Consider the following 52,049-nt stretch of genomic DNA (forward strand, 5'->3'; position numbering starts at 1 on the left):
CTTATTCACTCTCTGCAATTATCTCCCCTTCGTATGATACAAGATATGCAACAACCGGGATGCCTGCGGCAATATCTTCGGCATATTCCTTTGCCTTAATGCATACCATTGATAAGAGTTCTGTGCTCCGCGTTCCCAGTTTTGAGCTGATTTCATCATACATCTGACGCGCGGTGTTGAAATCGCAGGTCGTATCCAAAAGTCCGGGGATCAAATTATTCAAAAAAAGAGCTGCCTGATGCAGGTCAATAGCACCATGCCTCACATGTGTATGCGGAATACGCATAGCGATCTTCAGCATCTTCGCCCAATGAGCGCTTAGATGGATCCCTTTAAAATCATGTTTTTTTGCGTCGTTGAGAGAGAACTCGACGTAATCTCCCATCATCACATAGGCCTCTACCGGCAGGTTGCAGCGTTTCATATGAGCCTTCTCGGATACTCTCCCGGTAGACAGAACTATCACCTTGCGCCCGGTTGCCCTTGCCACATCCATTGACGCAGTAATACTTGCTGTCCAGGCCTCTGCCGAAAGAGGTCTCACAATGCCTGAGGTGCCGAGGATCGATATGCCGCCGATAATGCCGAGCCTCGCATTGAGCGTCTTCGTTGCCAGATCCTCCCCATTTGGCACTGTAATCGTGATCTCGATGTTTCTGCTGTCCGGCACTTCGTATGCCTTGACAGCTTCTGCCACTGCCGCCCTGATCATCTTCCTCGGCACCGGATTAATGGCAGGTTCTCCGACAGGAACCGAAAGACCGGGTTTGGTGACTACGCCTACGCCATTGCCGCCTTTGATCACTACTCCGCCATTATCGTTTTCCATTACATCGACGGTCTTTGCATATGCAACAATTTCAGCATTGTTCGTCACGTCAGGATCGTCACCTGCATCCTTGATTACCGATGCTTCAGCAATCGTGTTCCCATCCTGAATTCTAAGCCCGGAATTCTGAATTTTGAACGCATGCCTGGTTCCATCAGGAAACGGGATTTCAACATCCGCAACCCCTGCCACCTGCCCCTGTAACAATATTGTCGCAGCCGCCTTTGCCGCAGCAGCAGCGCATGCACCGGTTGTGTATCCTGACCTCAAAGTACTATTTTTCGATTCCAATTCGTGCCTTTATGCCTTTCTTTGCATAGTGCTTCACATCCTTCATTTCGGTCACAAGGTCCGCCTTTTCAATAATCCTCTCGTCCGCATACCTTCCGGTTATAACCAGTTCGACAGTAGCAGGCTTCATCTCCATAACTTCTATAAGCTCCTCAGTGCTGATAAGGTCACGGTTGACCGCAACATTTGCTTCATCAAGGATGATCAGATCATAATCACACGACTGCATGATCATCTTCGCCTCCTCAAGCCCCAGCCTGGCTGCTTCCCTGTCAGATGCATTTGCCTTCTTTTTCAGGATAAAGCCTTTGCCTGACTGCTTAATGGTTATCAGGTCATCAAAACGCTCGAGCGCCTTATGTTCACTGCACCTGCGTTTTTTTATGAACTGCATGATATATACCCTCAGTCCTGCTCCGGCAGCCCTCAGAGCAAGACCCAATGCCGCAGTTGTCTTGCCTTTGCCGTTTCCTGTATATACCTGAACATACCCTTTACGCATAATTCAGTCTTCCTTTGTATCTTCCATTATTTTTAATATTTCTCTTCTCGCCTCGCCAACCGTAAGAGGCAGCTTTCCAAAGGCGATCTTGTCTTCATGCTTCAGCCTATAGATCATCTCAGCAATATGCGGCAGCCTCAGTTTCACATGCTCCATGTCGTGAGGCGCGGTAAAGACATCTTCAGGCGTTCCGCCCCTCATGATCCGGCCTTTGCTCAGGATATAAAGCCTGTCAAGAAACAGGGGGACAAGATCCACGCTATGCGTTGCCATCACAATGGTCACACCATTTTTCTGATTCAGACTCTTCAGCAGATTCATCATTTTATACTCACCCATAGGGTCAAGACCTGCAGTCGGTTCGTCAAGGAGGAGTATCTCATGTCCCATCGCAAGCAGTCCGGCAATGCATACTCTTTTTTTCTGTCCAAAGCTGAGGTTATGGATAGCCTTGTTGCCATACTCCTGCATTTCGACATCCCTCAGGGCCTTCTTGATCATCTCATGGGTTTCAAGCCGGCTGAACCCCATATTAAGCGGTCCGAAGGAAACATCTTCAGCCACGGTCGCTGCAAAAAGCTGCTCATCCGGGTTTTGAAAAACAAGACCCACCTTCCGGTAGATTTCCCTCGGCGCGAGTTTTCTTATGTCTATGCCATCGAGATGCACGCTGCCTGCAATATCCTGGATCAGTCCGTCCATGATCTTGAGGAGCGTGGTCTTGCCGGAACCATTCGACCCGAGGATACCTGCAAACTCACCCTTGCGGATATCAAGATCTACTGCCGACATCGCCTTTGTCCCGTCAGGATACTTAAATGCCTCTAAACGTACTGCCAGCCTGACTACATCTTCCATAGTAATCCCATCACAACCACGAGGGCAACCGATACGGCGATCTCCGAAGGCTTAAAGGGCTTATGCTGCAGCGAAGGCATGGTGCCGTCATATCCTCTCTGGACCATGGCGACTGTTGCCTTCTGGCTATGCTCAAAGGCCTTGAGTATCAGGGACCCGGCCAGCACACCGAAGGAGTTCATTCCGCGCCTGACACTCGAATATCCGAGCCTGTTCTTCTGGGCATTATAGATGACCAATGCGTCTTCGAGGAGCATAAAGATATATCGATAGGCAAACAGCAATATCTCGATCAGCGTTTTCGGAAATCTGAACCAGGCGAGGCCGGTTATCAGGTCTGTAAATGAGGTGGCAAAGCCGAGCACTGCAATAACCGAGACTGCTCCGACTATCCGTGCAGCAACCAGCAGTCCGGCTATCAGTCCGTCCCGATAACCTGTTATCTCAAGACCGAATACCGAAAACGTGAAAAAAACGTCCCTGCCGGAGAAGAAGAATTTTATCAGGACCAGCACACAGGCAATAAAGACAGGCTCCGAAAATCTCAGCATAAAGACCTTCAGGGATACCCTCATCATTATGCAGAGCAGCAGGCTCATGGCCAGGACAACAAGGGGAAATCCGAATCCCTTGTGGCTCAAAACGAGGAGAAGAAGAGCAACGGAAACAAGAAGCTTCAGCCTCGCATCGATCTCCGAAAAGATATGCCCTTGCCTCATATGTTCAGATAACAGATGCATGGTCATTCTCCGTCCCTGTTTTTCCTTTCTACCAGGACTCTCCAGTAATATCCTGCCATAAATCCGCCAATAGTTCCCGCAAGCAGAAATACAAAAAGCAGGAGATCGCCCTGATCTGTGTTGATAAGGGGTTCCCTGGCTTCCCTGCCGTGCTCTTTGGCAAATTTATTGACAACCGACTCATCAACCCCGGACCATTTCTCAGTGGCCGTAACAAGTGATGAGTAAAGAGTGACGAGCAGGAGAACTCCTATGAAGCATAGAACTTTGAACTTTGAACCTTGAACTCTCATCCTGTTACCTCTTCAGGCTTCAATACTCTCATTTTCACCAGCAGATCAGGCCTCTTCTTATAAAGCAGCATGACCATCCCTGCGGTCATCGCGCCTTCAAGAAGCCCAAGAGGAAGCTGTGTAGGGATAAAGGCGATAACTATCTTCCAGAATAGAGGGGCAAACGGCGAGTCTCCTTTGATCCCGGATGCAAGCTCGACAGCGGTCATGAAATAGGTTGCCCAATCGGCAATAAGGCCGGCCAGAAAGGCGGCGATTGCCATATTCACTTTTATCAGCCGGAAAGCCCTGAAGACAAGAAATCCGGCAACAGACCCCATCACACCCATTGAGACAATATCTGCGCCCCAGGTACTGAGTCCTCCGTGAGCAAGAAAAAGTGCCTGAATAAGGAGGGCGACAGTGGCTATGATAATGCTTATTGCCGGACCTAACAGAATCGCTGATATGCCGGTCCCGCACGGATGCGAGCACGTCCCTGCCGTGGGGACAGGGATAGGCATACAGGAGATGATAAAGACAACCGCTGCCATCAGTCCGACAAGGGGTTTAAATGACAGGTCAAGGACTGAGCGTTTCTTGAGCCGGTAGATGCCAAAGGCGACAAAAGGGGCTGCGACCAGATACCATAGCGCTGCCCAGTTGAATGGAAGAATCCCTTCTGAAATATGCATTGCGTACACATTGGGAGTAAAAAGCAGAGAGTAGAGAACAACGGATAACGCGATGAGCGTTTTATTGCACCTCTGACCCTTGACCCTTGACCCTTGACCCTTCATTTATCTTCCTCTGCTGCCATCTTCAAAATTGCATTAACAATAGCCACGGCCACCGGTGTGCCGCCTTTTCTGGCCAAGTTCGTTATGAACGGAAATGGCTGCGTGGCAAGAAGTGCCTTTGATTCAAGCGCCTTTACGAAGCCGACGGGGACTCCGACCACAAGGGGCAAGGAGCGCGGGGCAAGAGGTGAATTAAACAGCTCGATAATTTTCAATAACGCAGTCGGGGCATTTCCGATAGCGATAATGCCGATATTTTCATCAAGTCCCTTTTCCATCGCAATTTCCGAGCGGGTCCTTCCGGTCTCTTCAGATATTCTGACAACCTCGTCATCTGTAATATTGCAGATAACCCTCCCTCCCCACTTGCCCAGGAGCTTCTTGTTGATTCCGGCTCTCACCATCTCTATATCAGTCAGGATATTCCGGCCTGCCCTGATAGCATCCAGACCGGCCTTCACTGCGCCAGGATGAAAGACCAGGGTTTTTTTGAACTCAAAATCGGCGGTTGAATGTATTACCCTTTTTACGATCGGCACCTGTTCAGCGGGAAAATCGCTGAGGTCAGTCTCCTCAGATATTATCTCGAAACTCCTCTTCTCGATATCAAGAGGAACTGCAAATTTTACATTTTGTATGCGCTCTATCACGATTTCTACCAGCTTATCGTGAATGCCGAGCGGCTCTGTATAGACCAGTTCAACAGCAGGAAATCTCTCCCGAGCCCTGCTGATTATTTCAGGAATATCCTTTGTAACATGCATACCCGAGCTGAGAAAATAGGGATGGACAACAATCTTTGTTGCCCCGTCTTCAACGCTCTGCCTGATTGCAGTCATAATGTCTGGCTTACCGAATTCAAGGTAAGCCGATCTTACGCATGCAGATGAACAGTCCCGGTGAATGGCGTTATGCAGCAGCGTGCCGACAATATCAATATTGTTTGCCTCTTTTTTTGGGCTTCCGTGTCCGATGAGTATGATATGTTCCATCTTTTTTATTACCTTTTATCCTTGCAGGAATTGATAAACGCCTTTGGTATAGTCGGATTGCTTCCGAAGTGGAGATGAATATAACTGGCAAGGGTCTTTTTATAAGAATACCCTTCTGCCGGAAGTGTATCCCCCGAGCCGTTCTTCACGAAATAAGCCCGTGCCACACCCTGATCCTGACCTTCCATAATCTCAGAATAGTGGAATTCATGCCCCCTGGCAACAGTAGTGCTGCCCCCGAGGATGCATTCATTGATCAGGGCTGTCTCACGATATCCAAGACGCGACCTGCCTTTTTTCATTGCAGTCTCAAAGGGGAAAACTCCGGACATCTCATATCTGTCGGTTTCGGATTTCCAGATTCCTTTTGACAGATACATCAGTCCGCCGCATTCTGCATACATCGCGCCGTCTGATTCTGCAAAATCCCTGACTGACCCGAGCATGGATCTGTTTTGGGAAAGCTGCTCAGCATGGAGTTCAGGATACCCTCCGCCGATATAGATACCGCCAATATCAGCAGGCAACTGTGCGTCCTCCAGAGGGCTGAAAAAGATCAGCTCTGCACCCGCCTCTCTCAGAAGATCAAGATTGTCCTCGTAATAAAAGCAGAAGGCCCTGTCACGGGCAACTGCAATACGACACGTGGGGGGCACGTCGCATGGAGCAGAGAATTGATCCTTGCTATCCCTTATCCCTGATCCTTGATGCCTCATGCTCGATCCGCTCTTCATGATGCAATCGATATCAATGTGCTGAATAACCGTATCCGCAAGTCTTTCGAGATTTTCCCGAGCAATAGGTTCATCCTCCGCAGTTGTCAGCCCCAGATGCCTGTGCGGTATCTCAAAGTTCAGGTCTCTTGGCAGATAGCCCATCACCGGCATATCCGTAATACTTTCCTTAAGCCGCTTATAATGATTTTCCGATGCTACCCGGTTAAAGACGACACCGGCGAAATTAAGGGACAACTCCACCTTCCCCATCCCCTCTTTGCCAAGGAGGGGAGAGAGGGGAGGTCTAAAATCTCTTATACCTTTTACAATCGCTCCTGCAGTTTCTGCCATGCCATACGCATCAACAACGAGGACAACAGGAAGACCGAGGCAGCCGGCAAGCGCGGCAGTACTCAAGCTGCCGTCATACAGACCCATCACCCCTTCGACCACTGCAATATCTGAATCACGCAGATGTCTTCTGAAACAGTTCTGCACAAAGTCTTCTCCGCACATCCAGAGGTCGAGGTTTCTCGAACGCCTTCCGGTCACAAGCCCATGAAGACCGGTATCGATAAAGTCAGGCCCTGACTTGAACGGCTGGACGCGAAGTCCTTTCTTCCGAAACGCAGCCATAAGACCGAGCGTTATGGTTGTCTTGCCGCAACCGCTATGTGTACCTGCCACTACGATGCCTGACATAATTTTGACAACTCCTTCAGCAGGATTTTATTCTCTTTTCTTGAACGAACCGCAATTCTCATGTATGTTTCGGCGAGGCCATCGAAGTTGGAGCAGTCCCTCAAAAGAATACCTTTTTTTGAGAGATCACGAATAACCTTCTGCGCATATTTCATTTCGAGAAGATAATAGTTCGCAACCGAACGGATATGGTTAATGCCAAGTCTTTCGAGGCCCGCTTCGAGAAACTGTTTCTCACCATGCATCATTTCGAGCGATCTTGACCGATATCCGGTGTCATTGAGTACAGCCCTGCCGGCAGCATCAGCCAGACAATTTATTGTCCAGGGCTCTTTCTGTATTTTCATCCTCTGCGCAAAAGGCAGGGGAAAGACGCCAAATCCGATCCTGAGCCCGGCAAGCGCATAAAACTTGGTCAAGGACCTGAGCACAATAAGATACGGATTTCTGCTTACATACTTCATAACCGTCTCATCAGGACAGAAATCCATAAACGCCTCATCCACTGCAAGATAGCAGCCGAACTCTCTGGCCGCGTCTGCGATCTTTAGAACATCCTTTCTCTTTATAAGCCTGCCTGTTGGATTATTCGGATTGCAGAGAAATGCAAGATCGCAGCCATGCATCGATTTAATAAATGCTTCAGGGTTGATATCAAATCTGCTTTCGGGTCTCAGCTTCAGTTTTCTGACTTCCGACTTCTGAATGCTTTTGCATGCCCTTTCGTATTCAGAAAATGTAGGAGCAGCAACAAGTATCCTTTTTGGTTTCAGAACCCTCGGAATCAGATATATAAGTTCAGTACTGCCGTTGCCGCAGATCAGAGACTCGGGAGGAAGACTGTAGTGCAGCGCAATACGGGAGGCAAGCGAATCTGCAAAAGGCTCCGGATAGTGTGGCAGAAGACTTATAGCCTTTCTTATTGCAGCAATTGCAGTCTTCGGCAGCCCAAGAGGATTAATGGATGCACTGAAATCAAGAATCTGTTTCAGGGGCAGGCCTGATATCTGCGAAGCCTTATGGATGTTCCCGCCGTGTCCTGTCATAACATAGTCCTTAATCCGACAATAACCGCTGCGGCGGCAACAGACAGGACAGACGCCTGAAGGACAAGCAAAATGGCCTGACCGGATGCTGCACGGTAATCCCCGGCCACATCATCTCCGATATAGGGTTTATCTACAAGCAGACACCCATAGGTCGAAGGCCCTCCGAGCCTGACGCCAAGTGCCCCAGCCATGGCAGCTTCAGGAACTCCACTGTTCGGGCTTGTATGATTCCTGCCGTCCCGGAGCATGATATTCAATGATGCTCTGCTACAGGACAAAGAACAACCAAAGATAAGAGACGCGATGGCCATAAGCACACCAGTTATTCTTGCGGGAATATAATTTGCGACATCGTCGAGCCTTGCCGCAGCCCAGCCAAAACGGACATATCTTTCGTTCTTATAGCCGACCATGGAGTCTAATGTGTTGATCGCCTTGTATGCGATTGCAAGCGGCAGTCCGCCGATAGCGAGATAGAAAAGCGGTGCAATCACGCCGTCAGAGAGGTTTTCAGCAAGCGTCTCGATCGTTGCGCGCAGGATACCCTTTTCAGAAAGGTCTGCAGTATCCCGTCCGACGATCATGCTCAGATGCTGTCTGGCATCATCAAGCATGCCAGCCTTTACGGAGTCGATCACCTGTTTTGCTGAGGAGATAAGCTCCCGCAGGGCAATCGTCGTTCCGATAAGATATATCAGGAGCGCATTGCCGATGACAAAAAGCAATCCAGAGGCTGGCCGCCTCAGCAGCTCTGAAACAAAAAATGCGATCAGGGCCGACGGAACCACGATCAAAATCACAAGCATTATCCCCGCAGCCTTTTCCCCTCTTCCGTCAAATATAGCCCGCAATAACCTTTCCGTATGAGTTATTGCATTCCCGATCATCCTTACAGGATGGGGCAGCCATCGAGGGTCTCCTATCGCGAGGTCCAGAATAAATGCAAGAATAAGTTCAAGAGGTCCTATCACGGGTTCAGAACCCTCCTGACGAATTCCATGTCGATATTCTCTTTGACCATGGCGGCAAGGCTGTCAAGGGCCTTTTCCTTCATACCTGTATAGTCGACCGAAACCGGCAGGACAGGCAGGCCCTTCTTCTCCCTGATCCGGTTGATCAGATCACGCCTGAATTCATTGTTGTCGAAAATGCCGTGCAGATAGGTGCCCCAGCAGTTTTTATTGAGTGAGCCGTCAAAAAGAGGTGATGAGTTATGAGTGATGGGTGACGAGTCAGAGGACAATCTACTAATTCTGAACAGGCCGATATCGCCAGCACTCCTGCCCATATGTATTTCATAGCCTTTCAAAGGTTGATAGTTGATGGCTGATAGCTGATGGCTGGTATTTACCATCTGCATCTCTGCCTCCACCTGACAGGTGATCTTCTCTTTTTCAAAGACAGTTTCTATATTAAGGAGCCCGAGGCCTTCTACTTCTGCGTGTGTGCTTTCTGCGTGATATGGATCGAGGATCCTGTTGCCTAACATCTGATATCCTCCGCACATGCCCATAACATCAATACCCTTCGCAAATGCCCTGCTTATGCTCTGATCAAGGCCCTGGTTCCTCAGAAGCAGCAGATCCTTAACGGTATTTTTCGACCCGGGGACGATCACCATATCTGCGTTTTCGATCTCGACAGGATTAGTAGAGTATACGAGTTCCACATCCGGCTCCTGCGCAAGCGGATCAAAGTCTGTAAAGTTGGAGATATATTTCAGCCTGACTATGACTATTTTGATCTCCCTTGACCCCTGCCCCCTGACCCTTGGCCCTTGCGATAAAGCCATGCCGTCTTCTTCAGGCAGCCCCAGATCATGAACATAGGGAAGCACACCGATAACCGGTTTCCCTGTCCTGTCCTGAATCATCTGGAGTCCGGGTCGAAGAATCTCCATATCACCGCGGAACTTGTTGATAATAAATCCCTTGATATGCCTGCTGTCCCTGCCCAAAAGTTTAACGGTGCCATAAAGCGATGCAAATACACCGCCCTTATCGATATCGCCAACAAGAAACACATGCGCCTTTGCCATCTTTGCAGCAGACATGTTCACAATGTCCACATTCATAAGGTTTATCTCTGCAGGACTGCCGGCGCCTTCCATGATAATCAGGTCATAATCCCTTGCGAGTTTGTCATACGATGCGGTAACTGCCTTCCATGCCTCTTTTTTGAAGGTGTAGTATTCCTGTGCCTTCATATAGCGAAATGCCCTGCCATGGATGATCACCTGCGAGCCCATCTCTCCAGAGGCCTTCAGCAGTATAGGGTTCATATCAACGGTCGGCTCCACCCTTGATGCCTCAGCCTGCAGAGCCTGAGCCCTTCCGATCTCGCCGCCCTCCCGGGTAATAAATGAGTTCAACGCCATATTTTGGGCCTTGAATGGAGCGACTTTTATTCCTGCGTCAGAAAAGATCCTGCATAGCGCTGCTGCGATCAGGCTCTTGCCTGCGCCTGAACCCGTGCCCTGTATCATAAGAGCTTTAGCCATGGAGACAGCTATCAGTTATCAGTGAATAGTGATCAGAAAAGACAAACAGAGAAAAGTTCACCTAAACACGCCTCCATTCAGTAATTTAACAACAGGGTATTTATCCCAGAACTCGATAATATTCACAGCAGCATAATCCTGTTCTATTCTGAAGATGTTTTCGAAAGGTATACCAAGTATATGGCAGAGGATAATCCTGTTGACCCCGCCATGCGCAACAACAGCGATGCATCCTCCGGCATGGCCTGACAGTACGTTATTCAGAGCCTTTATCGTTCTTTCTTTCACCTCAAGTGTGCTCTCACCGTCTACCGGACTGTATTTCAGCGGGTTGCCAGCCCAGGCATTAAACTCCTCAGGATACTGCTCCCTGATCTCTGTAAAGCTCATGCCTTCCCAGATGCCGAAGTTCCGTTCCCTGAGTTCAGGGACCTCAATAGGAACAATGCCGTGAGGAGCAGCAACAATCTCTCCGCTTTTGACTGCCCTGCCCAGATCAGATGTATAGACAGCCTTCAGCCTGTCAGAAATCCCGGACAGGGTCGCCTGTGTGCCATGGATATCCTTGAGATAGCTCGCATGTTTTGAAGACGAGGCGCCTCTTACATGTGCGGCCACAAACGCAGCTGTCCTTTCTACCTGCCGTATGCCGTTTTCTGACAACGGCACATCCATGCTGCCCTTGTAGCGCTTTGTCTCGCTGCCTTCTGTTTCGCCGTGTCTTATGAGGTAGAGTGTCGTAACCATACGTATGTCACCATTAAAAAGATTATCTCTGAAGCCTCACTCAATGCGCCGAGCGTATCGCCGGTCATTCCGTTGAACCTCATTCTGAAGAACTGAATTGCTGAAAAAGAAAAAAGATATTGTGATACAGCGAGCAGAGCAAACAAAATCGCATAGTTTGCCTGGAATCTGCCCTGCAGAAGCGCAAAAAAAGAGACAGCAAAAAGCATGATCAGGACCAGCGTCGATCCCATCAGATGACCCGCCCTGACATTATCGATAAAGATCCTTCCGAGGCCGTCCTGTCGCGCAGAGTCCGCATGCAGCATTGCAGGGACTGTTACCCACTTGGAAAATACGGTCATCATAACTATGGCTGCAAGAAATACAGAAAAAGAAACCGCATGAAACAGACTGGTCAGAAGCAGAAATTTAAGCAGAAGCGACATCATGATTGCAGTGGCCCCTGAAGCGCCTATTGCGCTGTCTTTCATGACCAGCAGCCGTTTTTCGATATCTGCAGCAGCGTCACCCGAAGCTTTCACAAACAGGCCATCAGCCGTATCTGCGAGGCCGTCCAGGTCAAATCCTCCGTTGGACATGATATGCGCCAGAATAATAAAACCGCATACAACCTCTGCATCGAAAAGCCGAACCATTATTGCCGCTGTCAAGGCTATCATCAGCCCCTGACATGCTCCTGCTATCGGGAAAAAGACGGTCGAATCAACCATATCTTCTTCAGATACGCTGCCGTTCACCTTCACAGGAAAAACGGTCAGAAATTGTATTGCAAGCAGCACTTTTTTCATTAGTTGATTATCTCGTCCGACACGCCGGCTTCCTGAAAGGTAGCCATCTCTTTGTAGATCCTGAGACCCGCTTCCAGGAGGTACATGGCAAGTGCTGCACCAGTACCCTCTCCGAGCCGCATGTCCAGATCCAGAATCGGAGAGAGCCCCATGGCATCAAGCATCACGCGATGTCCTTTTTCAACAGAATTATGAGCAGCGAACATAAAGTCTCCGGATGACGGCTCAAGCGTATGCGCGATCAGCGCGCCTGCCGTGGATATAAAGCCGTCAATTACGACCGGTATCCTGTTTGAAGCAGCGCCGAGGATCAATCCGGCAATGCCCCCTATCTCAGCTCCGCCGACTTTCGCAAGTACGTCGATCGGGTCTTTGCCGTCCGGCGTGTTGAGCGTAAGGGCTTTTTCAATCACCGCTATTTTACGTATCAGTGCTTCGTCCGATATGCCGGTGCCTTTCCCCGTCACTTCTGAAACGGGTCTTCCGGTAAGTGCTGCGACAATTGCGCTTGAGGGAGTCGTATTGCCGATGCCCATGTCGCCGGTCCCGAACATGTTGTAGCCCTTCCCGGCATATTCGTTGGCAATTTCGATCCCGGTTTCAATGCAGGCTGTCGCTTCCTCTCTTGACATGGCAGGTCCTTTCGCAAAGTTCCTGGTGCCACTCAGCACTTTCCTGCTCATGAGCCCTTCTACTCCGCCAAAGTCATGATCGACACCGATATCTATCACGACCACCTCTGCCCCTGCATGTCTCGCCAGCACATTAATGCCGGCGCCACCCCTGAGGAAATTGAATACCATCTGGGTGGTGACTTCTTTGGGATATGCCGCAACACCCTCAGCAACTATACCGTGGTCTCCGGCAAAGGTGAACATCACCTTCCTGTCGATAACTGGATTATTATTCTCGGCGATTGCTACTATCCTCCGCGCAAATTCTTCAAGTCTTCCGAGGCTGCCAGGCGGCTTTGTAAGATTGTCGAGATGCTTCTGGGCAACAGCATACCACTTTTCATCAACCGGCCTGATAGACTTCAATGTGTCATGTAACAGATCCACGATTTCTCCTTTTGTTACGGCTTTATCCTAAACGGTATTCCTGCAGTCACGAGGTAGACCTCATCGGCAACAGCCGCCATCTTCTGGTTTAACTTTCCTGCCAGGTCCCTGAACCTCCGTGCAAGTTCGTTTTCCGGGACAATGCCCATGCCTACTTCGTTTGAGACAACAAAAATCCGTGATGCGTGATGAGTAATGAGTGATGCGATAAAAGACTGCATCTCTTTTTCCAGATCTTTATCAGCAAGCATGAGATTAGAAAGCCAGAGGGTGAGGCAGTCAACGAGAACAACATTATGGGCAGAGGAAGCAGTTCTTAATACCTCTGCCAAATTTACAGACTCTTCGATGGTATCCCAGTCGCTTCCGCGCTCCTCTTTGTGTTTCGCGATCCGCTCCTGCATCTCCGCATCAAATGCCTGGGCTGTGGCAATATATGCCTTTTGTCCTTCATATGCAGAAGCGCGGCTGAGCGCAAAGGAGCTTTTGCCGCTCCGCGCCCCGCCGAGCACAAAGATAATCCTGCCCTTACGTTCAGGCATTATTTTTTGTCCGAGCCTGCCATGTCAGCTTCGAACATGCCCCTGAGAATGTCATTAGCACAGAACTTTCCGCACATGGTGCAGGAATGCTCATCACCGTTGCCCCTCTTTGCCTTTATCTCGCGGGCCCGTTCGGGGTCTATCGCAAGGGAGAACTGCCTGTCCCACTGCATATTCCGCCTTGCCTTTGACATCTCTTTATCCTGATGCAGGTTCTTGTGCTTGATCATATCGCCGACATGGGCTGCAATCCTCGATGCAATAACGCCTTCCCTGACATCTTCAGGAAACGGCAGACCGAGGTGTTCAGACGGTGTTACATAACAGATGAAGTCAGCTCCGAACGAAGAAGAGAGCGCAGCGCCTATAGCGGCAGTGATATGATCATAGCCCGGCGCAATGTCGGTCGTGATCGGGCCTAACATATAAAATGGCGACTCGCCGCTCATCTTCTTTTCCATAATGATATTCGCTTCGATCTCGTTGATAGGAATATGCCCCGGACCCTCGACCATGGTCTGGCAGCCCTGCTCCCTGCCGAGTTCCGCAAGCTCGCAGTTGATAAGCATCTCCTGTATCTGAACACGGTCAGAGGCGTCATGGATAGCACCTGCTCGGAAGCCGTTTCCGAGGCTCAGTACTGCGTCATATTTCTTCATGATTGCTGCAACGCGGTCAAAGTGCTCGTACAGCGGATTTTCTTTGTTGTTGTGCTCCATCCAGGCAACCATGTATGAGCCGCCCTTTGAAACGAGCCCTCCATAGCGGTAATGCTGCTTCCTGAGCATTTCCACGGTCCTCTTGTTGATGCCGCAATGGATCGCCATGAACCCGACTCCTTCCTCGCACTGCTTTTCGATCATCTCAAAGAGCAGTTCTGCAGGCATATTTACGGCAGCGCCGTATTGTTCGATCGCAATGGCAAAGGCCTCGTACAGAGGGACGGTACCGACCGGAAGGCTGATCGCATCGAGGACCGATTTTCTGATCCTTTCAATGTCTCCCCCGACGCTCAGGTCCATCAGGGTATCGGCGCCATACTTTTCAGCGATCCTGGCCTTTTCGACCTCCATGGCAATGTCGGCGATCTCGGTGGACGAGCCGATCGAGGCATTCACCTTGGTGCGCAGTCCCTTGCCGATGCCAACGACCTTCTTTCTTCTGTTATTGTTTGATGGAATAACGATCTTTCCGCTGGCAACCCGCCTTCGAACAATTTCGATATCGAGTCCCTCACTTGCTGCAACTGTTTTGATCTCTTCCGTCACTTCACCCAGCGCTGCCCGTTCCAGTTGTGTCATCTTTCTTTCCTCCTTGTTGATTTCATTTCCATTGCCCGAGGAAAAAAAAATCCCCAAGGCATACCATCAGCCCTGAGGATTGCACCCTGTTTCACTTCATCCTCGCCTTCCATCCGCGGGAAGACTAAAAACAATCAGCGTCATAGATTTGTGCCAGCATTCCATCTGAACACGCCTCACTGATTACTGATACTGTCATGTCCAGGCAGGTCTTCTGACTTCCGGTTCATCCTACTTGCTGGCCTTCCCGGAGTTTCCTCCAGTGGCCCTATCAGCGTTCGTACCGGTTACAGCGGCGGGACCGTTCCCGAATTGAATCTCTTCTCACGGGATTCCCTATTATGCCTCGCGGCACCTGAATGACTATTCTTTTTTATACCGAATGCATACAAATATGCAAGCTCTATTTGTATTTATCAGTTTACATTGGAATTGGACATGCTTCTTTCTATCTCTGTATCAGCTTTCTGTACCTGACGTGCGATACGTTCCCTGCTGATCAATTCCCCTGCCTCAAGCGCAGACAGATTTTTCTCGAACAGGTCCACGAGGACCCGGTTAATTTCCGCATATCGTCTCTGCATGCCCGGCGGCTCGATAAGCGTACCGCTCCATATACCGTCCATGCGGCTGAAGAGGATATTGGTAACCTGCCGCATGAAATCTGCAAGTATGGCAGCCCCGGGATTTTTCAGTTGTGCACTGCCCTCATACGATGAACCTGCGGATTCAAGACGACCTTCCTGCTTCAATGCATGGAAGGCCTGCGTCCCTTCAAGAACAATCTGGTGGTGATACAGCACATTTGCCGTTACAGAAAGATTTTTCAGCAGGTCGTTCCTCTTCAGAAATTCAAAATTAGTGCGGATGTCCTCCAGAGACGAGTCAGGCTCGAACATGATGAAACCGACATTCGGTTCTATCCCGTGTTTTCTGAGGATGCGAAGGGCCTGTTCATTCTGGGCAACGGTCGTCATCTTGTTCATTCTCCTGAGCGACTCATCCCGTCCGCTCTCCAACCCGATCAGGATATGGCGAAGACCTGCGTCAACAAGGGCGGCTATTGTCTTATCGTGAATGTCATTGACCCTGCCTTCGATGCCAAAGGCAATATTCATGGGTTTCAGAAGCGCAGCGATCCGGAGGGCTCTTTCCTGCCCTGTCTGCCCCGGTCCGAAGAAGTTCGGATCAGTAAAATAGAACTCCTTCTTCCCCCGTTCTTGCATGATGACCGAAATCTCTGCTGCGATATTTTCCGGGCTGCGTCCGCGCCAGGGAACCCCCTGACCGTAATAGCCGTTGATATAGCAAAATGTACATCTGCCGTAACAACCGCGGCTGCCGAGGATATTTACCTCGGAAAGGCGATACAGGGCCTCTGTACGCATCGGAAAAGGAATGGAGTCAAGGTCAGTGATCGGTTGTTGTTTTCTGCTGCTGCTCTTGCATAAACCAGGTCTATCCACTATCCCGGGCAGTTCATAAACAGATCGACCTGCGGATACTGCTCCGGCAAGCGACACAAACGGCGCCTCAGCCTCTCCGATGATGACTGCGTCAACAGCCGCGCAATGTTTCATAATGTCGGCAGCAGATATGGTTGCATAAAAACCATATGCGGTAATTGTTAACGCAGGCATCTTCTGTTTGACACGGGCAAGAAAAGCGAACAGGGCGAGGTCCTGTTTCCAGTGGTAGACCATATGCACACCGAGGATATCCGGGGCAAACGAGGTGATCCTGGCTTCAATCTCCTCATACCCGAGTTTGTCCAGATACCCTTCGATTATCCTGACATCGTGGCCGCACTGTTCCAACATACCCGCAGCATAGCCGCTGATGAGACAGGATGAGAGAGGCGTATTGGCAATATCATTGCAGCGGTCCGGCGTGATGCTCCGGGGATGCTCCAGCAGGAGTACTTTCATCTATTTTCCCCCATGCCACATAAGGATGTTTCTGCGAAGATGCAGGGCCTCAAGACGGTATCTGAAAGAGTCGAACGGTTTGGGATTATGATAGGTCGGATAGAGGAGATCTGTCTCGGGCCCTATTACTCCGGTTTCCCGTGCCAGCCTCTCGATCGGCGTTCCCGGAAGAATGCGTATGTTATTAAGCACAATAGTACCGAGATTTCTTTTCCTGCCATGGATATCATAAAGCTTCTCGATTGTGTGCAGTCCTTTGTCGCAGGTTTTTTCTGTCTCTCCCGGCACATTGACCATAAAATGATATACGCTGATTATATCCGTCTCTGACGCTATTGCTGCGGCCTTCAGAATGTCCTGCTCGCTGAGCCTCTTGTCCAGAAGGTCAAGGGACTCCTGACAGAGGCCGTCAGGGGAGAAGGAAAAACACTCGCATCCGGCTCTTTCATAGAGGATCGCATTTTCGTGACTGAAATGATCCTCTCTCATGAATCCGTCCCACTTGATTCTGAGATGCCTTTTCAGGATCTCGTCGCAGATATCGTTAAGATGATTTTCAGGAAAGTTCACGATCGGATCGGTAAAATGGAATCGTTCTATCCCGTATTCCTTATGCAACTGCTCTATTTCGTCCACGACCGCACGGGGCGAGCGGCAGCGGATGTGGCTTCCCTGGAGCTTTGGATAGACGCAGTACGCACAGTGAAAGGGACATCCGCGCTTTGTCTCAATGCCGATGGCAGGCACATAGCTGTTTATCTCCGCATAGAGAGACGGATCGAGCAGCGCCCGGTCCGGCGGCAGATAACAGGCCATATCGAGTTTCTGCAACGGCGGCGTGAGCTGAATCCGGCCATTACTCCTGAGACAGAGACCCGGCAGAGAACGAGGTCTGTCCAGGGAGGAGATCAGAAGGGGTAATGTGTCCTCAGCCTCTCCCACGATACCATAATGAATTTCCGGTACCTCAGCCATAAGCCGTTCCGGGAAAAGCGAAAATCCCGTGCCGCCTGCAATGATCCTCGCCTCAGGCAAAAGAGAAGCGACCATCTTTGCCGTAACGAGAAAAGGAGGTATAAGGGAACTTGTTTTATTGCCGAGCGGATCAATGTTTCTCAATGACAGCCCTACGATGTCGGGTCTGAAATCCGTTAGCCTGGCCCTGACTGCGCCATAAGGGTCTGCCTCCATATTCATATCAAAGATGCTCACTTCATAGCCTGCCCGCTTAAGTCCTCCGGCAAGAGTCACGATGCCGATGGGATAAACTCTTTCCTGTGTTATCCCCTCGACAGAGAGCGTCTGAATTAAAAGTACGCGCATGATCATCAGTCCAGAAGAATGAGGCCAAAGTATTTTATGTAATCAGTCCTGCTCGTCAGCGTCCTCACCTTTGCCCCTGCACGCCTTGCGGTTTCAAATACATCTATCCCGGCCCCCTCCATTGATGGTCTTGCATGGTCAGTTTTCCTGCAGTTGCCGTCAGACGCGCATATAGCACAGAGGGAGCAGGGGCCGGCCCAAAAAGAGAATGCCTTGTGATATCCGCCTAAAAAAGCCTCGCGCTCAGCTTCCAGAACCCTCTTCTGGAAATCTCTTGCAGGCGGTTCACCTTCTACAAGGACTGCCGTGTGATAGCTCGTTATCATTGCGCCGGTCTTTTCAGGGGAGAGGCTGTTTGGCGGGCAGTTCGGACTGCCATAGCGCTTGCATCCGAATCTGCACTTTATGTCAGTCCAGTTGGTCATGCAGATGTCTTTTGCATTTATTCGGTACGCCTTTCTGAATCCAAGGGTCTGCATCTTTGCCATGAAGCGATCTATAGGGTCAATCTGCAATAGTCCAAGAGTTGTTTCGTTCCTCGATGCAATGATAAGGGCGGTATCAGTCTCCAACGGCAGAAGGGCTGTCTGCGCAAAACCGAGTCGCTGCAGTTCATCCTGAATCAGGCTGGAGGAAAAGACTCTGCCGTTAAAAGTATTGATCAGCATGTTCAGATCGGTAAGCGCTGCCTTCTCCGGATAATGCTCGGGGAAAAAATCATGGATCAGCAGGATGCCGTTTTTTTTGAGGGCATCCGCAGCTGTCGACAGAATATGCGGCAGTTCTTTTTCCGAATAGGCATGAAGGATATTCGACAGCACCACGAAATCGAACCCCTTTTTTCTTACCGGCCATATCTCCAGTATGTTCCCTGCGAGGTATCGGATCCTGCCGCCGTATTCTTTATCCTGTAATAGTTTCCTGGTATGGTTCAGAATCTCAGGCAGGTCAAGGAGCGTTGCCTTCAGTTCCGGATTCTGCCTGAGAAACGCTGCAGCAATTGCGCCTGAGCCTGCACCTACATCCAGGAGATTACCGGTCAGCGGCATGCCGCTGAAAAATCCGATGATCTGATGCGCCTTTGTCCTGGCAATGCAGTCCATGGCACGGACGTAGTTTTTTATGCGGTCAGACAGTTCAGACGAGTCATTCTGGTAATTGACCCTTCCGCCTGTTTTCAGACAGTCTCCCAGCCCCTTCCAGTATGTCTGGAGATATTTCCTCCAGAGGATTGAGTCGCCCTGATAATCCCTTACGCCACGCACCAGATAGTGCTGCGCAAGGCTGGTGTTGTAATAACGTCCCTTGTGGCTCGTGATCAGTTTCATGGCCAGGAGGGCATCGAGGAAGCGGCTTAGTGCAGCGGGAGAAGCACGCATCTCCTTTGCCAGATTCTTAAGTGTAGAGCCCTGCGGTTCGAGAAGCGAAAATATATCCATCTCGACTGCGGTGAACAAGATCTCCGAAAACCAGTACCCGGTGGCGAGATCTTCAAGATACTGTGAGCTTGAACTCTGGGCGTCGTGTTCAAGGTACGGCAGCGTCTTGACCTTGCCATTACCGATATATCCAGGACGAAATCCCGTGCGCATAACTCAGTCTCCTTTTACTTCTCGCCCCACCAACAATAACGCGGCAAGCCGAGAGCTTTATGAGAATATTCATTCAGTTTTTTGAATCAACTGGTAGGTAATGGGCACGGCAATGAGGCCATTCCTGTACGCAAACGGTGAAGCCTTTAATACGGTCTCCCGCGCAGCGCTGTCGAGTATCTGATAGCCTGATCCCTTTATGATCCTGATGTCCTTCGGTATGCCGGCAGTATTGATCAGAAATTCAACGTGCACGGTACCTTCCATGCCCCTCTTTCTTGCTATATAGGGATAGACGAGATTGGCCTGCAGGGCATCCCGGATCCTCTGCCTCACTGAGATATCGGTTCCTGTGTCAGTTCCCTGTCCTTTCTGCGCTCGTGACGCCAAGGCAGCGCCTGCCTCTCCGCTGCTGCTCCGGGAAGTCTGATTGCCAACAGAAGAGGGGCTGCTTCCCCCGGCGCGTGAGGAATTACTCTGCTCCCCGATTCCTGCCCCTGCCGGGCCGGAATCTCTGTCAGTATCTGACTGATGCTGCACAGGAGCCAAAGGCTCCGGGTCCTGCCTGGAGACGACCGGCTGAGCTGCGGACAATGCTGCCACTGCCTTCAGGGCAGTCTTTGGCGCCGGTACGGCCCGCATGCCCTGCATCGCGCCGGCTGAGGCTGTCTGCTTACCGGCAGAACTGCTTTCTTGTTCATCAAAAAGTGAAATGGTGATCTGGCTTGCCTTCCTGATCTCGCTGCTGCCTCCGATGAGCAGGGCAGCAGCGAGCAGGACGGAATGGGCCATCACCGACGAGATGATATCATGCCTGATACCGGCCATGATCAGAAAACGACTCTTACCCCGCCATAGAAATTGCGCTCAGGCGCTGGATAGAAGTTCTTGTTTCCCCCGAATCCGACAATTGAATACTCGGAATATTTTTCACCGAACAGATTGTTCACGCCAAGGTAAGCAGTCACGTTCTTTCTGGTATACGACAGTTTCGTATTGACTGTAACATACGATTCTGCCTTGTCAAAAAGGTTCTCAACATCGTTGTCCATATATTTCCTGCCGACCCAGTTGGCATTGACCGCCCAGAGGAGGGACTTCAAAAATCGGTAATCAGCGCCAATGCTTGCGCTATAGCGCGGAACCAGCTGGATGTGATTTCCCTCGTACGGACCAGACCTGAACTTTGCATCTGTATAGGTCAGGTTGCCGAACAGTGATACGTTCTCTATGACCGCAGCGGTCAGTCCTGCCTCTGCTCCGTGATGACGGGTCTTGTCGAGATTTTCATTTGCACCGAATCCAAAGGGACCGCCTGTCGGGTTAAAGTAGATCTCGTCCTTAACATCCATAGCATAAACGGTTAATCTGCCCTGAAGGCGCTTTCCGAAGGAATGCACCACGCCTGCCTCGTAGGTATCAGATTTTTCGGATGTAAGGGTCGTGATGGTACCGGTAAAATCAAAGATCTCATCAGTGGTCGGCAACCGGTATCCCTTGGCATAATTAACGAACAGTTTTGATCCCTTGGCATAATTATAGGTGAGGCCTGCCTTGAAGGCATTTTCAGTGAACTTTTGCCGGTCAGAGACGGTTGTAAATCCGGCCACGGTATCATTGAACTTTGTATCGGAATATCGATAGCCGAGACTGACGGTCCATTTGTCATTGACAAAGAATTCATCCTGAATATAGAGCCCAGTCTCTTTCTTGTCTATGTCTGAAAAGGTCGTAGATCCGGAGAATGTCGTCTTATTGCTGACCGACGAATCATAAAAGTCTACACCGGTAACAAGCAGATTTCTGTACGCGCCGATCTTGCCGTCAGCAGTCAGTTTGATCCGCAGCCCTGACGTACCCGTATCCCTTATCGTATTGAAAGACGATCCGAAGAAGATAAGATCAGAATTGAATTTCCTGTTGTTGTAGCTGTATCCAACTTCAAGTTCGCCCCAAGTGCCGAGCACGATTGCTGCTTTTACATCAACATAGCGCTGATTAAAATCGACGCGGTCCCCAGGCGTTGTAGACTGTCTTCTGTCACGCTCCACCTCCTGCGCGGTGAGGCCGCCCGGAAGACCCTGGTCATCATCGTGAAATCCCGCAGCAATATCGGCCCTGAGATAATCATTGACCTTGATGTTCAGTTTCGTGCTCATATCAAAGGCATTGAATTCGCTGTTATCCCGGTACCCCTGGGTCTTGCGGTGCTTGAGAAAAAAGAAATAGCCTATCGACTCATTGCCGCCGCTCAAAGTTGCGTGCTCGGAATAACCGCTATAACTTTCGGCCCTGGCATCAAGGACCAGATCCGGTTTTTTCAGGTAGCCTTTTTTGGTGATGATATTAATAGCGCCGGCCATGGCATTGTCACCATAGAGAACGCTTTCACTCCCTCTGACGATCTCGATACGTTCAACGTTCTCGAGCGGGATCGTGTTCCAGTCCACGCCGCTTAAATCGATCTCGTTCAGTTTTCTGCCGTCGATCATGATGACCGTATTGAGACCGCGCGCAAAACCCCTCATATCGACCGTGGATTTTGTGCCTGTGCCGAAAAGATCCCTGATAATAAGTCCTTCCTCATTCCTGAGCAGGTCCTGGACTGTTACGGCAGTTGATTTTTTGATCTCATCCTGCGTGATGACCGTAACATTCGATGATATTTTTGAGATGTCCTCTTCTGCTCTTGTTGCTGTTATAACGACTTCGTCAACGGATAGTGTTCTCTCATCTGCCCATGCCGGCAGCGAGGATGCAAGCATGATTATTACCGATAGGATCTTCTTCATGTATATCATCTCCTTTATTTATCTTGGATTCCGGTTAAACTGCTCTGCTTCTGATGACAGCTCGCATTATCCTCCTTCACGTCTCATCTGCTACCTCCTCGTCCCACGAAGGGTTTTTTGGCGTCTGGTGCATCAAGGGTATCCTGACTCGGGGCTTTCTACCGCCTGCCTTCACCAAGAAGCAGTAACCCGTGACGTGTTGTTATCATGGTCAGCTCTTATCCATATCGGACGAAAGGGCTTCCGTCAGCATGATGCATGATGCTCACCTGAACATCAAAAGCATCTTTTAAGCGCTCTTCAGTCAGGATGTCCTCAGGGTTTCCTGTGGCAAGAAGCGCACCGTTTTTTACCAGCATGACCTTTGAGAACTGGAGGGCAATATTGATGTCGTGGAGCGCCATGATAACTGAGATGTTTTTTGTATCTCTCAGTTTCTTCAGGAGTCTCACCAGTTCTATCTGATATTTGATATCGAGATTCGCGAGCGGTTCGTCCAGCATAAGGAGGCCTGCACCCTGGACAAGGGTCATGGCAATGAATGTCCGCCTCTTTTCTCCTCCGCTCAGATCTGAAAGGTGAGCAGAGGCCTTGTCCTGAAGCCCGACCAGTTCGAGGGCACTGTCCACGCTCATAGCGGGCGGTATGTCATAGGGATACAGCCCCATGCCTACCAGCTCCTGTACGGTGAACGGCACGGCGATATCAAGCGTCTGCGGGAGGTAGCTTATCAGCTTTGCCCGATCTTTGTTGAGGTATGCCTGCAATGGTTTTGACCAGAGCCGAACGGTTCCCTGCGCCGGACTGAGGATACCGCTTCCAAGCTTCAGGATCGTGGACTTTCCCGAGCCGTTTGCGCCGAGCAGTCCGATGAATTCACCCTGACCGACGGAAAAAGACAGATTCTGTATAAGAGCCTCCTGTTTCCGATACGAGAAGGAGAGGCTGTTCAGCTCAAGTATTTTTTGTTCAGATGCTGAGGACATTTTTTCTCCTGAGCAGGTAGAGAAAATAGGGAGAGCCGATAATTGCCGTGACAATGCCTGCCGGAAGCTCCATGGGAGGGAGCACAGACTTGCTGATGACATCGGCAATACAGAGCAGGGCGCCTCCGCCGAGAGCAGAGCAGGGGACAAGCAGCCGGTTATCGGATCCTATAAAGAAACGCATGATATGGGGGACAAGGAGCCCGATAAAGCCGATCATGCCGCCAAGGGAAACGGATGCTGCGGTCAGAAGCCCGACCGAAATAAAGAGAATAAGGCGCTCTCTGCGGGGAGAGAAGCCGAGACTATGGGCAAACTCATCTCCAAGGATCAGGGCATTGAGGGCCTTTGCCCTGATCATGGAGACGAAGACGCCGGCAGCCACAAAAACAAGGCCATAGGGGACTTTCGGCCATTCTGACATGGAAAGGTCGCCGAAGATCCAGAGCATTGCCTTTCTGAGCCCTTCATCAGACGATATGCTCATGATCAGCATGAGCATTGCAGAAAAAAGAAAACTGAGCCCCACTCCTGCAAGGAGGATCCTTTCAGGCCATAAACCTCCCCGCTGCCATCCCATGAGGCCGACCATGATGCCTGTTGCGAGCGCTCCGATGAAGGCCATGAACGGGATGGTGAATGTGCCGAGAAAGGCGGCGCCTGCCATAATGCCAAGGGCTGCAGCAAGGGACGCCCCGCTTGATATCCCGAGGATGTAGGGATCAGCAAGAGGATTTTTGAGAATACCCTGAAGCACGGCTCCTGATGCGCCGAGCGCCATTCCCATCAGGATTGCTACGATACTTCGCGGTGCGCGGATCGAAAAGAGGATCTCCCGGGACACCTCATCAGCAGCAAAAGGGTTGATCAGCTTTGCGCCTGCTATGAGAGATATGGCAAATGCGATGATCAATATCAGGATGATGAACGCTATGCGTAATTTCATATTTTTCATGGTTTCTTAAGGTGCGCTGCCAGTTCATCCACTCCATTCATGGTCCGGGGGCCGAGCCGGTAAAGATAATCGCTCACATAAAAGACCTTTCCATTCCTTACTGCAGGAACTGTTTTCAGTCTTCTGAGCAGGCCGTCAGCAACCTCATCCATGCCATTTCCCTTGCCGATGAAGATGATGTCAGGAGCCTGACGCAGGATCTCCTCGATCGAATACTTGGGATAGGCTGTCGATGTCTTTGCCGCGATATTTTCGAGTCCAAGGAGTGCAAGTGCTTCGCTGGTCGTGGTTCCGTGTCCGGCAACGATGAGGGGATCAGGCCAGATGATAAAGAGGACCTTCTGCCTCTTGGCCGGCTTTGCCTGGCTGAGGGATATCCGATCTCTTTCCTTAAATACGTCAAGTCTTTTTTCTATGTCAGCGGCAAGGAGCTCTGCCTTTTCCCCGGCACCGACTGCAGCACCGATCTGCCGAATGCCGGCCGGAAGGTCGGAGATCTTTCGGGCCCGGATAACAACAGTACGGATCTTCATGCTGCGCAGCCGCTCTTCAAAGGCCTGAGGATTTCCGTCGTATGTCAGAAGGACCATGTCAGGCTTTAAGGAAACGACTGCCTCAAGAGAGGGGTTCGAGAAGCCGCCTACCTTTGCCTTCTGTTTAGCTGCTTCCGGATAATCACAAAAACTTGATACGCCCACAATCCTTTCATCAACACCGAGTGCAAAGAGGATTTCGGTAATGTTGGGCGCAAGAGAGATGATGCGTTTCGGAGAATCAGCGGAAGCTGGTGTAAGCAGTAAGCAGTAAGCAGTGACCAGCAATACCGATATTTTTATAGCCACTGATTCAGCATAAAACGGTTTCACTATTTTCTCCTTAAAATAAAAAATCCTCAGGGCCTGATAAAAAGGCTCCTGAGGATTGCACCCTGGTTTGCTTCATCCTCTCCTTCCTCCGCGGGAAGGCTGTTTCAGCTTTCAGCAGTCAGCTATAAGCTAATAGCTGAAGGCTTATTGCTATGTTACAGGCAGGTCTTCTGGCTCTCCTGACCTTTGCCAGCCTTCCCATCCGCCGCAGCGGACAGTGGCGTACTACCAGCAAAGGAGCTTATCCCGGTATCAACCGGGATCAGGATTACAGCGGCGGGACCACTTCCGGTTTACACGGAATTCCCTATTAAGCATTCTGCACCCGTTAGTACATTCTATAGGATTGTCCGATACTGCTGTCAAGCTATAATTGAGATTATCAGCAGGCACATCGTCATGGGATCGTACGTGCCGGAGCACGGTTGAAAGTTATGGGTCGCATGGCACAAAATAATGCGTCTGTGCATAAGAAAGGAGGCCAAGCATGGTTTCGATCAAATACTGCGGAACCTGTAATTACCGGCCTATGGCGGCGAGCCTGGCAATGGCCATTAAATCCGCAACAGGGTTAACCGTACAGCTTATCCACTCAGGGGACATAGGCGCTTTCGAGGTCACGTTCAACGGCGAGAGCATCTATTCAAAGAAGGCGGCCGGGCATTTCCCTGACCATAACAAGATTGTGGATGATATCAAAAGAAGGCAGGATGGCTCTCGGTGACAACCAATCATATGTTTTTGATAAGGCCAAGGAAATAGTCCAGAGTGATGATCTTCCGCTCTACCGGAAGGCCGGTGAAGGCGCTGAACTTAAGAATTTTTTCTTCATCCAAAGGAATTATTCCGGTGTCCAGCACCAGGATCCGTTTGTAATGTTCGAACATTGATCTGAAGTCAAAGTTAAAATCCTCTCTGCCCATTTCAAACATCTTCTCCCAGTTGTTTATCCATCCTGCTGACAGGAAAAAACTTGTCGCCTCGGCATTCAGCCTTATCATCTCCTCAGGCCCGATCATAGCTTCCAGACAGTTGCCGGCTGCGAGCTTTTTTGCCCCGAAACGTTCAAGGATCTCCATCATGTCCGGATGGCAATGGCCGTAAATAACACTGAGCTCCGCACCCATCTCCATTGCCTCTTCAAGCGCCTGTTCGAGACGAGCCTTCAGTTTATCGAAGTTGACATGGAGCGCAGCGTCAAGGAACATGATCTTTCCGCGGAAGAGCCCTTTCCGGGCAAGGTGCTGCAGCTCCTCCTGAAAGATGCCGCAGCTGATGAACAAGGTGCTTTTTTCTTTTATCATGCTGCTCAGAATATCACATGTGCGGCTCAGACGTCGAACCCGATTATCTTCCGCCTTGTCATGATGTGCGCCTCTATTTCATCCGCTGCCTTGACCGGATCTTCCTGAAGGAGCATCCTCCCGCCGGTAACATGGACCATATCTTCAGTCAGGTATTTTGTCACAAGACTGCTGCCACTTATCATCGGAGGAGGTGAAACATGGGTCAGCAGCCCAAAGGCAAGTGCGGTGAAGATGTCAGCGATTGCCTTCTGTTCCATGTACTCGGGGACCGAGGCAGCCACAGGCAACTGGCTGGTATCACAGCCTATGGTCCAGGCCAGTGCCGCTACGGTATCAAGGATCTTTCCGACGTCAGTGCAGGAACCATACGAGACAATGGGCGGCACGTCGTATTTTTCGCAGACCGACCTCAGCCTTTTCCCTGCCTTCTTGGCCATATCCTTTGTTGACATGCAGAGGTTCTGGTGTGTGGACGAGGCGCAGCCTGCACCGATGACCATGATGTCGCGTTTAATCAACTCCAGGGTCAGCTGCTGGATCGACTTTCCTCCCTGATCGTGGCGCACATTGGTGCAGCCGGCAACAGCCACGGCTCCCTTTATATTTCCCTTCTTCATCTCGTCTATATAGGTATTGATGTTGTTGCCGAACATGGTGAGGACCGTTTCGGTGGTGTACCCGGCGATGCATTCAGTGCCCTTACTGTCTGCCTGCAGATTTATGACCCTTGTCTTGTCAGCCTTACGTTTTTTGAACTGTTCGATGGCTTCCCGCAGGATGCGGTCTGCCTGCTCGTCTGCCTTCTCAGGGTTGAAATCAATGGCTTCCACGCCGGTGAAACGCACTACAGGATCGGTGCTGATCAGTTTTGTGCCGTATCTGTCTGCATAGTCCTTCAGTGTCGGGACCGAGCAGTTGAGGTCCATGAGGAAGATGTCTGCGAGCCCGGTAGCGATAAAAAGCTCTTCCTGGATCCAGTTGCCCAACTGGCCGCCGAATATCTCTTTGTAATGCCCCTGGCCTGATACGTTCATAAGCTGCTGCCCTTCGCAGAGAGAGCCATAGAGCCTGATGCCTTTTGCCCCTGCTTCTTTTGCAGCAGCCTGGAACCCGGCGCTCGCGGCCTTTTCCATAATGTGTCCCGCAAAAACAGGCTGGTGGCCGTTGGATATGATATTTACGGTTGCGGGGTCAAGACATCCGATATTGGCATCTCCCGTGACCAGTTCCGGCGTGCCGAGCAGGATATCCTGCATCACGGTGATACCCCAGAGTCCGACGTATTCGTTGGCAAGACCGAGGCGGAGCGCGGTGTTCATCAGATCAACGGGGTCATTGCTGATATTGGTCATGCACTTTGTCAATGCGGTCAGCACCTCTGCCCCGGGACTGCCGGCATACAGGCCTTTTTCCTTCCAGACCTCTTTTCTTTTATCGACGGCGAAAAGGTCCATGAGCGTCATCGGCTCACTGCCCTGTTTGCCTATTTCATTGAGCATGAAGTCCGCGAATCTGACCGCAAGTTCGTTTGCCGGCCTTGTATGGTCCCAGCCGAGACCCTGACACATTCTCTGCAGTTTGCCTTCGTCCCTGAGCTTCAGGGGGGAACGGCCCTCTCCGATCGCCTTAAGGGTATATGCCAGGTTGCGACACTGATACGTGTTCGCAGCAGTGCCGATGGCGGCAAGCTGAAGCAGGTTTCTGGCCACGATGACGTCTCCGCTGGCGCCGCATACGCCCAGAGGAGCCTTGGCGCTGATCCTGCAGGGACCGTCAGAACATAACTGGCAGCTCAAGCCTTTCCTGCAGGTCCCGCACTGCGGCTGCTGGGCCTCAAACCGTTCGAAGACGGTGCTCATCCCCTGGCTGACAGCGGCCTGATGGATCTCATGGCTCGGTGTATCCTGATGGCGTTTTTTTATGATGGCAAGTTTTGTCTGCATGGTTTCCTCTTTTTTCCGTAGAGTTCTGTAAGCTAACTGGAGCGTAGCAAGAATGAGATCAAAGAGGTATGATGCAGATCATACGACGGCTCATTCGGGATATCGGACGGAGGGAAAGAGCAATGGACATCATTGCTCATCACTTTTATAATAGGGCAGATGAAAGATCATTATTGCCTGTTGCTCTCAGCTGCATGCAGGGAAGAAGAGAAATCTTTCCCTGATGCTATGATCCGGACATTGCAGGGAATACTCACCCATGTCTAAAAAGCCCCATATCAGCAACGACCTCTACGAATTCATCATGAACGGGATCACCTCAGGCGTATGGGTCGCTGACCGGCATGATGTGATCCACTACGCCAACCGGGCCATGGAGATGATCGCCGGTGTAACCCACCAGCGGCTTATCGGCTCCGCAGTCTTCAGCGAACTCGCCGAGAATGCCGCGCAATATTTCAAGCTCCATTACCTTGAGGCGAAAGAGACCCTGAAGCCGGTGCATTACGCCGATGTCCCTGTGATGACGCCGGCGGGCAGGCAGACGTTCCAGTCCGGCTGGCTCATTCCCAAGGTGAAGGACGGGCAGTACGACGGCATGATCTGCACGGTCGAGGATATCACCAACCAGAAGCAGGCCAGAAATGCCCTGAAGGCGAGTGAAGCCAAGTATCGAGAGCTTGTCGAGAGCGCAAACAGCATAATTATGCGTATGGATATGAAAGGCACCATCATATTCTTCAACGCCTTTGCACAGAAGTTCTTCGGCTTTGCAGAACAGGAGATCGTCGGCAGGAATGTGCTCGGAACGATCATTCCGAAGACTGCGGAGAGGAAGCGCAAGCTCACGAAGATGTTCCGGGAGATCGGAAAGAATCCGGAGCGTTATGAGAATATTGAGGACGAGAACATACGGGAGAACGGCGAAAGGGTCTGGATCTCTTGGACCAATCGCGCGCTTTTCAGGGACGGCATCAGTGTCGTCGAGATCCTCTGCATCGGCAATGACATTACTGCCCAGAAATATCATGAGAACCTTCTTGAGCAGTGCCGCATGGATCTCGAGGACAAGGTCAGGATCAGGACCATGCAGCTCACCCAGGCAAATGAGAATCTGCATCAGGAGATCGACGAACGGAAGTGGGCTGAGCAGGTGCTCAGGATATCCGAGGAAAAATACCGGCTTGTTGTCGAGCATGCGAACGAAGGCATTGTGGTGACCCAGGATGATTTCTTCAAGTATGCAAATCCCAAGGCAGAGAGGATATTGGGGTATTCCAGCGACGACCTCCGTTCAAAACCCTTTACCGAGTTTATCCATCCCGACGATCGTGACCTGATGAGGGAGCGCCACCTCAGACGGCTGCGCGGAGATAACCTCCCCCATTTCTTTTCCAGCCGGATCATTGATCCCGAGGGAACGGTACGGTGGCTTGAGATCAACTCGGTTCTTATCACCTGGATGGGAAGGCCTGCCACACTCGCTTTTTTTAATAATATTACCGAGCGGAAGCGGGCTGAGGAGATGCTTCATCTCCTGCGGACCGCAATCCAGCAGGCACGGGACTCGATCGTTATCACCACCGCGAATCCGGCACGTCCTATGGCAAAGATCGTTTTTGTGAACGCAGCATTTACCAAGATGACCGGCTACACTGCCGAAGAGGTCATCGGGAAACCGTCACTTATCCTTCAGGGGCCTGAAGCCGAGGGTATGGTCTGGACAAAGTTCGAGGCAGGTTCCGCAGACAGCAAGGCCTTCTACCTTGAGACCGTGGCATACCGGAAAGACGGCACCCATTTTGATGTCGAGTGGCAGATAACTCCGTTGAGGGACGACAAGCGGAAGGTCTCACATTTTGTCTCTATTCAGAGGGATATAACAGAAAGAAAACGGGCAGAAGAGAAGTTCACGCTTTATCAGGAGCAGCTGCGTTCGCTCACCTCCGAGCTTTCGCTTGCCGAGGAGAGTGAAAGGCGGCGAATTGCCACCCAGATCCACGACCACATAGGCCAGACCCTTGCGATCACGAAGATAAGGCTCGGTGCTCTCAAGGACTCATGCGACAGCGGCCATATCGGGCAGATCGATGAGATCCGGGGGCTCATCGAGCAGACGATAGCATCGACAAAATCTCTGACCTTTGAACTGAGCCCCCCGATCCTTTACGAGCTGGGACTTGAGGCAACGATCGAATGGCTTTCCGAACAGATGCAGAAACAGCATTACATACTCTTTTCCTGTGAAAATGACGGAGACCTCAAGCCGCTCACCCGGGAGATGAGCATACTTCTTTTCCAGGTGGTGCGCGAGCTCTATATGAATATCGTCAAACACGCTCAGGCTCATCAGGTCCTGACCTATATACGCAAGGTTGATGAAAACGTCATGATCGTGGTAGAGGACGACGGTATCGGTTTTGATTTTTCGTCCATCGACCGCCGGTTGACATTCGGCTTTTTCAGTATCCGGGAGCGGTTGAAGTACCTTGGCGGCACCTTGGAAGTCGATTCAACTCCGGGAAAGGGAACGCGGATCACGGTCATATCACCGCTCGCCAGGAGCGGGGATGAAACGCAGAGGTACCCATGACAATAAAAGTGCTGCTGGCTGATGACCACAAGATCGTGAGGGACGGGTTACGTACCCTCCTTGAAAAGCATGCGGATATCACCGTGCTGGGAGAGGCTGAGGATGGAAGGGAAGCCCTGCAGCTGGCCAGAAAGCTGTCTCCTGACATTGTCGTTATGGACATTGCCATGCCCGAGCTTAACGGGATCGAGGCAACCAGGCAGATCCTGGCGGAACGTCCCGACATAAGGATCGTAGCTCTTTCCATGCATTCTGACAAGAGGTTCGTTTCCGAAATGCTCAAGGCCGGGGCGTCAGCGTATCTTTTGAAAGACTGCGCATTTGAAGAGCTCATTACGGCGATAAGGACGATCATGAAGGGCAAGATATATCTCAGTCCTGGTATCGCCGGTGTCGTGCTGGCGGATTACATCAGGAGCGACCGGAAGTCCGAGCCGTCAGTCTTTTCGCAGCTCTCGGACCGGGAGCGTGAGGTGCTTCAGCTCATGGCAGAGGGAAGAACGACCAAGCAGGTGGCCGCGCATCTGAATGTGAGCATCAAGACCGTTGAAACGCACAGGACAAACATCATGACAAAGCTCGATATACACAGTATTGCAGAACTCACCAAATATGCGATCCGTGAAGGCCTGACCTCGCTTTAGTCCCTTCGTACCGATTCCTCAGGGCAGCACGGCTCATAGCAGCATACACCCTTGCCCGCTTTTTCAGGTCGTTACCGGCAGTAGGGTTTCCCCTACCCTAAAATCAGGGTTTTCCCGATTGTTATAACTATCTGCCGCAGCAATAATAAACCGCAACCACGAAAATCTTCGAGAAATTAAAACGGGAAGGAGCGAAATGACCACTATGACAGCAAAAGAGAGAGTAATGAAATTCCTCAATGGGGAGAAGGTAGACCGACCCCCGATATTCAGCGGCATGGGCAATGTGATCAAGCCTGTCCTTGACAAGAACAACATTGTCTTTTCAAGAGTGCACCGTGACCCTGAACTTATGGCTAAGGCAGCCGCAGGCATGTATCGGGAGTTCGGCTACGAATGTGCGGTCGTTCCTTTTGATCTTGGCGTCGAGGCAGAAGCTCTCGGCGCGAAGATGAACTACTATGACGAGGTCGAAGGCCTTCTCTACCCGACCGTAAAAGAGAAGTCGGTCGTGACCGTGGAAGATATCAAGATCCCGGCTGACCTGAAGAATGCCGGCAGGATCCCGGTCATTACCGGCGCGATCAAGGCCCTTCGCAGGGAGTTAGGCAATGATGTTGCCATCGGGACCTACGTGCTTGGCCCGTTCACTCTTGCGGGACAGGTTAAGGAACTCGACCAGCTTTTTGAGGATTCGTTCCTTGAGCCGGAGAAGACCGGCAAACTGCTTGAGAAGCTTTCGGAAGTCGTCATACAGGTCTTTAAGATCTACCAGGAGGCAGGCGCTGATTATTTTACCCTGAGAGAGATGGGGGGGACATCAGACGTTATGAGCCCCAAGAGCTTCAAGAGCCTTATCAAGCCCCACCTGGTCAGGATCCTTTCGGAAATGCCGAGGCCCAGTATCCTCCATATCTGCGGCGACACCAATGCGATCATCACCGATATGGCCGAGTGTGGTGCTGATGCGGTCAGTGTTGATCAGAAGAACCGCATTGCGGAGACACGGCAGAAACTCGGCGACAAGGCGATCATACTCGGCAATTTCGACCCCATCAAGGTCCTCCATAAAGGTGCTGCGAGTGACGTCGGCCCGGCAGTGCTCGATGCGCTCAAAAACGGTGCAAGTGCCGTATGGCCTGGCTGCGACCTCTGGCCTGAGGTCCCGCAGGAAAATATGGATGCATTAATGAAGGCGCTGAAAAACGTGCAGAAATAAGGCGGGAACGGCCGAAGTCATGAAGATCATTCAAATTGCAGGATATCTCGGCTCCGGGAAGACCACCCTCATCATTGCGCTGAGCAGGAAGGTGGCTGAGGCCGGCATGAAGGTTGCAATCCTGGTTAATGACGTAGGAGCTGTGCCGGTTGACGGAAGGGTAATAGAAGAATACGGCCTGACGGTAAAAGACATCGGCGGCGGATGCATCTGCTGCCAGGTGGCCGGGACCATGATCAGGACGCTTGAGACGCTTGCCAAAGGGCCAAACCCGGACATAGTTATCATCGAGCCGACGGGCATTGCAGTGCCTGAGTCGATCCGCCAGACCGTGATGCTGAATGCGGAAAAAACCGGCGCAGTGTCAGGGCCTGCGATCGTTCTTTTCGATACCACGCGCACTGAAAAGCTCCTCACGTACGACACCCTGAAGCGTCTGGTAACAACCCAGATAAGGGATGCAGATATTGTCGCCCTGAGCAAGATCGACCTGTCTTCGTCCGATGCGGCAGCTCATGCGGAAAAGGCTGTCCGTGAGCTGAATCAGACCGCAGAGGTCATCCGGCTTTCGACCGTGACAGGGGAAGGGCTCTCTGTCCTGGCTGACCGGATACGGGGAGTAAGGGTGCAGGCATGACCGGATTTATGGAGTTGAACAGCAGCAGAAATCCCGTGCATGACGACATCAACAGCCATGGCATGCGCTGTCTGGTGACCGCTGCCGGATCGGTCAGCGCAGTTGACCTGAGGCGATTCGCTGCAGAGTTGATGGCCGCAATCGCATCAGCATGCGTCACTGCCGGAGCAAAGGACGTGAGCCATGTGAAGGCGTTCATCGAATATGGAGCAGGGTTTCTTCATGCCGATATTGTCGGAGATCAGGGCGACGTAAAAGTCGAAGGAAGGGACGGCGAACCAACAGAGAGATTCAGCCTTGTGGTGAATTCGGTCATCTACGGATTAAGCGCCAATGCCGTGAAAGACGTCACGGAATCGACGATCAATACAACAGTCGGCAAGTTCGGGTTCGTGAGAACTTCTGCAGAGAAGTGACCGCACAAGAGAAAGAAGGAGAAGAAAATATCATGAAAGAGACGATGATAAAACCGGCCCATGAAGCGAATATGCAGGATTACCGGATCGAAAGCGAGCCTTTTTATCTGCCGATTCAGGATGAAGTAGAACTGTTCTGAATAGCGTATGAGAACAGGCTTCCGCTCATGCTCAAGGGGCCTACCGGCTGTGGAAAGACACGATTTCTCTCGTACATGGCATACAAAACCGGACTTCCGCTCATTACCATTGCCTGTCACGAAGACCTCACTGCCAGTGATCTTGTCGGCCGGTATCTCCTCGACGGCGGCACCACTCGCTGGCAGGATGGACCCTTAAGCCTTGCGGTTCGTCACGGCGGGATCTGTTACCTTGACGAGGTGGTAGAGGCAAGGAAAGATACGACGGTCGTGATCCATCCTCTTACGGACGACCGGCGGGTCCTGCCTCTCGAAAAGAGGGGCCAGATCCTCGAAGCCTCTGATACCTTCATGCTGGTCATCTCCTATAATCCAGGGTACCAGACTGTTCTCAAAGACCTCAAGCAGAGTACAAAACAGCGCTTTATCACTCTTGACTTTGACTATCCTTCGGCGACATTGGAAGAGGAGATCATTGTGCATGAGAGCGGGGTGGACCGCAAGACCGCAGCAGATCTCAGGAAGATAGCAGAGAAGATCAGGGGGCTGAAAGACCGGGGGCTTGATGAAGGGGTGAGCACGAGACTGCTTATTTATGCAGGTGTGCTGATCAAACGGGGCGTTGAGCCGAGGCGTGCCTGTGAGGTCGCCATGATAAAGCCTATTACGGATGATTTCGAGATCCAGAAGATCCTGCAGGAACTTGTTGCCGCGGTGCACTGATGACGGTTCTCTCTGAAAGACAGACCGTTCAGGAGATAGCGGCGTCAGTCGCGGAAAAGCTCGGCAGCGCTGAGCCTGTTTCCGAAGCGGTCAGCAGTCTCGCCGGTATTCTGGATGAGGAAGGGATGAAGCACTATCTCCTGATTGTGGATTCCTTCAGCTCGCTCGACCGGTCGCTGGCGTCTTTTTTCCTGAGCTCCGGCAGGACTATGCTGGAACCGCTCAGTGATCAGGAAGCAAGGAAAGATGTTCTTGCCCTGCTGCTTCAGATGGGACGGTCAAAATGGAGCGTTGTACAAGCGGCATATCCGAAGCTTCCGCTTTTTGAGAGCTATCCGGCATTGATCCTGGAGTGGCTTCAGACGGCCGGCACCCTGGCGGATATCGATCAGGATGTTGCTCTGCAGTATCTTGAAGCGAGTATTCCGGTCATAAAATCGATTGGTGCAGGACAGTTTACTGCCTGGACCTCTTTCGGAGAAGAGATCGCCAGACTTTCATGGAAAACGGCAAAGGAATACTTCAAGTCAAGCCCTGAGGTCTTTAAAAGGATCGACGCATCTGATCTTGAGCGATGGGCAAGATTAGGGATATATCTCCTTGAGAAAAGCCCAAAGGTCAAGGCGGGATACAACGCTCACAGCATGCTTGCTGCCGGGGCTGCGGCAGGTAAATCAAAGAAGATCGATCTTGCGCTTCAATATTTCAAGTCTGCTCCCCAGATCCTTGCCCGGCTTTCGATGAATGACCTTGAGGAATGGGTGGCAAAGGGGCTTGAAGCAACAGATGTGCAGAAGGACAGGGGTGCGTCGTATTTTTCACTCCAAACCGGGTCGAGCAGGAATGCTGTTGAAGGGTTGGTGAAGGGCCTGGAGCTGAAAGATATCCATACGGTCCTTCGTGCATATGCAGAGGCGCTCGCCGGGAAAAAACTGATGCTGCGTTCGTCCTCGATCTTCTATAAGAACCTCCCCGGACTGAGCAGGTTCTTCTCTGTTACCGACGGCGAACGTATTTTTCTGCCGTCGCGCATAGAGGTCTTTTCCGACGAGGAGCTGAACTTTAAGACATACAAATGGATACTTACCCATGAACTGGGACATCTGCTCCATGGCACGTTCAACATCGGGAAGAAAGACCTTGCGTGTCTGGCGGGGCAGAAAAATCCGAATCAGGCCTTCAAGATCTTTGAATTCCTTGAGGACGAACGCGTTGACTATCTTCTTGGACTCAGTTATCCGGGGCTTGAAAAGGACCGGCGAACTATCATGGACGCATTTCTATCCAGGACGCATGCAACGGGAGAGGTGAAAAGGTCTGTCTTCGAGTCCCTGAGCTTCCGGATATCAGATGCGATGGACGGCTCCGACAGTCTTTGCAGGCTCATGCCGCTTCTGAAAGAGGCCCTTGCCCAGGTGTTAAGACCCGACTGCACCGTCAGGGATGCGCTCGATCTGGCAGTCCGTCTCTACGCGTCATTAAACGGCGAAGCATCCTGTGAGGTCTGCGAAAACCGGGAATCCCCGGACCGGCTCTTTTATCGCGGGATCATTGACTATGATCTTGTCGATGATGCGTCTTCCGGTACATCGAGGCTCGTTCTTGACATGGTTGAGCGTTTCAACGAAAAGAAAGCCGAGATAGCTCCGGAGACGGTGGCAGAAGCACTGAGACGGATCGAAGAGGCTGAGATCATAGACTCTGAGGAGCTCCTCTGGCAGGTCGAAGACAGTGAACGACTCGCAGAACTGTTTGAACAGGTCCAGAATGTCATAGCAGAGATGGAGGCAGAAAAGCGGTTTCGCAGGTCGGTCTATTATGACGAGTGGGACATGAAGCTTGGCGACTACCGCAAAGACTGGTGCCGGGTGAGGGAGATGGACATGCCCGAGACATCGCCTGCTTTTTATCAAAAGACGATTACCGACAATTACGGGCTGGTGAGCCTGCTCAGACGGCACTTCAGCCTTTTGAGGCCAGACCGCATCAAGCGCTACTTCAGGGAAGAGCGGGGAGACGATATTGATCTGGACGCGGTCATCGAGGCCCTGGTCGAACGGCATGCAGGGATAACCCCCTCTGACCGCGTTTATATCAGAAGGGAAAAGAACCTTCGCGATGTATCGGTCGCATTCCTGCTGGACATGAGCTATTCCACCGGCGACGAACTCCCCTCAGGCAAGCGGATCATCGACATCGAGCGGGAGGGGATGGTGCTGATGGCAGAGGCCCTCGAGAGTATCGGCGACCAGTGGGCGGTGTATGGCTTTTCCTCGAATTACCGCGACAAGGTGGATTTTTTCGTTGTCCATGATTTTGACGAACCCTTCGGCGTTGCGGCAAAAATGCGTTTTGAAAGCATCAGGCCCATTGCCCAGACGCGGCTCGGCGCTGCGATCAGGCATGCAAACCGGCTGCTCGCCAGACGTCCTTCACGCATCCGGCTGCTTATCCTTCTCTCTGACGGCCGGCCGTATGACATTGATTACGGCGACTCGGATTATGCCGTTGAGGATACCAGAAGGGCCTTGTGGGAGGGCAGGCGCAAAGGGGTCAATTCTTTCTGCATCACCGTGGACAAAAAAAGTCGTGACTATCTGCCGTATATGTATGGTGAGGCGAATTATACGCTTATCGATAATATCGAGACATTGCCGGCGAGACTGCCGCTGATCTATAAACGACTCACAACATAGGGAAAGGAGAAGATCATGGAACGTTGTTATCAATGTGGAGGTCCGGCGGTATTTATCTGCCCGGACTGCAGCTCAAAGGTCTGCAAGGACCATATGGAGCTCCGGTATGCCGGACCGGACAGAGGGTTTAAATCCCGCTATATGTGCCCTGTCTGCTGGAAGGTGAAGCGGGTCATGCTGGAGCAGAATATGGTCAACGCGATCCAGCATAAACCGAAGGTCTTTGTCTTCGGCGGAAGAAAGACAGGGGTGTAGGAGAAGGCCATGAAAGCGCCGGGCAGAAAGAACACGCCGGACTACCGGAAGAGATTGGCAGGGCTCGAGGCATTTGCCCTTGAAAAGGGGGCCTATCGCGCCAGGGTCTTCCCCTCAAAGGATGTAGCGGTTGACGAGCGGGTGCGGATGAAATGCCAGATACCGCTCTGTCCGCACTACGGCAGGACGCTCACCTGTCCGCCCAACGTGCCGACGGTCGATGAGTTCAGGAGAGCGCTCGGAAACTACCGGAAGGCGCTCCTGGTCCAGACACGCAGTTCATTGAGCGGGGAGATCGATTCGTACGACAAGGAAGAGGTAAAGAGGTTTTTCATGAACCCGTCTAAAACAGCGCAAGCCAAAGGAGGTGAAGGGGGAGGAGCTCAGGACGATTTCAGCAACGTGAAGATCGCTGCGGTACGGCTGCATAAGCTGGTAAACGAGGTGGAAAGTAAGGCAATGTCGCTCGGATTCCCGTATGCGCTTGGGCTTATCGGCGGCGAATGTATGCTCTGTCCGGCCTGCGTAGGACCCTGCTCAGCGGAAGGGTGCCGACGGCCGTTTGAGGCCAGGCCATCGATGGAAGGCGTCGGCATTGATGTTCTGCAGACCTGTGTCAGGGCAGGACTTCCGTTTGAGATGCCGCCAAAAACAGAGATCGTCTGGTCAGGCCTGCTGTTGATCGATTAGAGAGTGCATCGTCTTGTGTCATCAAGGCGATACGGATGCATAACTTAACAAGGAGGTTTTGGAAATGGATCAAATGAACGGACTTGAAAGAGTAGCAACGGCACTGCAGTTTAAAGAGGCGGACCGGGTCCCTACGGCTCCCCTGGTATGCGGTGCATCACACCGTGTGGCAGGAATAAGCTACGGCGAATGGTCATCAGGAGATTACGTGGATGACATGGTGCGCGGCCATCTTGATGCGTTGAAACTGCTTGGCCACGACGGTGTTGTCGCGCTGGTGGACCTCTCCGTAGAGGCGGCTGACTTCGGCCAGGAGGTTTTTTTCCCGGAGATGAACACGGCGTATCCGAACTATGATAATCCCTATATCAAGACGATCGACGACTATAAGAAGATCCAGAAGATCAATCCCCGGAAGTCGAAGAGGATGAAGAGTGTCATTGACATGATCGCCGGCATCTCCAAGGAGGTCGGCAAGACCCACGCTATCGTGGGGTTTGTGTATGGCTCACTCGGCGTCCTGAGCATGATGAGAGGTGCGGAAAACTTCTTTATGGACCTGATCGAGAATCCGGATGCAGTACTGCCGGCCCTTCAGGCAATGGACGACACGCTCCTTGATTATGCAATGGCACAGGCCGAAGCAGGTGCCCATGCAGTCTGCTATGACCACCTGTATTGCTCGCAGAGCATCCTGAGCAAGGAGCTCTGGGAAAAGTTCGAAGGCCCGTCGATCAAGCGGCTTTGCGATGCGATCCGTGAGAAGGGGTGCCTGGTCGCACTGCATAACTGCGGCAACGGCATCTACTTTGACATGTCGCAGAAGTGGGCAAACCCGCATGCGATCTCCCATGCCTATGTTGCGGACGATGTGGACAGCTGGGAAGAACACAAGGCAAAGTGGGGCGGCAAGATCGCCACGATCGGATGGATCCCTCCCGGTCCGGTAGCGATGCTCGGCACGCCTGAAGAGATCGAGGAAGAGTGCAAGGCAGAGATAGAAATATTCGCCAAGGGCGGCGGCTTTATCCTTTCAACAGGCTGCGAATATCCGCCGAATGCTCCGCTCCTCAATGCCCGCAGGATCGTCGAGGCAGGCAAGAAGTACGGCGTGTACAAGAAATAGCGAATCAGGCAATTCATAAAAAATAAGGAGGCCAAAAATGGCAACAAAAGAAAAAGAACAGGAATTGATCAAGAGGTTACAGGATGCGATCATTAATTATAAGGTCGCCGATGCCAGGAAGATCGCTGAAGAAGCAGTAGCTGCAGGCGCCGATGCATATACCGTGACTATGGAGGGCCTTGCCGGTGGCATGGAGGTCGTCAGCGAGAAGTTCGACAGTCATGAATATTTTGTCCCTGAGACACTCCTCTGCGCAAAGGCTCTTTATGCGGCCCTTGATGTGCTGAAGCCCCATATCAAGCTGCAGGCAGGCGGCGTTGCCAAAGGGCAGGTCGTGCTCGGCGTTATGCAGGGAGATGTGCATGACCTTGGCAAGAACATCATCAAGGCCATCTTTGAGGCCTCGGGCTGGACGGTCCATGACCTTGGGAGAGACGTGCCGCTGAAGAGATTCGTGGAAGAGCAGCTGAAGACCGATTCTGATATCGTGATGCTCTCTGCCATGATGACAACATCCATGGTCGGCATCAAAAAACTGATCCCGATGATCAAGGAGAAGAACCCGAAGGTGAAGATCATGATCGGAGGCGCTCCCATTACCGAGAAGACGGTTGAGGAATACGGAGCGGATATAACGGCTGATAATGCGCCGAACGCGCTGAAGGAAGCGATGAAGATGCTCGAGACCCTGAGGAAAGGAAAAGCCGCATAGTATTGCCTTTCATCCTCTTCTGCCTCTCTGTCGTTACCGGCAGCAGGGCGGAAGGGGGTGAGAGCGGTACCCGGGCGGCAGGGGCACGTGCCCAAAAAGGAGAAGGTAACTGATATGGATCATACAATTATTTTTCAACCATCCGGCAGACGCGGCCTGGTGCCGGAGGGGACCACGATCCTCGATGCTTCCAGAAAATTGGGTGTTGACATCGAAGCAGTCTGTGGTGAGCTGGTCGTCTGCGGCAAGTGCCGGGTCAAGATCATGGAAGGCAAATTCCAGAAGGAAGACATCACCTCTTCGATGAAGCATCTCAGCAGCCTTGATGAGAAGGAAAACAAGGTCCTCGAACGCAAGGACGCCGAGGAGCATGTCCGCCTTGCCTGCTGTACAAAGATCTACGGCGATGTGCTCGTGTTTGTCCCTGAGGCAAGCAGGACCGGCAAGCAGGTTGTCAGCAAGGCAGCCGGCAAGATCAAGGTCAAGCTGAAACCTGCAGTCAGGAAATATTATCTGGAACTGCCTGAGCCTAACCTTGACGATCCGCTCGGCGATTTCGAGCGCGTAGAGAGCGAGCTGTACCGGAAGAACCCGAAAATGAAGAAGCTCTCCATAGACTATCGGGCACTCCAGAAGCTCCCGGACGTATTAAGGAAAAGCGACTGGAAGATAACGGTCACCGTCTGGAATGACCTCGAGATCATTCGGGTTGAACCGGGGAAGGTCGGGACCAGTATCGGGCTTGCGGTTGATATCGGTACAACATCGGTTGCCGGATATCTGACAGACCTTAATACGGGTGACGTGCTGGCAACTGAGTCCATGATGAACCCCCAGGTTCGCTATGGCGAAGACGTTATGTCCCGGATCTCCTACTGCATGTTCAATGAGGAGACAGGGTTGAAAGAGCTGCAGGATACGATAATCGAGGGACTCAACACGATTGCGAAACAGGCGACGCATAAGGCCGGATTCTCGACAGATGACATAAGTGAAATGACCCTTGTCTGCAATACGGCCATGCACCATATCCTCCTCGGCATCAACCCCGAATACATGGGGGTAGCGCCTTTTACGCCGGCATTGCACCACTCCGTGGATATAAAAGCAGAGCGTCTCGGCATCCATATACTGCCTGCAGGCAATATCCATGTCCTGCCTATTGAAGCAGGCTTTGTCGGAGCGGACAACGTCGGTTGTCTTATTGCAGACAAGCCGCACAAGAGAAAGGAGATGACGCTTCTTATCGACATCGGGACCAACGGCGAGCTTGTGCTCGGCAATAGGGATAAGCTCATTTCCTGTTCCTGTGCAACAGGCCCTGCACTTGAAGGAGCGCAGATCGAATTCGGCATGCGTGCGGCGCCGGGTGCGATCGAGCGCGTGAAGATAGATCCCGGGACCCTGGAGGCCACATATAAGGTCATCGGCAGCAGCCGCTGGAGCGACGGCGAGGTGAATATGCAGGCCAAGGGCATCTGCGGGTCAGCAATAATCGATGTTATAGCCGAGATGTTCAGGGCTCGTATCCTCAAGAAGAACGGGCAGATTGACCATGATCATTCTTCAAAAAGGATACGCAAGAACGATAAAGGACTCAGCGAATACGTTCTGGCCTGGAAACACGAGACGGCAATCGATGCAGACATTGTCGTCAATCAGAAAGATGTCCGGGCTATCCAGCTTGCAAAGGGCGCCCTGTACTCCGGCTGCCTGATCATGCTCCGCAAGCTTGGCATCAAGCAATTCGATCGTCTTGCCGTGGCCGGGGCCTTTGGCAGCCATATCGATAAGGTAGCAGCCATGGTGATCGGGATGTTCCCTGACTGCGACCTCAAACATGTCGAATACATCGGGAATGCGGCAGGAGATGGGGCCCGCATAGCACTTCTCAGCACCGATGAGCGCAAAGAGGCCAATGTCATCGCCCGAAAAGTCGAGTATGTGGAGTTGGCCCTTGAGGACGATTTCAACGACCGGTTCGGCGAGGCGATGCAGTTCCCTCATATGTTCGATGAATTTCCCCATCTTGAAGGGATACTGCCCAAGGAGATGCAGAAGGTCGGCTAACAATAAACCGTATGGGTTCAGCAAAGGCCCGTCAAAGAAGGAGGAGCGTATGAAGATAACGTACATTGGGGAAACCAGAGCAACGCAGACCGTGGACGGCAAAGACGTCAAACTTGAAAAGGGCATGCAGCTCGAATGTATGGAAAAGGAATATCACTCCGCAACGACCGTAAGGGCAGTGCTTGCTTCAGGCGATCATGTCAAGGTGAAGAGGTCCGAGGTCAAGAAAGTCTGACCAGATAAAACATGCAGTACCCGCAGCATGAGAACCGGCTGTCCCGGAGTCCGGAGCAGCCGGTTGTTTTCTCGAGAAAGCCTTGTTTGACGCGCTTTTACCCTGCATGATAAGATATTTCCATGCCAGTCTTCAGCTACGAAGCTATTGATTCTTCCGGGAAAAAAGTAAAGGAAACGATCTCTTCCTCAGACGAAGATACCCTTAAATCAACCCTCAGGGGCATGGGGCTTGTGCCTCTCAGTATCAAGGTGAGCGAGACAAGGGAGATCTCCCTGTTCCAGAGGATAACAAATGAGGATATCCTGATCTTTACCCAGGAACTCGGCAACCTGCTTGAATCAGGACTCCCCATAGACAGGGCGCTGTATGTGCTTTCAGAGCATTCCGAGAAGAAGGCGCTGTGCGCGATCATCAAGGAGGTCTATATTGACATCCAGAGAGGCAACACGCTCTCGAATGCCATGGCCAAGCACAAAATATTTCCGCGGCTCTATATCAACATGATCAAGGCAGGCGAGTCAGGCGGGATCCTCGAGGTTGTTATCAAGCGGTTGGTGGTATTTCTTGAAACAAGCATCAATTTTAAAAAAGAGATCACCTCAGCCCTTATCTATCCTATTCTCCTTACCGTTGTGGGCGGTCTGGCAGTGGCAGTGCTGATGCTCTATGTTATTCCGAACTTTGCAAAGATATTCTCTGATATGGGCCAGACACTTCCCCTGCCGACACTGATCCTTATGAAGGTGAGCAGCCTGTTTGCGGCGTACTGGTGGCTGTTTTTGGGCGGGACGGTTGCTGTCATCTTTCTGATCCGCGGCTATGCAAGGACTGCTGAAGGCAAGAGTTATATCGACGGTCTCAAGCTGAAACTGCCGGTACTGAAAAAGCTGAGCATGAAATTCATCATTGCAAGATTTTCGAGAACCTTCGGTACGCTCCTGCAGAGCGGCGTGCCGATTCTTGAGGCCATACGGGTCTCACGGGATGTGGTAGACAATGACGTTGTTGCAAAGAAGCTTATTGTGCTCGAAGAGGGCGTAAGCAAAGGCAAGGGCATATCCGTACCTTTGAGAGAGAGCGGTGTTTTCCCTGCCATCTTTAACCAGATGGTATCGGTTGGTGAAGAGGCAGGAAGGCTTGAGGAGACCTTTCTCCTGATCGCAGACAGGTTTGAGGCCGACACCAGGAACCTTATCAAACGGTTTGTGAGCCTCTTTGAACCCCTGCTCATCCTGCTTATGGGCATCGTGGTAGGCCTGATCGTCATTTCAATGCTTATGGGCATCTTCAGTATCAATGAGATACCAATATAGAGAGAATGCAGTACAGAGAAGTCAGAAGCCAAAATACAGAAACGCAGGAGGATGTTATGAATTATAGAAAAGAACAGGGTCGTGTCAGAAACAGAAGAGGTTTTACGCTTATTGAACTGCTGGTCGTTATGGTTATCCTTGGAATGCTGGCAGCGCTGGTTGGCCCCCAGATATTCGGCAAGGTCGGGAAAGGCAAGCAGTCTGCTGCCAGGACCCAGATAGAGATGCTGGGCCAGGCCCTTGACAGTTACCGGCTTGATGTTGGCAGGTACCCGACCACGTCAGAAGGGCTGAATGCCCTGTCCGCGAATTCCGGGACACAGGGATGGAGCGGTCCCTATCTCAAAAAAGCGGTGCCGAACGATCCCTGGCAAAAACCTTATCAGTACCAGTCACCTGGGTCGCACGGGGACTATGACCTGTATTCCTATGGCGCTGATGGTGCTGCAGGCGGAGAAGGTGAGAATAAAGACGTCAACAGCTGGGAATAAGAGAGGGTTCACGCTCCTTGAACTTCTTGTTGTTCTCTTTATTGTCGGTATAATAGTATCCATTGTTGCTGTTTCTGTCGGAAGCCTTCGCGACAAGGCACTCTTTACGGAAGAGGCACGCAGGATCTATCTCACGGCAAAGCATGCCCGGGAGGCAGCCATTATCGACAGAACAGAGGTTGCTTTCCGTCTTAACGAAGAGACGAACACCTACTGGCTGGATTACCCGGCCTCAAAACCGTCAGAGAACCACGCTGTCCCAAAAAAATTTACCATAACCGGGACAGATATCTTCTTTTTCCCCAAGGGGAACAGCTCTGGCGGCCTGATAGAAATACAGAATGAAAAAGGGCAGAAATATGCGATTGAGGTCAATAAGGTCCTCGGCACTCCTTCGATCAAACGGCTTTAGTTTGATGGAGGTCATGGTCGCTCTTGCGATCATGGCTGTTGCGGTTGTTGCCATGTTTCAGCTTTATTCCCGCGCACTCCGTTCAACAAAGCAGGCTGAGGACTATACCCGGGCGATCTTCTATGGCCGCTCAATGCTCGATGAGGCCTATAGTGTCCCGGATCCTTCTGAAATATCAGGGTCAAAGGAGTACGAGAAATACTACACGGTCACCCGACAGGCTGTGATCAGATCAGAATCTGAGGACACGAAGGCTAAGCTCTATGAGATCATGGTGACCGTCACCTGGCCGCCTTCCGGAAACCTGACGATGAAAGGACTCCGCTCTGTCTATGCGCCTGAAGAATAACCGGGGATTTACGCTTCTTGAACTGCTGATCGCGATAACGCTCTCGATCCTGCTCCTAGCTGTTCTTGGTGCTGCCATGAGGCTCGGCCACAAGTCACAGGAAAAAGGCACAGAGCGGGGCGAAGTGACGCAGAAGATGCGCATCCTTGAAGACAGGATCGCATGGCTCATCAGGGGTGCCTATCCCTATTATGTGAAGAAGACTGACGAAAAGAAGATCTTCTTTGAGGGCAAGTCTGACAGGGCAGGCTTTGTGACGTCCAGCATTGACGTTCATGGCACAGGGCCGGAAGATCTTGCAGGATTGAAATGGGTCTCGATCTTTGTGGACAGCGAAGGTTTGAAGATCAGGGAAAAGGTCTTTTTCCTGGAAGATGTTTTTGAGGACAGAAACGGTAAGGTATATCTGCTTGACCCGGAGGTCAGAAAAATAGAGTTTGAGTTCTTCGAGATCAAGGAAGGAGAAAAACAGGGCAACTGGATCACTGAATGGGATCCGGAAGACAAAGAGACGATACCCTTAGCAGTTAAGGTAAAGATGACCCTTCAACGGAACGACCAGAAGCTCGAGTTCCCCGAAATGATCGTGAAGACCGCAGCTCAGCGGAAGCCAACCGGCTCGCGCTGAAATTACCTGATCTTTGCCCCTTCTTAGCGTCCTTAACGTCCTTCATAGGCCTTGAACAGGAAGATTTTTTCTGAGTATTTGATGCCCATCTGACACATATATGCGCCGCACAGTAGTGTGTCAAGGCGCATTTGCCCCTGAATTATCTCGTATTCTCAAAAATTCTCAAAATCATAGCCTCCTTAATTTATAAGTATATAAGCATGATGAGGAGGATTTCATGAACCTTATTTCATTCTGGCACGTATCTTGTTAATATGCTCTTATGCTTGGCAAAAGGAAATTGCGATGAAAGAAAAATGTGACAAGACAAAGTGCCCTTTCCTGAACAGTCCCTTTCCTGACTGCTACTGTTCCCAGCTGACCAGCCAGGCCACGGACAAGGTGATCAAATACTGCGTTGGCACTTATGAGGAATGTGATATTTACCGGCAGCATCTTGATACATGAAGAAGGACTTATGTCTGTTGAAGGGCACTTAGATCAGACAGCTGACTGTATTAATGTTGAATAACAATAAGGAGAAGATTACGATGAAGAGTCTAACTGTGAGATTGGGTAGCAGGCAGATCGGTTATCTGCAGAACGCACTGAAGTGTGCGGTTATGCTCACCTTGATGATAGGTCTGTTTCTCGTTTCAGATACCCAGGCCTTCACCCTCAATGTTGAGGGGTGCGACGCCGCTAACGTCTGCACCCCCCTTCCGGGAGGCTTCCGTTATCTGGTGGAGGAGGATAATACTACCTTGACCATCCCGCAGACAGTGCAGATCAACCCTCCGAGTGCTACCCTTGCCATCCACAAAAGCCACGCGCCGGTCGTGACATCAGGGGCATCGGCCGGATCCTCCGCAACAGTTACTGTGCCGGCAGGAAAGAGGTACTTCATCACCGTGCTCCCTGACGCTGGTTATGCCCTGGGCGGCGCCCCAAACTCTGCTATCGGTGCTGGGGGATCACTCGTTTTCAAGGATCCTGTGACCGTAAGGGTGAACCAACATCCTTTGCCGACTGCCCAGGTCACCATCTTTGCCCATATTGATCATAACCCGATAAATAATACCTGGGATCAATACGACGGCGGCCTCAGCGGCGCGGCTATCCCTACCCCAACCCCGTTAAACGGCGGCCTCGGACGCGCCACGGTAACCATTTACGATGCCGCAGGCCAGGTCATGTTTGATATCAACGGCAATCCACTTGGGACCATGTATGACGCTGGCGGTAATGTGATCGCCATGGGGACCGGTGTTGTAACCACTATGACGGCGGCCGATGTCAACAACCCTCTCAAGAACCCCTATAACCTCAAGATCGGGGAAGCGCTGATCAAATACATTTCTCCCAACAAGTACGGCGTCAAGGTTGTGCCCCCACAGTTTGACGACAGCGGTAACCCGATCAGCTGGGTGCAGACCTCCACGATTGAGGGGACGCAGGTCATAGATGCCTGGGTCAAGGCAAACGAACCCCGGCAGTTTATAGAAGGGTTTGGCCAGGGCTTTAATCATGTTGCCTTCGGCTTTGTCAAGGTGAGCCCCGCGTCTGAATCAGTGATCGCCGGCCAGTCGGTTAAGGTGCTTCCCTGGAACATCACCAATTCAGCGGACCCTGACTATGTAAACCGTGCCGGTTTCACCGGGTCTATCCAGGGGACCGTGCGTCTTAACCACTTTTCCCGGCCTCCGAGTCTGCAAGGATACTTCCCTGGCCCTCCGGTTGCGGAATGCTGGGTAGGTCTGAACAATCCTGTGGCAACGCCCGGACTGCAGCCTTCCGGACTGTACGCTGCTCCCTGTAACCCTGCCACCGGCGAGTTTGTTATCAACAATGTGCCGCCCGGCACGTACCAGCTGGTCTATTGGGATAAGCCTCTTGATTTTCTTTTCGGGTTCAATACGGTCACGGTCCCGGCCGGAACAGGAGGGACAGGAGAGGCCGTGAACCTCGGCAATGTCCTGGCCTACCGCTGGTTTGGCACCCTTGAGGGCAGCGTCTTCCATGACGTGAATGAGAACGGTTTCCGTGATGCCGGTGAGACCGGCATCGCGAGCCAGAACATCAACCTCCGCTTCCGTGATGGATCGATGTATCAGACAACGCCGACGGACGTGAACGGAGAATATGAGCTCGCCGAGGTCTTCCCCTTCTTTAATTGGCTCGTTGCGGAAGTGGATTTTGCCCGCTTCAAGGCCACGGGTATGACCACTGCTATTGATTACGGCGGGCAGATTACCTCATCGGCATGGCCGGCAAACGGAAACAAGGCGCTCCAGCCGCAGAATCCGTCTGATCCGTTTAACATTTATCAGACAACCGATTACAGGACTGAAACCGGCCCTGTACTGCTTGAGGCGATACAACTTTTTCTCGGCCAGACCAACCTGATCGACTTTGGTAAGACGACCTATAGCCCCGGCGAAAACGGCGGCATCGCAGGTATCGTCTACTATTCCGTGACCCGCGCTGAAAATGAGCCCCGCTTCGGGGCTGCTGAAACCTGGGAGCCTGGTATCCCACGGGTGCAGGTCTGTCTTTATCAGGACAACCTGACCAACGCAACCGGGGCGACGGTGCCGGACGGTATTATCGATGACATAAACGGCATTCCCGGTGTGCAACTCTGCGACGTGGACAACTATCCCTTTGGCTGGGCCGAGGGTACGGCTCCGAGAGGGCCTGAAGATGTGATCCGAAGCGGGGACGGCATTACCTTCAGCCTTGGTGATGCGTTACAGGCAACTTCTACTGATAGTTGGGATGACAACAATCCCAGTCGCTGCATACAGGACCGGCCGATTATTCACGGTATTCAGATCCCCGAGTGTGCAGACGGCTTCGGGACCTGGAACCAGGTGCGGCCGGGCGTTTTTGACGGCGGCTATGCCTTCGGGTCTCCTGTCGGCGATCCGGACCTGGCTGCAGGCACGTACATCGTTGAAGCAGTTATGCCGGACCACTATGGGATCGTGAAGGAAGAGGACAAGAACGTTGATTTCGGCGAAACGTTCACGGTAAGCCGGCAGCCCCTGGCAACGCAGCTCCTGCCGCCGGTCTGCGTCGGCACGGTAGATAACGGCCAACCGCTGCATATCGTTCCGAACGAACTGGCGCTTTTCCCTGGCGTTCCGATCGATCCGCCGCTGGCAGGCTCAACAACGCCGCTCTGTAACATGAAGCAGGTAACGGTAAGGCAGGCGCAGAATTCGGCTGCTGATTTTCAGTTTATAACCGAGGTTCCCAAAGCTGCCCGTGTCATCGGTTTTGTGCTGAACGACCTGACAGCCGAGTTTAATGCCGGCAGTCCTGTCTTTGGCGAGAAACTGGCTGCCAAATGGATACCAGTCTCTTTCAAGGACTGGACAGGGAAAGAGATTACCAGGGTCTACTCCGATGAGTTTGGCACGTACAACGCCCTGCTGCCATCGACCTACTCGGTCAACATACCCTGTCCGACCGGTGTTTCTCCAAGCATGATTACCCTGGTTCTGAACGATCCGAACCTGCCTGATGGGACCCTGGACCCGTACTATGACCCGACTTATGTCATAGCCCCCTGGACCCTCAATTACATGCCAGGGAAAACGACCTACGTGGATACGCCGATCGTGCCGATAAGGGCTTTTGCAGCCATGGGTGCGGGTTTCTCCACTGCCCCGGCAGACGGAACTCCGGTGATCAGATCACTTGACGGCCCTGGTACCGGGATAGCGCCGCTTATCTGCACCAACACCGATCCGTTGCCGACTACCGTCACCATTACTTCGCTCGGTCCGACGGTTGTCATCGATCCTGCCACTGGCACCAATGTCACCCGCGACTACGGCTTCGGCGCGACCCAGGGGAGCGTAACCCTGAACGGTACAGCCCTGTCGATCGTGAGCTGGAGCGCCGGCACTATCGTTGCCACAGTTCCTGCGGGTGCCACTACCGGAACTATCATGGTTACCAGGGGGGGCGCTGGCGGGCTGACCACCGAGATCGGTGTAACCCTGACCATCACCGATTGCGCAACGACTGGCGTCCGCAACGTTCCGAGTGCTTACCCGACCATACAGTCGGCAATTAATGCAGCTTCCGCGGGCGACCTGATCCTTGTAGCCCCGGGGACATACTATGAAAACGTTATCATGTACAAACCGGTGCATCTCCAGGGCGCAGGTGCGGGAGCCACGTTCATCAACGCTAACCCCAACCCGCTCGAACGGCTGCAGGCCTTCCATGCCTTTCTGGATGCGTTGGGTGCCAGGGATTTCGCGGCCTACATGCAGGGTGATCCCTTCACGGTTGCCGAGGCGCCCGGAATCTTTGTCATAGGCGAGCTGATCTATCCAAATGGCACTGCCCTGAATCCGTTGCCTGGGACAAAGACCCTGAATCCGGGGAATTCCTTCAGCACCACCGGACAGGCTTCTATCGACGGCTTCACCATCTCCGGCAGTAAGGCAGGGGGTGGGATTTATGGGATCGCCGGTGCAAGCAACCTGACCATCAGCAACAACAATGTGACCAACAACCAGGGCAATCTGGCAGGCGGCATCGGCCTTGGCATCGTGGGCTTCGACTCCCAAAACGACAATGTAATCATTCGAAACAACAGAGTCCACAGCAATGGCGGCGTTGACGGAAGCGGCGGCATTGCCATGAACGAAGGTTCGGAAAACTACCTGGTAGAAAGCAATATAGTTATGGGCAATTTTAGCCGCTTTAACGGCGGCGGCATCGCCCATAACGGCTTCAGCCCCGGAAATAATATCATTCGCAAGAACAAGATCCTCTTCAACGAGGTGTTCTTTGGAGCCCTGTTGAACACGGCCGGAGACGGCGGAGGGATATTTGTCGGCGATACGGTGGCTGGTGCTGAAGGAACCGGCAACGTCACCATCGAGGCTAACCTGATTCAGGGAAACCTGACCGGGGCAGGCTCCGGGGCAGGCATCCGGGCCTTTGCGGTCAATGCGCAGGATGTGGCGGATTCCCCGGCCAATGACGCGAGCTGGTACCGGCTGAATATCGTCAATAACATTATCGTCAACAACGTTGCTGCTGTTGCGGGGGCCGGAATCTCGCTGCAGGATGTACTGCGGGTGAATATCGTAAACAACACCATTGCCAACAATGACAGCACGGCCACGGGTGTTCTTGCCTTCGCCGCAGGCGCAGCCAATTCGACGCCGCAGCCTTCAGGGGTCGTCTCGGGTGTCCACAGTTCAGCTCTGCTGGCCCTGATCACGCTTCCCGGGGAGCCGAACTACTCCAACCCGGTACTGTTGAATAATATCATCTGGCACAACCGCTCATTCTTTAATGACGCCAGTCTGAACGGCGGCGCCGGCGGATTGGCTCCAAACCCTGACGGACCGTACTGGGACCTGGCGGTCATCAATGCAGTCACCCCTCCGGCGCTTGATCCGGACTATTGCATCCTCTCTGCCCTGACAGGCGGACCGGGCGGGAAGAACTATAACGACGGCACCAACATCGCTGCTGATCCCGGTTTTGTCCTCAACTACTCAAATATTCTGCAGTCAGCATCAGTTATCGACGAGGGCGGGAACAGCATTAACGTTCTGTTCACACCGCTGGATCCTGCTGCCGGCAACTACCATATTACGCCGGCGTCTCCTGCAGTGAATACGGGGAACTCCGCAGGTGCCCCGACAACGGACTACGACGCTCAGGCCCGGCCCAACGGCCCGGCTCCGGACATTGGCGCGGATGAGGTATATGTAACAGCTCCGCCTCTGGTCATAACCACGACCAGTTTACCGGGTGGGGTTGTGGGCACAGCATATCCTGCAACGACCCTGACGGCAACAGGCGGCTTTGGTCCGAAGACCTGGTCTGTATCGGCTGGAGCGCTTCCTGGCGGCTTGACGCTGAGCGCAGCAGGAGTAATCACCGGTACGCCGACAGCACCGGGGACCTTTAACTTTACGGTGCAGGTAACAGACAGTAGCGGCACAGCAACAAAGCCTCTGAGCATTATTGTGACAGTGGGGCCGCTTACCATAACCACGACCAGTTTACCGGGTGGGGTTGTGGGCACAGCATACCCTGCAACGACCCTGACGGCAACAGGCGGCTTTGGTCCGAAGACCTGGTCCCTAGTAGCGGGCGGAGGCTTTGGGCAACCGAGCGGCGGACTTCCTGGCGGCTTGACGCTGAGCGCAGCAGGAGTAATTACCGGTACGCCGACAGCACCGGGGACCTTTAATTTCACGGTGCGGGTAACAGACAGCAGCGGCTCTGTAACAAAGTCCCTGAGTATTGTTGTGGCAGCGCCATAATTATGGTGAATGGATTACATGA

At 52.0% G+C, this 52,049-nt stretch carries 45 protein-coding genes, 2 pseudogenes and 2 riboswitches (1 of these 49 cut by a window edge); of the genes and pseudogenes, 21 read left to right on the forward strand and 26 right to left on the reverse strand.

Annotated elements, in window-relative coordinates; translation table 11 throughout:
• The 24 genes and pseudogenes from cbiE to HZB62_08650 all read right to left on the reverse strand — a co-directional run.
• Positions 1–9, reverse strand: the beginning of a protein-coding gene (gene cbiE, locus HZB62_08535) for a precorrin-6y C5,15-methyltransferase (decarboxylating) subunit CbiE (GenBank protein MBI5075192.1). Its footprint begins 1,248 nt before the window's first position; only the first 9 of its 1,257 coding nucleotides appear in the window; the start codon lies at positions 7–9; its stop codon lies off the left edge, out of view.
• Positions 2–1,120 carry a cobalt-precorrin-5B (C(1))-methyltransferase gene (locus HZB62_08540; GenBank protein MBI5075193.1) on the reverse strand — a complete coding sequence of 373 codons (1,119 nt, stop codon included), beginning with the start codon at positions 1,118–1,120 and terminating at the stop codon, positions 2–4. Before HZB62_08540 ends, cbiE begins: the two co-directional genes overlap by 8 nt.
• Positions 1,104–1,622 carry a cob(I)yrinic acid a,c-diamide adenosyltransferase gene (gene cobO / locus HZB62_08545; GenBank protein MBI5075194.1) on the reverse strand — a complete coding sequence of 173 codons (519 nt, stop codon included), beginning with the start codon at positions 1,620–1,622 and terminating at the stop codon, positions 1,104–1,106. The genes HZB62_08540 and cobO overlap by 17 nt, the downstream gene beginning before the upstream one ends.
• A gap of 3 nt (positions 1,623–1,625) precedes the next feature.
• Positions 1,626–2,480, reverse strand: coding sequence for an ATP-binding cassette domain-containing protein (locus HZB62_08550; GenBank protein MBI5075195.1), 855 nt, complete (start codon positions 2,478–2,480; stop codon positions 1,626–1,628).
• Positions 2,468–3,220 (reverse strand): cobalt ECF transporter T component CbiQ, encoded by a 753-nt coding sequence (gene cbiQ / locus HZB62_08555; GenBank protein MBI5075196.1) that lies wholly within the window; start codon positions 3,218–3,220, stop codon positions 2,468–2,470. The genes HZB62_08550 and cbiQ overlap by 13 nt, the downstream gene beginning before the upstream one ends.
• A gap of 2 nt (positions 3,221–3,222) precedes the next feature.
• Positions 3,223–4,292 (reverse strand): annotated as a pseudogene (locus HZB62_08560) (energy-coupling factor ABC transporter permease).
• Complete coding sequence (locus HZB62_08565; GenBank protein ID MBI5075197.1) at positions 4,289–5,056, reverse strand: precorrin-8X methylmutase; 768 nt, start codon at positions 5,054–5,056, stop codon at positions 4,289–4,291. Before HZB62_08565 ends, HZB62_08560 begins: the two are co-directional and overlap by 4 nt.
• 236 nt (positions 5,057–5,292) lie before the next feature.
• The gene (locus HZB62_08570) at positions 5,293–6,702 is read right to left on the reverse strand and encodes a cobyrinate a,c-diamide synthase (protein ID MBI5075198.1); all 1,410 of its coding nucleotides are present in this window, start codon (positions 6,700–6,702) and stop codon (positions 5,293–5,295) included.
• Positions 6,687–7,748 carry a threonine-phosphate decarboxylase gene (locus HZB62_08575; protein MBI5075199.1) on the reverse strand — a complete coding sequence of 354 codons (1,062 nt, stop codon included), beginning with the start codon at positions 7,746–7,748 and terminating at the stop codon, positions 6,687–6,689. The genes HZB62_08570 and HZB62_08575 overlap by 16 nt, the downstream gene beginning before the upstream one ends.
• Positions 7,745–8,746 (reverse strand): cobalamin biosynthesis protein CobD, encoded by a 1,002-nt coding sequence (gene cobD, locus HZB62_08580; protein ID MBI5075200.1) that lies wholly within the window; start codon positions 8,744–8,746, stop codon positions 7,745–7,747. Before cobD ends, HZB62_08575 begins: the two co-directional genes overlap by 4 nt.
• Positions 8,719–10,251 carry a cobyric acid synthase gene (locus HZB62_08585; GenBank protein MBI5075201.1) on the reverse strand — a complete coding sequence of 511 codons (1,533 nt, stop codon included), beginning with the start codon at positions 10,249–10,251 and terminating at the stop codon, positions 8,719–8,721. The genes cobD and HZB62_08585 overlap by 28 nt, the downstream gene beginning before the upstream one ends.
• 57 nt (positions 10,252–10,308) lie before the next feature.
• Complete coding sequence (locus tag HZB62_08590; protein MBI5075202.1) at positions 10,309–10,998, reverse strand: histidine phosphatase family protein; 690 nt, start codon at positions 10,996–10,998, stop codon at positions 10,309–10,311.
• Positions 10,974–11,789 (reverse strand): adenosylcobinamide-GDP ribazoletransferase, encoded by an 816-nt coding sequence (gene cobS, locus HZB62_08595; GenBank protein MBI5075203.1) that lies wholly within the window; start codon positions 11,787–11,789, stop codon positions 10,974–10,976. The genes HZB62_08590 and cobS overlap by 25 nt, the downstream gene beginning before the upstream one ends.
• The gene (cobT, locus tag HZB62_08600; GenBank protein ID MBI5075204.1) at positions 11,789–12,850 is read right to left on the reverse strand and encodes a nicotinate-nucleotide--dimethylbenzimidazole phosphoribosyltransferase; all 1,062 of its coding nucleotides are present in this window, start codon (positions 12,848–12,850) and stop codon (positions 11,789–11,791) included. The genes cobS and cobT overlap by 1 nt, the downstream gene beginning before the upstream one ends.
• 14 nt (positions 12,851–12,864) lie before the next feature.
• Positions 12,865–13,392, reverse strand: coding sequence for a bifunctional adenosylcobinamide kinase/adenosylcobinamide-phosphate guanylyltransferase (gene cobU / locus HZB62_08605; protein MBI5075205.1), 528 nt, complete (start codon positions 13,390–13,392; stop codon positions 12,865–12,867).
• Positions 13,392–14,693, reverse strand: a complete 1,302-nt coding sequence (gene thiC / locus HZB62_08610) for a phosphomethylpyrimidine synthase ThiC (GenBank protein ID MBI5075206.1) — start codon at positions 14,691–14,693, stop codon at positions 13,392–13,394. Before thiC ends, cobU begins: the two co-directional genes overlap by 1 nt.
• 186 nt (positions 14,694–14,879) lie before the next feature.
• Positions 14,880–15,067: riboswitch (cobalamin riboswitch) on the reverse strand.
• 42 nt (positions 15,068–15,109) lie between these two features.
• Positions 15,110–16,621 carry a B12-binding domain-containing radical SAM protein gene (locus HZB62_08615; GenBank protein MBI5075207.1) on the reverse strand — a complete coding sequence of 504 codons (1,512 nt, stop codon included), beginning with the start codon at positions 16,619–16,621 and terminating at the stop codon, positions 15,110–15,112.
• Positions 16,622–17,944 (reverse strand): B12 lower ligand biosynthesis radical SAM protein BzaD, encoded by a 1,323-nt coding sequence (bzaD, locus tag HZB62_08620; protein ID MBI5075208.1) that lies wholly within the window; start codon positions 17,942–17,944, stop codon positions 16,622–16,624.
• 5 nt (positions 17,945–17,949) lie between these two features.
• Positions 17,950–19,536: a methyltransferase domain-containing protein gene (locus tag HZB62_08625; GenBank protein MBI5075209.1), complete on the reverse strand. Its 1,587-nt coding sequence runs from the start codon at positions 19,534–19,536 to the stop codon at positions 17,950–17,952.
• Between the two features lie 69 nt (positions 19,537–19,605).
• Positions 19,606–20,364, reverse strand: coding sequence for an energy transducer TonB (locus tag HZB62_08630; GenBank protein ID MBI5075210.1), 759 nt, complete (start codon positions 20,362–20,364; stop codon positions 19,606–19,608).
• A gap of 2 nt (positions 20,365–20,366) precedes the next feature.
• The gene (locus HZB62_08635; protein ID MBI5075211.1) at positions 20,367–22,328 is read right to left on the reverse strand and encodes a TonB-dependent receptor; all 1,962 of its coding nucleotides are present in this window, start codon (positions 22,326–22,328) and stop codon (positions 20,367–20,369) included.
• Positions 22,329–22,546: 218 nt separating this feature from the next.
• The gene (locus HZB62_08640; GenBank protein ID MBI5075212.1) at positions 22,547–23,314 is read right to left on the reverse strand and encodes an ABC transporter ATP-binding protein; all 768 of its coding nucleotides are present in this window, start codon (positions 23,312–23,314) and stop codon (positions 22,547–22,549) included.
• Positions 23,298–24,260: an iron ABC transporter permease gene (locus tag HZB62_08645; GenBank protein MBI5075213.1), complete on the reverse strand. Its 963-nt coding sequence runs from the start codon at positions 24,258–24,260 to the stop codon at positions 23,298–23,300. The genes HZB62_08640 and HZB62_08645 overlap by 17 nt, the downstream gene beginning before the upstream one ends.
• A gap of 5 nt (positions 24,261–24,265) precedes the next feature.
• Positions 24,266–25,135 (reverse strand): cobalamin-binding protein, encoded by an 870-nt coding sequence (locus HZB62_08650; GenBank protein ID MBI5075214.1) that lies wholly within the window; start codon positions 25,133–25,135, stop codon positions 24,266–24,268.
• Between the two features lie 142 nt (positions 25,136–25,277).
• Positions 25,278–25,479: riboswitch (cobalamin riboswitch) on the reverse strand.
• 143 nt (positions 25,480–25,622) lie between these two features.
• On the opposite strand from HZB62_08650, the gene HZB62_08655 reads away from it, so the two are divergent.
• Entirely contained in the window at positions 25,623–25,859 is a 237-nt protein-coding gene (locus tag HZB62_08655; protein ID MBI5075215.1) for a SelT/SelW/SelH family protein, read from the forward strand.
• Positions 25,860–25,866: 7 nt separating this feature from the next.
• On the opposite strand, the gene HZB62_08660 is transcribed toward HZB62_08655, so the two are convergent.
• Together HZB62_08660 and cooS are read right to left on the reverse strand one after the other, a co-directional pair.
• Positions 25,867–26,439, reverse strand: coding sequence for a DUF1638 domain-containing protein (locus HZB62_08660; GenBank protein MBI5075216.1), 573 nt, complete (start codon positions 26,437–26,439; stop codon positions 25,867–25,869).
• 26 nt (positions 26,440–26,465) lie between these two features.
• Positions 26,466–28,385, reverse strand: a complete 1,920-nt coding sequence (gene cooS / locus HZB62_08665) for an anaerobic carbon-monoxide dehydrogenase catalytic subunit (GenBank protein ID MBI5075217.1) — start codon at positions 28,383–28,385, stop codon at positions 26,466–26,468.
• Between the two features lie 259 nt (positions 28,386–28,644).
• On the opposite strand from cooS, the gene HZB62_08670 reads away from it, so the two are divergent.
• From HZB62_08670 to HZB62_08765, 20 genes and pseudogenes are all read left to right on the forward strand, one after another.
• Positions 28,645–30,978, forward strand: a complete 2,334-nt coding sequence (locus tag HZB62_08670; GenBank protein MBI5075218.1) for a PAS domain S-box protein — start codon at positions 28,645–28,647, stop codon at positions 30,976–30,978.
• A complete protein-coding gene (locus HZB62_08675) occupies positions 30,975–31,622 on the forward strand; it encodes a response regulator transcription factor (protein ID MBI5075219.1) in 648 nt (215 codons plus the stop codon). The genes HZB62_08670 and HZB62_08675 overlap by 4 nt, the downstream gene beginning before the upstream one ends.
• Before the next feature lie 196 nt (positions 31,623–31,818).
• Positions 31,819–32,841, forward strand: coding sequence for a methyltransferase (locus HZB62_08680; GenBank protein MBI5075220.1), 1,023 nt, complete (start codon positions 31,819–31,821; stop codon positions 32,839–32,841).
• Positions 32,842–32,860: 19 nt separating this feature from the next.
• Positions 32,861–33,478, forward strand: coding sequence for a hypothetical protein (locus tag HZB62_08685; GenBank protein MBI5075221.1), 618 nt, complete (start codon positions 32,861–32,863; stop codon positions 33,476–33,478).
• A complete protein-coding gene (locus tag HZB62_08690; GenBank protein MBI5075222.1) occupies positions 33,475–33,894 on the forward strand; it encodes a hypothetical protein in 420 nt (139 codons plus the stop codon). Before HZB62_08685 ends, HZB62_08690 begins: the two co-directional genes overlap by 4 nt.
• A gap of 44 nt (positions 33,895–33,938) precedes the next feature.
• A pseudogene (locus tag HZB62_08695) lies at positions 33,939–34,757 on the forward strand (CbbQ/NirQ/NorQ/GpvN family protein).
• Complete coding sequence (locus tag HZB62_08700) at positions 34,757–37,453, forward strand: hypothetical protein (protein MBI5075223.1); 2,697 nt, start codon at positions 34,757–34,759, stop codon at positions 37,451–37,453. The pseudogene HZB62_08695 and the gene HZB62_08700 overlap by 1 nt, the downstream one beginning before the upstream one ends.
• A 15-nt stretch (positions 37,454–37,468) precedes the next feature.
• Entirely contained in the window at positions 37,469–37,708 is a 240-nt protein-coding gene (locus HZB62_08705; GenBank protein ID MBI5075224.1) for a hypothetical protein, read from the forward strand.
• 9 nt (positions 37,709–37,717) lie between these two features.
• Positions 37,718–38,398: a DUF2284 domain-containing protein gene (locus tag HZB62_08710; GenBank protein ID MBI5075225.1), complete on the forward strand. Its 681-nt coding sequence runs from the start codon at positions 37,718–37,720 to the stop codon at positions 38,396–38,398.
• A 73-nt stretch (positions 38,399–38,471) separates the two neighbouring features.
• Positions 38,472–39,524, forward strand: a complete 1,053-nt coding sequence (locus HZB62_08715) for a uroporphyrinogen decarboxylase family protein (GenBank protein MBI5075226.1) — start codon at positions 38,472–38,474, stop codon at positions 39,522–39,524.
• 37 nt (positions 39,525–39,561) lie between these two features.
• Positions 39,562–40,236: a cobalamin B12-binding domain-containing protein gene (locus HZB62_08720; GenBank protein MBI5075227.1), complete on the forward strand. Its 675-nt coding sequence runs from the start codon at positions 39,562–39,564 to the stop codon at positions 40,234–40,236.
• A gap of 114 nt (positions 40,237–40,350) precedes the next feature.
• Positions 40,351–42,306, forward strand: coding sequence for a DUF4445 domain-containing protein (locus tag HZB62_08725; protein ID MBI5075228.1), 1,956 nt, complete (start codon positions 40,351–40,353; stop codon positions 42,304–42,306).
• A gap of 49 nt (positions 42,307–42,355) precedes the next feature.
• A complete protein-coding gene (locus tag HZB62_08730; GenBank protein ID MBI5075229.1) occupies positions 42,356–42,541 on the forward strand; it encodes a hypothetical protein in 186 nt (61 codons plus the stop codon).
• Between the two features lie 122 nt (positions 42,542–42,663).
• Positions 42,664–43,857, forward strand: coding sequence for a type II secretion system F family protein (locus HZB62_08735; GenBank protein ID MBI5075230.1), 1,194 nt, complete (start codon positions 42,664–42,666; stop codon positions 43,855–43,857).
• Between the two features lie 56 nt (positions 43,858–43,913).
• Positions 43,914–44,348 carry a type II secretion system major pseudopilin GspG gene (gspG, locus tag HZB62_08740; protein ID MBI5075231.1) on the forward strand — a complete coding sequence of 145 codons (435 nt, stop codon included), beginning with the start codon at positions 43,914–43,916 and terminating at the stop codon, positions 44,346–44,348.
• Positions 44,317–44,760, forward strand: a complete 444-nt coding sequence (locus HZB62_08745; protein ID MBI5075232.1) for a prepilin-type N-terminal cleavage/methylation domain-containing protein — start codon at positions 44,317–44,319, stop codon at positions 44,758–44,760. Before gspG ends, HZB62_08745 begins: the two co-directional genes overlap by 32 nt.
• Complete coding sequence (locus HZB62_08750; protein ID MBI5075233.1) at positions 44,708–45,109, forward strand: prepilin-type N-terminal cleavage/methylation domain-containing protein; 402 nt, start codon at positions 44,708–44,710, stop codon at positions 45,107–45,109. The genes HZB62_08745 and HZB62_08750 overlap by 53 nt, the downstream gene beginning before the upstream one ends.
• Positions 45,093–45,737 carry a type II secretion system protein gene (locus HZB62_08755; GenBank protein ID MBI5075234.1) on the forward strand — a complete coding sequence of 215 codons (645 nt, stop codon included), beginning with the start codon at positions 45,093–45,095 and terminating at the stop codon, positions 45,735–45,737. Before HZB62_08750 ends, HZB62_08755 begins: the two co-directional genes overlap by 17 nt.
• 288 nt (positions 45,738–46,025) lie before the next feature.
• Positions 46,026–46,187, forward strand: a complete 162-nt coding sequence (locus tag HZB62_08760; GenBank protein MBI5075235.1) for a hypothetical protein — start codon at positions 46,026–46,028, stop codon at positions 46,185–46,187.
• Between the two features lie 83 nt (positions 46,188–46,270).
• Positions 46,271–52,027, forward strand: a complete 5,757-nt coding sequence (locus HZB62_08765) for a putative Ig domain-containing protein (GenBank protein MBI5075236.1) — start codon at positions 46,271–46,273, stop codon at positions 52,025–52,027.
• The last annotated feature ends 22 nt before the right edge of the window (positions 52,028–52,049 follow it).

This window comes from Nitrospirota bacterium, from assembly GCA_016214855.1.
Lineage (GTDB): Bacteria > Nitrospirota > Thermodesulfovibrionia > Thermodesulfovibrionales > UBA6898 > UBA6898.

Bases quoted from the DNA above. Each gene is read 5' to 3' on its own strand.
- gspG (MBI5075231.1), top strand. From the start codon at position 43,914: ATGAATTATAGAAAAGAACAGGGTCGTGTCAGAAACAGAAGAGGTTTT.
- cooS (MBI5075217.1), bottom strand. From the start codon at position 28,385: ATGCAGACAAAACTTGCCATCATAAAAAAACGCCATCAGGATACACCG.
- HZB62_08700 (MBI5075223.1), top strand. From the start codon at position 34,757: ATGACGGTTCTCTCTGAAAGACAGACCGTTCAGGAGATAGCGGCGTCA.
- HZB62_08710 (MBI5075225.1), top strand. From the start codon at position 37,718: ATGAAAGCGCCGGGCAGAAAGAACACGCCGGACTACCGGAAGAGATTG.
- HZB62_08705 (MBI5075224.1), top strand. From the start codon at position 37,469: ATGGAACGTTGTTATCAATGTGGAGGTCCGGCGGTATTTATCTGCCCG.
- HZB62_08640 (MBI5075212.1), bottom strand. From the start codon at position 23,314: ATGTCCTCAGCATCTGAACAAAAAATACTTGAGCTGAACAGCCTCTCC.
- HZB62_08590 (MBI5075202.1), bottom strand. From the start codon at position 10,998: ATGGTTACGACACTCTACCTCATAAGACACGGCGAAACAGAAGGCAGC.
- HZB62_08575 (MBI5075199.1), bottom strand. From the start codon at position 7,748: ATGACAGGACACGGCGGGAACATCCATAAGGCTTCGCAGATATCAGGC.
- HZB62_08725 (MBI5075228.1), top strand. From the start codon at position 40,351: ATGGATCATACAATTATTTTTCAACCATCCGGCAGACGCGGCCTGGTG.
- thiC (MBI5075206.1), bottom strand. From the start codon at position 14,693: ATGACACAACTGGAACGGGCAGCGCTGGGTGAAGTGACGGAAGAGATC.
- HZB62_08565 (MBI5075197.1), bottom strand. From the start codon at position 5,056: ATGCATGTTACAAAGGATATTCCTGAAATAATCAGCAGGGCTCGGGAG.
- HZB62_08720 (MBI5075227.1), top strand. From the start codon at position 39,562: ATGGCAACAAAAGAAAAAGAACAGGAATTGATCAAGAGGTTACAGGAT.
- HZB62_08570 (MBI5075198.1), bottom strand. From the start codon at position 6,702: ATGTCAGGCATCGTAGTGGCAGGTACACATAGCGGTTGCGGCAAGACA.
- HZB62_08715 (MBI5075226.1), top strand. From the start codon at position 38,472: ATGAACGGACTTGAAAGAGTAGCAACGGCACTGCAGTTTAAAGAGGCG.
- HZB62_08625 (MBI5075209.1), bottom strand. From the start codon at position 19,536: ATGCGCACGGGATTTCGTCCTGGATATATCGGTAATGGCAAGGTCAAG.
- HZB62_08645 (MBI5075213.1), bottom strand. From the start codon at position 24,260: ATGAAATTACGCATAGCGTTCATCATCCTGATATTGATCATCGCATTT.
- cobU (MBI5075205.1), bottom strand. From the start codon at position 13,392: ATGCCTGAACGTAAGGGCAGGATTATCTTTGTGCTCGGCGGGGCGCGG.
- HZB62_08750 (MBI5075233.1), top strand. From the start codon at position 44,708: ATGCGATTGAGGTCAATAAGGTCCTCGGCACTCCTTCGATCAAACGGC.
- cbiQ (MBI5075196.1), bottom strand. From the start codon at position 3,220: ATGCATCTGTTATCTGAACATATGAGGCAAGGGCATATCTTTTCGGAG.
- HZB62_08675 (MBI5075219.1), top strand. From the start codon at position 30,975: ATGACAATAAAAGTGCTGCTGGCTGATGACCACAAGATCGTGAGGGAC.
- HZB62_08735 (MBI5075230.1), top strand. From the start codon at position 42,664: ATGCCAGTCTTCAGCTACGAAGCTATTGATTCTTCCGGGAAAAAAGTA.
- cobS (MBI5075203.1), bottom strand. From the start codon at position 11,789: ATGAAAAAAGTGCTGCTTGCAATACAATTTCTGACCGTTTTTCCTGTG.
- HZB62_08760 (MBI5075235.1), top strand. From the start codon at position 46,026: ATGAAAGAAAAATGTGACAAGACAAAGTGCCCTTTCCTGAACAGTCCC.
- HZB62_08655 (MBI5075215.1), top strand. From the start codon at position 25,623: ATGGTTTCGATCAAATACTGCGGAACCTGTAATTACCGGCCTATGGCG.
- HZB62_08765 (MBI5075236.1), top strand. From the start codon at position 46,271: ATGAAGAGTCTAACTGTGAGATTGGGTAGCAGGCAGATCGGTTATCTG.
- HZB62_08635 (MBI5075211.1), bottom strand. From the start codon at position 22,328: ATGAAGAAGATCCTATCGGTAATAATCATGCTTGCATCCTCGCTGCCG.
- HZB62_08630 (MBI5075210.1), bottom strand. From the start codon at position 20,364: ATGGCCGGTATCAGGCATGATATCATCTCGTCGGTGATGGCCCATTCC.
- HZB62_08685 (MBI5075221.1), top strand. From the start codon at position 32,861: ATGAAGATCATTCAAATTGCAGGATATCTCGGCTCCGGGAAGACCACC.
- cobO (MBI5075194.1), bottom strand. From the start codon at position 1,622: ATGCGTAAAGGGTATGTTCAGGTATATACAGGAAACGGCAAAGGCAAG.
- HZB62_08615 (MBI5075207.1), bottom strand. From the start codon at position 16,621: ATGAAAGTACTCCTGCTGGAGCATCCCCGGAGCATCACGCCGGACCGC.
- HZB62_08730 (MBI5075229.1), top strand. From the start codon at position 42,356: ATGAAGATAACGTACATTGGGGAAACCAGAGCAACGCAGACCGTGGAC.
- bzaD (MBI5075208.1), bottom strand. From the start codon at position 17,944: ATGCGCGTACTTTTAATTCAGACGCTCTCTGTCGAGGGGATAACACAG.
- HZB62_08680 (MBI5075220.1), top strand. From the start codon at position 31,819: ATGACCACTATGACAGCAAAAGAGAGAGTAATGAAATTCCTCAATGGG.
- HZB62_08755 (MBI5075234.1), top strand. From the start codon at position 45,093: ATGCGCCTGAAGAATAACCGGGGATTTACGCTTCTTGAACTGCTGATC.
- HZB62_08550 (MBI5075195.1), bottom strand. From the start codon at position 2,480: ATGGAAGATGTAGTCAGGCTGGCAGTACGTTTAGAGGCATTTAAGTAT.
- HZB62_08660 (MBI5075216.1), bottom strand. From the start codon at position 26,439: ATGATAAAAGAAAAAAGCACCTTGTTCATCAGCTGCGGCATCTTTCAG.
- HZB62_08585 (MBI5075201.1), bottom strand. From the start codon at position 10,251: ATGGCTAAAGCTCTTATGATACAGGGCACGGGTTCAGGCGCAGGCAAG.
- HZB62_08690 (MBI5075222.1), top strand. From the start codon at position 33,475: ATGACCGGATTTATGGAGTTGAACAGCAGCAGAAATCCCGTGCATGAC.
- HZB62_08670 (MBI5075218.1), top strand. From the start codon at position 28,645: ATGTCTAAAAAGCCCCATATCAGCAACGACCTCTACGAATTCATCATG.